44 protein-coding genes and 3 pseudogenes (1 of these 47 running past the window's edge) are annotated in these 57671 nt (G+C 65.0%); 20 read left to right on the top strand and 27 right to left on the bottom strand.

Annotation, left to right across the window (positions count from 1 at the left end):
• A protein-coding gene (locus AC07NF_RS09330; RefSeq protein ID WP_494632151.1) for an MFS transporter crosses the window boundary here: on the bottom strand, positions 1–1073 show its 5' portion. The gene continues 376 nt to the left of window position 1, outside the view; 1073 of the gene's 1449 nt are visible here — the first part of the coding sequence; the start codon lies at positions 1071–1073; its stop codon lies beyond the left edge, outside the window.
• A gap of 141 nt (positions 1074–1214) precedes the next feature.
• Between AC07NF_RS09330 and AC07NF_RS09325 the strand changes: the two genes are divergently transcribed.
• A complete protein-coding gene (locus AC07NF_RS09325; RefSeq protein ID WP_492814064.1) occupies positions 1215–2228 on the top strand; it encodes a LacI family DNA-binding transcriptional regulator in 1014 nt (337 codons plus the stop codon).
• Here the strand turns inward: AC07NF_RS09325 and AC07NF_RS09320 are convergent.
• Complete coding sequence (locus tag AC07NF_RS09320; protein WP_494632046.1) at positions 2225–2983, bottom strand: LytTR family DNA-binding domain-containing protein; 759 nt, start codon at positions 2981–2983, stop codon at positions 2225–2227. The genes AC07NF_RS09325 and AC07NF_RS09320 overlap by 4 nt on opposite strands.
• A gap of 105 nt (positions 2984–3088) precedes the next feature.
• On the opposite strand from AC07NF_RS09320, the gene AC07NF_RS09315 reads away from it, so the two are divergent.
• Positions 3089–3694: a DUF2306 domain-containing protein gene (locus AC07NF_RS09315; protein ID WP_494632048.1), complete on the top strand. Its 606-nt coding sequence runs from the start codon at positions 3089–3091 to the stop codon at positions 3692–3694.
• Here the strand turns inward: AC07NF_RS09315 and AC07NF_RS09310 are convergent.
• Entirely contained in the window at positions 3676–5016 is a 1341-nt protein-coding gene (locus tag AC07NF_RS09310; protein WP_494632049.1) for a glycoside hydrolase family 27 protein, read from the bottom strand. The two genes, AC07NF_RS09315 and AC07NF_RS09310, sit on opposite strands and share 19 nt — an antisense overlap.
• Positions 5013–5315, bottom strand: a complete 303-nt coding sequence (locus tag AC07NF_RS09305) for a DUF1244 domain-containing protein (RefSeq protein WP_454713927.1) — start codon at positions 5313–5315, stop codon at positions 5013–5015. The genes AC07NF_RS09310 and AC07NF_RS09305 overlap by 4 nt, the downstream gene beginning before the upstream one ends.
• A 118-nt stretch (positions 5316–5433) precedes the next feature.
• Between AC07NF_RS09305 and AC07NF_RS09300 the strand changes: the two genes are divergently transcribed.
• Both AC07NF_RS09300 and AC07NF_RS09295 read left to right on the top strand, forming a co-directional pair.
• Complete coding sequence (locus AC07NF_RS09300) at positions 5434–7371, top strand: ATP-binding protein (RefSeq protein ID WP_494632053.1); 1938 nt, start codon at positions 5434–5436, stop codon at positions 7369–7371.
• A gap of 94 nt (positions 7372–7465) precedes the next feature.
• Positions 7466–9223: a hypothetical protein gene (locus AC07NF_RS09295; RefSeq protein ID WP_492814053.1), complete on the top strand. Its 1758-nt coding sequence runs from the start codon at positions 7466–7468 to the stop codon at positions 9221–9223.
• A gap of 103 nt (positions 9224–9326) precedes the next feature.
• On the opposite strand, the gene AC07NF_RS09290 is transcribed toward AC07NF_RS09295, so the two are convergent.
• The 9 genes from AC07NF_RS09290 to AC07NF_RS09250 form a co-directional block, all read right to left on the bottom strand.
• Entirely contained in the window at positions 9327–10427 is a 1101-nt protein-coding gene (locus tag AC07NF_RS09290; protein WP_494632058.1) for a protein-glutamate methylesterase/protein-glutamine glutaminase, read from the bottom strand.
• Positions 10428–10435: 8 nt separating this feature from the next.
• A complete protein-coding gene (locus AC07NF_RS09285; protein ID WP_494632060.1) occupies positions 10436–11296 on the bottom strand; it encodes a CheR family methyltransferase in 861 nt (286 codons plus the stop codon).
• Between the two features lie 71 nt (positions 11297–11367).
• Complete coding sequence (locus AC07NF_RS09280; protein WP_492814047.1) at positions 11368–11844, bottom strand: chemotaxis protein CheW; 477 nt, start codon at positions 11842–11844, stop codon at positions 11368–11370.
• The gene (locus tag AC07NF_RS09275; RefSeq protein WP_494632063.1) at positions 11844–13532 is read right to left on the bottom strand and encodes a methyl-accepting chemotaxis protein; all 1689 of its coding nucleotides are present in this window, start codon (positions 13530–13532) and stop codon (positions 11844–11846) included. Before AC07NF_RS09275 ends, AC07NF_RS09280 begins: the two co-directional genes overlap by 1 nt.
• A gap of 49 nt (positions 13533–13581) precedes the next feature.
• Positions 13582–15396, bottom strand: coding sequence for a methyl-accepting chemotaxis protein (locus AC07NF_RS09270; protein ID WP_494632067.1), 1815 nt, complete (start codon positions 15394–15396; stop codon positions 13582–13584).
• A gap of 14 nt (positions 15397–15410) precedes the next feature.
• Entirely contained in the window at positions 15411–15911 is a 501-nt protein-coding gene (locus tag AC07NF_RS09265) for a chemotaxis protein CheW (RefSeq protein ID WP_492814041.1), read from the bottom strand.
• 13 nt (positions 15912–15924) lie between these two features.
• On the bottom strand, positions 15925–17898 hold the full coding sequence (locus AC07NF_RS09260) for a chemotaxis protein CheA (RefSeq protein ID WP_494632071.1): 1974 nt from the start codon (positions 17896–17898) through the stop codon (positions 15925–15927).
• Complete coding sequence (locus AC07NF_RS09255; protein ID WP_291876031.1) at positions 17895–18260, bottom strand: response regulator; 366 nt, start codon at positions 18258–18260, stop codon at positions 17895–17897. Before AC07NF_RS09255 ends, AC07NF_RS09260 begins: the two co-directional genes overlap by 4 nt.
• On the bottom strand, positions 18257–18577 hold the full coding sequence (locus AC07NF_RS09250) for an STAS domain-containing protein (protein ID WP_494632073.1): 321 nt from the start codon (positions 18575–18577) through the stop codon (positions 18257–18259). The genes AC07NF_RS09255 and AC07NF_RS09250 overlap by 4 nt, the downstream gene beginning before the upstream one ends.
• Positions 18578–19063: 486 nt before the next feature.
• Between AC07NF_RS09250 and AC07NF_RS09245 the strand changes: the two genes are divergently transcribed.
• A complete protein-coding gene (locus AC07NF_RS09245; RefSeq protein ID WP_494632076.1) occupies positions 19064–20590 on the top strand; it encodes an integrase arm-type DNA-binding domain-containing protein in 1527 nt (508 codons plus the stop codon).
• A gap of 73 nt (positions 20591–20663) precedes the next feature.
• Positions 20664–21659, top strand: a complete 996-nt coding sequence (locus tag AC07NF_RS09240; RefSeq protein ID WP_494632079.1) for a nucleotidyltransferase domain-containing protein — start codon at positions 20664–20666, stop codon at positions 21657–21659.
• A 241-nt stretch (positions 21660–21900) separates the two neighbouring features.
• Here the strand turns inward: AC07NF_RS09240 and AC07NF_RS09235 are convergent, their stop codons facing one another.
• Positions 21901–22509: a hypothetical protein gene (locus tag AC07NF_RS09235; protein ID WP_494632082.1), complete on the bottom strand. Its 609-nt coding sequence runs from the start codon at positions 22507–22509 to the stop codon at positions 21901–21903.
• Between the two features lie 402 nt (positions 22510–22911).
• Here AC07NF_RS09235 and AC07NF_RS09230 point away from each other — a divergent pair, with 402 nt between their 5' ends.
• The 3 genes from AC07NF_RS09230 (at position 22912) to AC07NF_RS09220 (ending at position 33858) form a co-directional block, all read left to right on the top strand.
• Positions 22912–26181 (top strand): STY4851/ECs_5259 family protein, encoded by a 3270-nt coding sequence (locus tag AC07NF_RS09230; RefSeq protein WP_494655324.1) that lies wholly within the window; start codon positions 22912–22914, stop codon positions 26179–26181.
• Entirely contained in the window at positions 26178–32261 is a 6084-nt protein-coding gene (locus AC07NF_RS09225) for a DEAD/DEAH box helicase (RefSeq protein WP_494632088.1), read from the top strand. The genes AC07NF_RS09230 and AC07NF_RS09225 overlap by 4 nt, the downstream gene beginning before the upstream one ends.
• A gap of 106 nt (positions 32262–32367) precedes the next feature.
• On the top strand, positions 32368–33858 hold the full coding sequence (locus AC07NF_RS09220) for an RES family NAD+ phosphorylase (protein ID WP_494632091.1): 1491 nt from the start codon (positions 32368–32370) through the stop codon (positions 33856–33858).
• Between the two features lie 60 nt (positions 33859–33918).
• Here AC07NF_RS09220 and AC07NF_RS09215 read toward each other — a convergent pair whose 3' ends face one another.
• The 4 genes and pseudogenes from AC07NF_RS09215 to AC07NF_RS09200 all read right to left on the bottom strand — a co-directional run.
• Entirely contained in the window at positions 33919–35658 is a 1740-nt protein-coding gene (locus tag AC07NF_RS09215; protein WP_494632092.1) for a hypothetical protein, read from the bottom strand.
• A 155-nt stretch (positions 35659–35813) separates the two neighbouring features.
• Complete coding sequence (locus AC07NF_RS09210; protein ID WP_494632095.1) at positions 35814–36974, bottom strand: hypothetical protein; 1161 nt, start codon at positions 36972–36974, stop codon at positions 35814–35816.
• 92 nt (positions 36975–37066) lie between these two features.
• A complete protein-coding gene (locus AC07NF_RS09205; RefSeq protein ID WP_494632099.1) occupies positions 37067–37486 on the bottom strand; it encodes a GIY-YIG nuclease family protein in 420 nt (139 codons plus the stop codon).
• Between the two features lie 279 nt (positions 37487–37765).
• Positions 37766–37990: pseudogene (locus tag AC07NF_RS09200) on the bottom strand (Y-family DNA polymerase); the annotation flags it as partial.
• 136 nt (positions 37991–38126) lie between these two features.
• Between AC07NF_RS09200 and AC07NF_RS09195 the strand changes: the two are divergent.
• Together AC07NF_RS09195 and AC07NF_RS09190 are read left to right on the top strand one after the other, a co-directional pair.
• Positions 38127–39383 (top strand): DNA cytosine methyltransferase, encoded by a 1257-nt coding sequence (locus tag AC07NF_RS09195; RefSeq protein ID WP_494632100.1) that lies wholly within the window; start codon positions 38127–38129, stop codon positions 39381–39383.
• Positions 39380–39817 (top strand): very short patch repair endonuclease, encoded by a 438-nt coding sequence (locus AC07NF_RS09190; protein WP_494632101.1) that lies wholly within the window; start codon positions 39380–39382, stop codon positions 39815–39817. The genes AC07NF_RS09195 and AC07NF_RS09190 overlap by 4 nt, the downstream gene beginning before the upstream one ends.
• Here the strand turns inward: AC07NF_RS09190 and AC07NF_RS09185 are convergent.
• A complete protein-coding gene (locus AC07NF_RS09185; RefSeq protein WP_494632104.1) occupies positions 39764–40609 on the bottom strand; it encodes a hypothetical protein in 846 nt (281 codons plus the stop codon). The genes AC07NF_RS09190 and AC07NF_RS09185 overlap by 54 nt on opposite strands.
• Before the next feature lie 199 nt (positions 40610–40808).
• Between AC07NF_RS09185 and AC07NF_RS09180 the strand changes: the two genes are divergently transcribed.
• Positions 40809–42005, top strand: coding sequence for a restriction endonuclease (locus tag AC07NF_RS09180; protein ID WP_494632108.1), 1197 nt, complete (start codon positions 40809–40811; stop codon positions 42003–42005).
• A gap of 21 nt (positions 42006–42026) precedes the next feature.
• Here AC07NF_RS09180 and AC07NF_RS09175 read toward each other — a convergent pair whose 3' ends face one another.
• Entirely contained in the window at positions 42027–42545 is a 519-nt protein-coding gene (locus tag AC07NF_RS09175; protein ID WP_494632109.1) for a hypothetical protein, read from the bottom strand.
• 105 nt (positions 42546–42650) lie between these two features.
• On the opposite strand from AC07NF_RS09175, the gene AC07NF_RS09170 reads away from it, so the two are divergent.
• The 3 genes from AC07NF_RS09170 to AC07NF_RS09160 all read left to right on the top strand — a co-directional run bounded on the left by AC07NF_RS09170 (position 42651) and on the right by AC07NF_RS09160 (position 46006).
• A complete protein-coding gene (locus tag AC07NF_RS09170; RefSeq protein ID WP_494632110.1) occupies positions 42651–44354 on the top strand; it encodes a hypothetical protein in 1704 nt (567 codons plus the stop codon).
• Positions 44355–44418: 64 nt separating this feature from the next.
• Positions 44419–44973, top strand: coding sequence for a hypothetical protein (locus AC07NF_RS09165; RefSeq protein WP_494632115.1), 555 nt, complete (start codon positions 44419–44421; stop codon positions 44971–44973).
• A 415-nt stretch (positions 44974–45388) separates the two neighbouring features.
• Positions 45389–46006 (top strand): DUF938 domain-containing protein, encoded by a 618-nt coding sequence (locus AC07NF_RS09160; protein ID WP_494632117.1) that lies wholly within the window; start codon positions 45389–45391, stop codon positions 46004–46006.
• A gap of 153 nt (positions 46007–46159) precedes the next feature.
• Here AC07NF_RS09160 and AC07NF_RS09155 read toward each other — a convergent pair whose 3' ends face one another.
• The 6 genes and pseudogenes from AC07NF_RS09155 to AC07NF_RS09130 all read right to left on the bottom strand — a co-directional run bounded on the left by AC07NF_RS09155 (position 46160) and on the right by AC07NF_RS09130 (position 52864).
• Positions 46160–48301 carry a peptidase domain-containing ABC transporter gene (locus AC07NF_RS09155; protein WP_494632119.1) on the bottom strand — a complete coding sequence of 714 codons (2142 nt, stop codon included), beginning with the start codon at positions 48299–48301 and terminating at the stop codon, positions 46160–46162.
• A gap of 28 nt (positions 48302–48329) precedes the next feature.
• The gene (locus tag AC07NF_RS09150; protein ID WP_492814004.1) at positions 48330–48572 is read right to left on the bottom strand and encodes a hypothetical protein; all 243 of its coding nucleotides are present in this window, start codon (positions 48570–48572) and stop codon (positions 48330–48332) included.
• Between the two features lie 10 nt (positions 48573–48582).
• Positions 48583–48834, bottom strand: a complete 252-nt coding sequence (locus AC07NF_RS09145; RefSeq protein ID WP_492814002.1) for a hypothetical protein — start codon at positions 48832–48834, stop codon at positions 48583–48585.
• The gene (locus tag AC07NF_RS09140) at positions 48831–50006 is read right to left on the bottom strand and encodes a radical SAM protein (RefSeq protein WP_494632123.1); all 1176 of its coding nucleotides are present in this window, start codon (positions 50004–50006) and stop codon (positions 48831–48833) included. The genes AC07NF_RS09145 and AC07NF_RS09140 overlap by 4 nt, the downstream gene beginning before the upstream one ends.
• Positions 50007–50135: 129 nt before the next feature.
• The gene (locus tag AC07NF_RS09135; protein WP_494632126.1) at positions 50136–52208 is read right to left on the bottom strand and encodes a TonB-dependent receptor domain-containing protein; all 2073 of its coding nucleotides are present in this window, start codon (positions 52206–52208) and stop codon (positions 50136–50138) included.
• Positions 52209–52506: 298 nt separating this feature from the next.
• Positions 52507–52864, bottom strand: a pseudogene (locus AC07NF_RS09130) (SDR family oxidoreductase).
• Here AC07NF_RS09130 and AC07NF_RS09125 point away from each other — a divergent pair.
• From AC07NF_RS09125 to AC07NF_RS09105, 5 genes and pseudogenes are all read left to right on the top strand, one after another.
• Positions 52824–53279 carry a hypothetical protein gene (locus AC07NF_RS09125; protein WP_494632153.1) on the top strand — a complete coding sequence of 152 codons (456 nt, stop codon included), beginning with the start codon at positions 52824–52826 and terminating at the stop codon, positions 53277–53279. The pseudogene AC07NF_RS09130 and the gene AC07NF_RS09125 sit on opposite strands and share 41 nt — an antisense overlap.
• Before the next feature lie 846 nt (positions 53280–54125).
• Positions 54126–54470: an ArsR/SmtB family transcription factor gene (locus AC07NF_RS09120; RefSeq protein WP_494632128.1), complete on the top strand. Its 345-nt coding sequence runs from the start codon at positions 54126–54128 to the stop codon at positions 54468–54470.
• Positions 54470–54940, top strand: a complete 471-nt coding sequence (locus AC07NF_RS09115; RefSeq protein ID WP_494632129.1) for an SRPBCC domain-containing protein — start codon at positions 54470–54472, stop codon at positions 54938–54940. Before AC07NF_RS09120 ends, AC07NF_RS09115 begins: the two co-directional genes overlap by 1 nt.
• Positions 54937–55560, top strand: a complete 624-nt coding sequence (locus AC07NF_RS09110; RefSeq protein ID WP_494632131.1) for a glutathione S-transferase family protein — start codon at positions 54937–54939, stop codon at positions 55558–55560. The genes AC07NF_RS09115 and AC07NF_RS09110 overlap by 4 nt, the downstream gene beginning before the upstream one ends.
• Before the next feature lie 149 nt (positions 55561–55709).
• Positions 55710–56607 (top strand): annotated as a pseudogene (locus AC07NF_RS09105) (transposase).
• A gap of 162 nt (positions 56608–56769) precedes the next feature.
• On the opposite strand, the gene AC07NF_RS09100 reads toward AC07NF_RS09105, so the two are convergent.
• A complete protein-coding gene (locus AC07NF_RS09100) occupies positions 56770–57126 on the bottom strand; it encodes a hypothetical protein (protein WP_494632132.1) in 357 nt (118 codons plus the stop codon).
• Between the last annotated feature and the right edge of the window lie 545 nt (positions 57127–57671).

Below are 57671 nucleotides of genomic sequence, written 5' to 3'. Positions count from 1 at the left end.
CGGGCCAGCAGCGGCAAGGCCAGGGCCGCCAGGGCCGCGACGCCATTGTAGCCGGCGAACAGCACCCCCACCCAGTCGGCCCCCGCATTGTAGGCGGCCGAGGCGGTGTCGACGGTGTCGTAGTGGCGGGCGGTCACGGCCGGCGTGGCGTAGATCCACAGGGCGAACAGGCCAAACCAGGTGAAGAACTGGACCACCGCCAGGCGCTTCAGCACCTCCGGCATGTGGACGATGTCCTCGACCACTTCCAGCAGGCCCACCGAGGTCCGCCCCCGGCCGCGCTGCCAGCTGGTCGCCAGCTGGGCCGCGCCGAAGATCACGCCCATGATCGCCAGCACATAGATCTCGCGCCCCCAATGGCCGAGGAAGGCGCAGAGACCGACGATGGCCGCGCCGGCGATCCACATCAGGCCGCTGTTGCGCATCCAGACCACCGTCTCCGGCGACGGCGTGCGGGCAGGAATGGCCGGCGCGCCCGAGGCCAGGCGCTCGGGCGGGGTCTCGCTGGTGGTGAACACGGTCCACAGCACCGCGGCCATCAGGCCGGCGGCCCCGACATAGAAGGCCGCGTGCACGGACGGCGGCAGGACGCCGGGCGCGGCCTGGCTCGACATGCCGAAACCGTGGGACAGCAGCCACGGCAGGGCCGAAGCAAACACCGCCCCCGCCCCGATGAAGAATACCTGCATGGCGAAGCCGGCGGTGCGCTGCTCATCGGGCAGGCTGTCGGCGACGAAGGCCCGGAACGGCTCCATGGCGACATTGATCGAGGCGGTCAGCAGCCACAGGGCGAGACTCGCGGTGACCACGGTCGGCGCGTTGGGCATCAGCACCAGGGCGATGGCGGTCACGATCGACCCGTACAGCAGATAGGGCCGGCGACGGCCCAGCCGCCCCCAGGTCCGATCGCTCAGATGGCCGATGACCGGCTGCACCAAGAGGCCCGTGATGGGCGCGGCGATCCACAGGATGGCCAGTTCGTTGACGTCCGCGCCCAGGGTCTGGAAGATCCGGCTGGTGTTGACGTTCTGCAGACCCCAGACGATCTGCACGCCGAACAGGCCGCAGCACATGTTCCAGATCTGAAGGAAGCTCAGGCGGGCCTTGGCCGGCGGCGACGCGGCCGAGGCCACGCCCGCAAGGTCTTGCGGCTCTCCTGGCAAAGCTTCCTTATCCCCCGGCCTTACGGCCCTATTTTTGTTAGCTAGGGCTCAATGGCCGACGATAACAGCAACAACATCACGCTTGAAGACCTGGCGGCGATCGCCGGGGTGTCCGTCTCGACGGTGTCGCGAGCGCTGAACGATCACCACTCGATCAGCACCAAGACCAAGCAGAAGATCTGGGCTCTGGCCAAGGAGCGCGGCTACTCGTTCCGCCGCTACATGCCCGCCGCCCCGATCGGGGCCGAGGGGGCGATCGCCATCGTCCTGCCGCGCACCCACGGCCGCCCGCTGCCGCTGTCGCACCCGTTCTTCCTGGAGCTGCTGGCCAATATCGGCGAGGCGGCCCGCGATCGCGGCTGCGACTTCACCGTCAGCCATACCGCGCCCGCCAGCTATGACGACCTCTATCTGGCCGTCACCGCCAGCCGGGCCAACGGCACGATCTTCCTGGGCCAAGGCGACCTGCACGAGGCCTTCAACCAGCTGGCCGCCACCGACGCCCGCTTCGTGGTCTGGGGCGCCCAGCTGCCCGGCCAGAAGTACTGCTCGATCGGCTCGGACAATTTCCTGGGCGGCCGCCGCGCGACCCTCCACCTGGCCCGCCTGGGCCGCAAGAAGATCGTGTTCCTGGGCGAGACCCATCCCGAAGCCACCCAGCGCCGCGAAGGTTATCTGGACGCCCTGCGCGAAAGCGGCCTCGAGCCCGAGCCGTCCCTGGTGCTGCCGGTCGATTTCGAGATGGAGTCGGCCGAGGCCGCCGTCAGTCGCCTGCTGCGCCGGGGTGCGACCTTCGACGCCATCTTCGCCTCGTCCGACCTGATCGCCCTGGGCGCCATCCGCGCCTTACAGAAGGCCGGGCTGCGCGCGCCCGAAGACGTCTCGGTCGTCGGCTATGACGACATGCTGCTGAGCCGCCTCTCGACCCCCGCCCTCAGCACCATCAAGCAGGACACCTCGAAAGCTGGCCGCCTGCTGGTCTCGCGCATCCTGGACCAGGACGGCGACCACGGACCGGAGACCCTGCCGACGGACCTGATCGTGCGGGAGTCGTGCGGGGGTTAGAACCAGCCCGCCGCTTTCAACACGGGCGCATAGGTCCGGCTGACCGGCGCCTCCAGGCCGCCAGCGAGGCGCGCCTCGCCGGCGCCGCGCCGCCAGCGCACGCTCTCGACGGCTTCGGCGGCGATCCACCAGGAGCGGTGGACGCGCCAGCCGTGGACCTTGGCCAGTTCGTCCAGGGCGTCGGCGAAACGCAGGGTGACCAACTCCTCGCCAGCGTCGGTGTGGACCTTGAGGTAGTGGTCGTGGGCCTCGACGGCGATCAGGCGAGCGCTGCGGCGCTTGGCCGACAGACGCTTGCGGAAGGCGGCTTCGGCCTCGGGTAGAGGCGGTTCGACGACGGTGCGGGTCTCGACGCGATGGGGCCTGGGCCGCCAGACCAGGGCGCGCACGGCCATCACCGCCAGGGCGATCGGCCAGACCTGCGGCAGCAGCCTCCAGAACCCGGCCCAGCTGTACCGGTCGTGGAAGATGACCACCGCGTTGGTCATCACCAGCAGCACGCACAGCGGGGTCATCAGCGCTGTCACCAGGGCCACACGCGGCCAGGTGTGAGTCAGACGCCTTGCCAGCAGGTGATCCAGCACGATGCCGATCAGACCGCTGCCGACCATGCAAGCCATCCAATAGACGTAGCCCGGCACGGCCGGCATGTGCACCGTGCCGTAGGGTCCGAGGAAGCCCATCAGCAGGCCGATGGCGACCAGCACCGCCAGGTCGACCGCCCACTGCCGCCTCGCGCTGGTGCTCTCCGCCATCCCCGATCCCATTCGCGCAGCCATGGCGCCGTTCGCGAAGCAAGGCCTAGCGAGCCGAGGCGATCGCCGCAACGACGTTCGGCGAGATCACGCCGAGGACCCGCCTTGACCACCGCCACCCTGACCCCGATCCGCTGGCCCACCCGCGCTTTCTGGCTGCTGGCCGCCCTGCTCTGCCTGGGTATCGCCGCCTATTCCGCGCGGTACCTGTTGCACCCGCCGACGACGCCGAAGCAGGCCCTGGGCAATCCGCTGGGCGTTCCTTGGCTGGTCGTCCACATCGCCGGTGGGGTCACCGCCCTGGTGTTGGGGTCGTTGCAGTTCCTGCCCGTGCTGCGCCAAGCCGGCGCCCATCGCTGGATCGGCCGGACCTATGTGCTGGGCTGCCTGGTCGGCGGCATGGCGGGCCTGATCCTGGCGCCGGGCTCCTCGGCCGGACCGATCGCCTCGGCGGGCTTTGGCAGCCTGGCGATTATCTGGATCACCGTGAACCTCCTAGGCTGGCGGGCAGCGTTGCAGGGGCGCTTCGACGCGCATCGCCGCTGGATGATCCGCTCCTGGGCCCTGACCCTGGCGGCGGTCACCCTGCGGCTCTACCTGCCGGCGGTGCTGGTGCTCGACCTGCCGTTCCTGCCCTGGTACCGCGCGATCTCGTTCCTGTGCTGGGTCCCGAACCTGCTGATCGCCGAGGTCTATCTGCGCAGGCGGTAGAGCCCCGCGCCGTGCGGCGGCAGCGGGACGGCGAAGCGTCCGGCTGCCCTGCCCGTCTCGCTGCGGCTCCACAGATCGCGCACCGCGACCGAGGTCGGCAGGCCCACCGCCTTCAGGTCCACGCCGACCTCGCGCGGCTTGCCGCCGGTGTTGAAGAGCGCCAGGTAGTCGTCGCCGTTCGCCGCCTTGGCGGTCCAGACGCGGACGCCATCCTCGACGAAATGCGGGCGGTTGCCGCTCGAGGCCTGGTTGACCGCGATGACTTCCGGATTGGTCAGCAGGGCCTTGGTCGCGGCGTCCAGATGGCGCAGATCCCCGCCCATGATCAGCGGCGAGCGGGCGATCGACCACAGGCTCATCAGGGTGCGCTGTTCGTCGGTCGTGAACCTGGTGTCGCGCTCGCCCAAGGCCAGGCGGCCCAGCGGCAGCATGTCGGCGTCGGGCCAGCCGCCGTCGCCGATAAAGGGCGACCAGTTTTCCAGCCGGGTGAACTGGACGTCCAGCATCTTCCAGTCGTCCCAGAAGTCGTCGGAGATCCGCCACATCTGGGCGTGCTGCTTGGCGTGGGCGCCACGGATCACCGGGGTCTCGCCCGGCGACATGCTGAGGATCATCGGCCGGACCGAACGACCGATGGCGCGGTGGATCGCCTCGATCTCGGCCGCGTGGGCGTCATAGGGCCGCGAGAGATCGTCGACCTTGACGAAGTCCACGCCCCACGAGGCCAGGAGGGCAAAGACGCTGTCGTAATAGGCCTGGGCGCCGGCCTTGCTCATATCGACCCCGTACATGTCGGGATTCCAGGAGCAGACGCTGCGCTTGTCGACGATGTCCGCGATCGGGGTGGACGTCCCCAGCACCTTCAGCCCGCGCTCGACCGCCAGGCGGGGCGCGCCGCGCATCAGGTGGACGCCGAACCGCAGGCCCAGCGCGTGGACCTTGTCGGCCAGCGGCTTGAAGCCCTGGCCACCGGCGCTGGACGGGAAACGGTTGGGCGCGGGCAGCAGGCGGCCGTGGTCGTCCATCGTCGGGACGGGCGCCTTGGCGTATTCGTAGCTGCTGGCGCCGGGCTCGTACCACTGGATGTCGACCGTCAGGATGTCGTAGCCGGCCGGCAGCAGCTCGCGGGCCATGATCCCGGCGGTCTCAACGGTCTGGGCCTCGTTGATCGTGGTGGCGAAGCTGTTCCAGCTGTTCCAGCCCATCGGCGGAGTCGGAGCCAGCAGTGGGGTCTTCTTCTTCGGCGCGGCGGTCGCGCCGCTCGCCAGCGCCAAGGCGGCCGAGCCGCCGAGGATCCCGCGACGGCTCGGCCCGCTCATCATTCGCCCCGCAGCTTCTTGTTCAGCGCCACGCTCTCGTCCATGCGCGCCAGTTGCTCGGGCGTCGCCGGCGTCTGGTGGTTGGCCTTCCACTCGGACATCGGCATGCCATAGACGGCCTCGCGCCCGGCCTCCTTGGTCAGAGCGCCATCCGACGCCTCACTGACCCAGTCGCCCAGGCAGTTGCGACAGAACCCGGCCAGGCCCATCAGGTCGACATTCTGGGCGTCGGTCCGCATCCGCAGGTGCTCGACCAGGCGGCGGAAGGCCGCCGCGGCGATACGGTCGTCGATGTCGGTCATGCGAGGTCCTACCGGATTCGGAGACGGCGACTGTGAACAGCTGTCGTGTCGCCTTCAACACTTAACGGTCTTTTCAGCCCGCCGTGCGCCTATGCTGGACCGGAGGTCACGGGACTTCATGTCGCAACCAGATTCTGAATTCGATTCCAAAACGACTTCAGACTCGACCTGCGCCTACGGCTATCTGAGCCTGCTCGAAGCCAACCAGGACAGCGCCTGGATCCTGCGCACCGACGGCCACGTCGAACACGCCAACCAGAAGGCCCTGGCCCTGTTCGGAGAACCCTCGGGCGTCGCCGCCGACTGGCGCGCCCTGTGGCCCGAGGAAAGCCGCTTCTCGCTGGACCGCTCGTTCAACCTGGCCGCCGAGGGCACGGTCGCCCGCTTCCGCGCCTTCCTGGGCGGGGTATCCAAGGCGCGGGTCTATTCCGACACCACCATCGCGCCGATGCGCGACGCGCAGGGCAACATCGTCCGCCTGCTGGCCACCGCCCGCGACGTGACCGAAGAGGTGGAAACCCAAGGCTTCCTGCGCACCGTCCTGCAGCTGCTACCGCTGCCCCTGACCGTCAAGAACGTCGAGGACCAGCGCTACGTCCTGATCAACCGCGCCGCCGAGGACGTCCTGGACCTGGTCGCCGACGAGGCCATCGGCAAGACCGTCGACGAGGTCCTGCCCGCCGCCCGCGCCGAACGCACCCACACGATCGAAGCCGCCGTCCTGCGCAATGGCGAGATGCAGGTGCTGGAGGAAGCCATCGAGATCGGCGGCGAGACCCGCCACCTGCTGATCAAGACCCTGGCGACCTACGACGACGTCGGCGCGCGCCACATGATCACCCTGGGCGAGGACATCACCGCCCGGCGCGCCGCGGCCGTCGCCCTGCGCGCCGCGCTGGACGAAGCCGAACAGGCCAGCCAGGCCAAGAGCGCCTTCCTGGCCAATATGAGCCACGAGATTCGCACCCCGTTGAACGGCATCATCGCCGGCGCGGACCTGCTGTCGAAGGTTTCCACCGATCCGCGCGCCCGCGAGCTGGTCGACATCATCTCGGCCTCGGGCCGCAGTCTTGAACGCTTGCTGTCGGACGTGCTGGACCTGGTCCGCATCGAGGCCGGCCAGATGCTGGTCGAGACCGCGCCGTTCGAGCTGGGCGACATGGCACGCTCAGTCGCCGCGCTGTGCGCCCTGCGCGCCGACGAAAAGGGCGTGCGCATGAGCGTGGCGGTCGAGGTCGGCGTCGACCGGGCCGTCACCGGCGACAGCGCCCGCCTGCGCCAGGTGCTGACCAACCTGCTCAGCAACGCCGTCAAGTTCACCGACCGCGGCGAGGTCTCGCTGGCCGTGACCCTGGACGACGACGGCCGCACCCGCTTCACGGTCACCGACACCGGCATCGGTTTCGACGAGGCCACCAAGGCCCGGATCTGCGAGCGCTTCCAGCAGGCTGACGTCTCGTTCACCCGTCGCTTCGGCGGCACCGGCCTGGGCCTGGCCATCTCGCGCGAGCTGATCGAGCTGATGGGCGGCGCGCTGGATTGCGACAGCACGCCCGACGTCGGTTCGTCGTTCTGGTTCTCCCTGCCGCTAACGCCCTGCGCCGACAGTGCGCCTCAGGTCGACGAGGTCGCCGCGGCCCCCTCCGGCGCGCCGCGTGTGCTGGTCGCCGACGACCATCCGACCAACCGCAAGGTCGTCGAGCTGATGCTGGCCGACGTCGCCGACATCGTCTCGGTCGAGAACGGCCAGGAAGCGGTCGAGATGTACGGCCTGTCCCCGCCCGACCTCGTGCTGATGGACATGCAGATGCCGGTCATGGACGGCCTGGAGGCGGTCCGACAGATCCGCGCGCTGGAAGCCTCGCGAGGCTCGCCGCGCGCGCCGATCATCATGCTGACGGCCAATGCACGGCCTGAACACGTCCAGGCCAGCCGCGAGGCCGGGGCCGACGTCCATCTGCAGAAACCGATCACCAGCGCCGCCCTGTTCGCCGCCATCGGCGAGGCGATGGACGTCCGCGCCGACAATGATCAGGACACCGCGATCAGCGCCTGAAACACCTGAAACGCCTAAATTTTTCGCTGATCTTTACCCCGCCTTCGCACATCCCGCGCGATAGTGGAGATCACGAAAAACAATCGGCGAATTCATGGGCTTGTCAGCAGAAGCGACGGTCTCCCAGACCACGGCGGCGTCCGGCGAAGGCGCGCGGATCAGCCAGCGCCTGGAGTCCGCCCGTCAGGTGGTCGAAAGCCGCTTCCTGGAGGCCGGCGACGTCCTGTCGCGCGCGGTCGACGGCGTCAGCGCCCTGATCGCGGGCCTGGACAGCATGCGCGGCAATCTGGACGCCGACACGGTGTCCAGCACCACCGCCGACCTGGCCCGCGCCGCCGAGTCCCTGAAGTCCCTGCCCGACAGCCTGGGCGCCCGCCGCGAGCGGGTCAGCGAGCTGGTCAAGTTCGGCGACCGCCTGGGCGCCTGCATCGAGGAGATGCGCCAGCACCTGGCCTATCTCCGGGTCTTCGCCATCAACATCAAGATCACCTCGGGCGGCATCGCCGCCGCCGGGCCGGAGTTCGCGATCTTCGCCCAGGAGATCTACGACTGCATCGACCTGGGCCGCACTCAGCTGGACGCCTTCGCCGGCGAGCTGGCCGGTCTGGACCACACCCTGCGCGGGGCCCTGACCCACGAGCACGACCTGGCCCGCGACTGCGTGGCCCTGCTGCCGGCCGTGCCCGACGCCCTGACCGCCAGCGCCGGCGCCATCGCCGACCACCACGCCAAGATCGCCGAGGTCGCCCAGAGCGTGGCCAGCCTGGCGCGTGACGTCCAGAAGAAGGTCGGCTCGGGTCTTGCGGCCCTGCAGATCGGAGACATCACCCGCCAGCGGATCGAACACGTTCAGGCGGGCCTGAAGTATCTGGACGACAGCGCCGAAATCGCCGCCCTGGACGCCGAGCCTCGCGCTCGCGCCCACGCCTTCGTCCACCGCCTGCTGGGCGCCCAGTTGGTGGCGACGGCCGAGGACTTCCACCGCGACGTCTCGCGCATCGGCCAGAACGTCATCGGCATGGCCGCCGACGCGACCGAACTGCTGCGCCTGCGCGACCTGGCCTCGGGCCAGACCGACGGCAAGGACACCAACTTCCTGCGCAACCTGGAAGGCAATGTCGGCCAGGCCCTGGAACTGGTCGGCGACATGACCGCCGGCGAGCAGGCCGCCGAGGACGTCAGCCGCTCGGCCGCCGTCTCGGCCCGCGACCTGTCGGAACGGATCGCTGGCATCCAGAACATCCGCGCCGACGTGCAGATGATGGCGCTGAACACCACGCTGAAGTGCAGCCGCATCGGCGAGACCGGCAAGCCGCTGGGCGTCATCGCCATCGAGCTGCGCCAGCACGCCATCCACCTGGAAAAATCCGCCGCCCACACGACCAGCGCGCTGGAAGGCCTGTTCAACGCCGCCGAGGCCCTGGGCCAGCGCGAAGCCGCGCAGGGCAGCGAAGACGGCAAGGCCGCCGCGGCCGCCAACGTGCTGAGCGACGCGGTCACCCGCATCGGCAAGGCCGGCGACGGCGTCGAAACCGCCCTCACCGCCGTGGCCCGCCAAGGCGCCGAGGTCGTCGACATGCTGCGCCGCGCCAGCCAGCGCTTCGACTTCCACAAGCAGATCGGCTCGGTGCTGGACGCCGCCGCCAACCAGCTGCTGGACATGGCCGGCGACGACCACATCGAGACCGGCGACATCGCCCCAGCCCTGCGTCCGCTGAGCGACAAGCTGGCCAAGCAGTACACCATGGCCCAGGAACGCGAGGTTCACCGCGCGCTGACCGAGGGGTTGGGTGAGGCTGCGGTCGAGGTTGAGACGGCGGACGTCGTCGAGGATGACGACCTGCTATTCTGAGGGCCCGTCCTCGTCCTTCGACAAGCTCAGGATGAGGACTACCTTTGACGCGCTAGCAGTAGAAACCTCATCCTGAGCTTGTCGAAGGACGAGGTTTCGGCCCCTACCGGTCCGCCGCCCGCAGCATCTCGGTCGCCAGGTTCTGCAGCGGCACCACCCGATCCACGCACCCCAGAGCGATCGCTTCCTTCGGCATGCCGAACACCACCGACGTAGCCTCGTCCTGCGCCAGGGTGAACGCCCCCGCCGCCTTCATCTCGGACATGCCCTTCGCGCCGTCGTCGCCCATGCCGGTCATGATCACGCCGACTGCGTTGGAGCCGGCCGAGCGGGTGGCCGAGCGGAACAGCACGTCGACCGAAGGCCGGTGGCGCGAGACCAGCGGGCCGTCCTTGACCGTGACGTAGTAGCGGGCGCCGCTGCGCTCCAGCAGGGTGTGCTTGTTGCCCGGCGCGATCAGCACCCGGCCGCGACGGACGGTGTCGCCGTCCTCGGCTTCCTTCACTTCAACCGCGCACAGGCTGTCCAGGCGCTTGGCGAACGAGGCGGTGAACTTCTCGGGCATGTGCTGGACGATGACCACGCCCGGCGAGTCCGGCGGCAGGCCTTCCAGCAACACACGCAGGGCTTCGGTGCCGCCCGTCGAGGCGCCGATGCAGATGATCGACTCCGTCGTGCGCGCCATGGCCCGGGTCGCCACAGGCGGCGGCAGCATCGCGTCGGCGGTCAGCTTCTTCTGCGGCTCGTGGTCCGGACGCGGAATCTGCGGGATCACCCGCTTAGAGCCGGCGATCTTGGCGCCGGCCGCGGCCTTCACCGCGTCGCAGATGCGGATCTTGGATTCCAGCAGGTGGTCGGCGACGCCCATCTTGGGCTTCAGGATGATGTCGACCGCGCCGGCTTCCAGGGCCTGCAGCAGGGTCTCGGACCCCGCCTCGGTCAGGGACGAGCACATCACCACCGGGATCGGCCGCTGGGCCATCAGCTTGCGCAGGAAGGTGATGCCGTCCATGCGCGGCATCTCGACGTCCAGGGTGATGACGTCGGGGATCTCTTCGGCGATCCGGCGCGCGGCCACGAAGGGATCGGACGCCACGCCCAGCACCTCGATCTGCGGATCCTCCGACAGGATCGAGGCCAGGGTCTGCCGCACGGTGGCGGAATCGTCGATGATCAGAACTCGGATCTTCCGGGCCACGACCATGCAGGCTCCTACCGCTTCTGGAACACGGTGTTGGCGATCTGGACGACCGGCAGGTCGATGCCAACGATCGATTCAGAGTGGCCCAGGAACAGATACCCGCCAGGAGCCAGATGGTTGCACAGGCGCTTGAGCACCTTGGCCTGGGTGGGCTTGTCGAAATAGATCAGGATGTTGCGGCAGAAGATGATGTCGAGGTCGTTCTCGATCGGATAGGCGTCGTCCATCAGGTTCAGACGGGCGAACGACAGCTTGCTGCGCAGGTCTGGCTTGATCCGCACCTCATGCGAGCCCGCGTCGCGCGAGCGCATCACATAGCGCTGGCGGCGGGCCATGGACACCGGCTCGATCATCGCCTCGGCGAAGCGGCCGGCGATGGCCTGGTCCAGCACCTCGGTGCAGATGTCGGTGCACAGGATCGAATAGTCGACGCCGCGCTGCTTCTCGCAGAACTCGTCCATGACCATGGCGATCGTGTAGGGCTCGGCGCCGGTCGAGCAGGCCGAGCTCCAGATCTTGATCTCGCGCTTGCCCTTGGCGGCCAGGGCGGGCAGGCCCTTGGCGATCATGAAATCAAAGTGAGCCGGCTCGCGGAAGAACTCGGTCTTGTTGGTCGTCACCGCGTCGATCAGGTGGATCGTCTCGGACGCCAGGCCATCCTCGTCGAACAGGAAGCGGCAGTACTCGTTGACGTCGCCGATCCGGGTGGCGCGCATGCGGCGGCGCAGGCGGCCTTCCAGCATGGTGCGCTTGTTGGCCGGCATCTTGATGCCGCTGTAGTCCTGGATGAACGTCGCCAGCCGCTGGAAATTGCGGGCGCTGAGTTGTTCGATTTCGTTCGCCTGAAGCGCGACGGCGGCTTGTCTCGACACGGGGTTCTCCGTTCGCGGCGTCTACGCGCCGTAAAATACGGACGGTCCTTTCTGGACCGCCGAAGGGGTCGTCAGGCCGCCTGGCTGAGGGCGGCGGCGTCCTGGCTGGTCAGCAGGCGGGCCAGGTCGAAGATCACGACGAAACCGCCATTCTCCCGCCGCACGACGCCCCGGATGTATTCCGAGCGCCACGGCACGCCGATGTCCGGCGCGGCCTCGATCTGGGCTTCCGAGAAGGCCACGACCTCGATGACGCGGTCGGCGATCAGGCCCAGCGACAGCTCGCGGTCCTCCAGCGGCACGTCCAGCACCAGGATGCGGGTCGCGCCGTCCGGCGGGATGGCCGGCAGGCCCAGCTTCATGCGCAGGTCGATCGTCGGGGTGCCCCGGCCGCGCACGTCGGTCAGGCCCATCAGGTAGTTGGGCCCTTCCGGGATGGCGAACGGCGCCTGGTAGTCGAGGATCTCGCGCACGTGGCTGACGGGAACCGCGAAGACCTCGGCGCCGAGGCCCAGCGTGACGAACTGGAGATCAGCGGCGCTGGCCATCAGGCGTACTCGCGGAAGTCGGCGTCGTCGGCGTCCGGGCCGCCATTGGTCAGGTCCAGGGCGAAACCGTTGGCGCGGGCCTGCTGGGCGGCGACCGTGTTGCGGGTCGGGGCGGCGGTCGTCTTGCGGGCGACCGGAGCGGCCGGACGCTTGGCGGCGGGACGAGCCGCCGGGCGACGCGGAGCCGAGTGGCCGTTGGCGCTGGTGCGGAAGTAGGCGATCGAGGTCTGCAGCTCTTCGGCCTGGGCGGCCAGCTCTTCCGAGGTCGCCGACATCTGCTCCGAAGCCGAAGCGTTCTGTTGGGTGACCTTGTCCAGCTGCTGGATAGCTTCGTTGATCTGGCTGGCGCCAATGTCCTGCTCGCGGCAGGCGGCGCTGATTTCCGAGACCAGTTCGGCGGTCTTGCGGATGTTGGGCACCAGGGTGGTCAGCATCTCGCCGGCCGACTGGGCGGCCTTGACGGTGTCGGACGACACCGCGCTGATCTCGGCGGCGGCGGTCTGCGAGCGTTCAGCCAGCTTGCGCACTTCCGAGGCGACGACGGCGAAGCCGCGGCCGTGCTCACCGGCGCGGGCAGCCTCGACGGCGGCGTTCAGGGCCAGCAGGTCGGTCTGGCGGGCGATCTCCTGCACGATGCCGATCTTCTCGGCGATCGTCTGCATGGCGTCGACGGCCTTGTTTACGGCCTGGCCCGAGGCCTCGGCGTCCTGGGCCGACTGACGAGCGATCTTCTCGGTCTGGGCGGCGTTGTCGGCGTTCTGCTTGATGTTGGCGGCCATCTCTTCCATCGAGGCCGAGGCCTCTTCGGCCGACGAGGCCTGCTCGGTGGCGCCCTGGCTCACCTGTTCCGAGGCGGCCGAGAGTTCCTGGCTGCCGGCCGAGACGTTTTCCGAGGCCGAGATGGCGTCCGAGACCACGCCGCGCAGGCGTTCGATCATGACGTTCACATGGCCCAGCAGGTCGGCGATCTCGTCCTTGGTGGTGATGTCGATGGTCTTGGTCAGGTCGCCCTCGGCCACGGCGCGGACGGCGTCCGAAGCGCGGTTCAGGCCTTTGCTGACCATGGTCGAGATGTAGACGGCGGCGGCGGCGGCGATCAGCAGCGAGACGGCGGCCAGGACGATCAGGCTGGTGCGGACCTTTTCGAAGTCGGCGTCGGCCTTGTCGGTGGCGGCGTTCAGCTGGGCTTGCGACAGCTCGACCAGTTCCTGCACCTGGGCGGCGGCCTCGGTGACCGACTTGCGGCCTTCGCCCATCGACACGGCGGTGGCGGCCACGTCGTTGTTGGTCAGGGCCAGGCCGTAGACCGTGTCATGCGCGGCGATCAGGCGCTCGAAGGCGCTGCCCAGCGACTGCCACTTGGGCTTGCCCTCGGCGGTCGCCAGGCCCTCGGCCTTGGCCAGCAGGGCTTCGAACGACTTCTTCTCCTTGTCGACCGACGTTTCCAGGGTCTTCACCTCCTCGGCGGTGTCGACCAGGACCATGTTCTTCTCGAACCGGACGATGTTCAGCAGATGGATGTTCAGCTCCTGCGCGGCCTGAAGGCGCACGGCCGGGCCGTCGACCATCGCGTTCATGTCGCGGTTGGTCGAGGACAGGCTGTTCACCCCGAACAGGGTGGCCGTCAGAAGCAGGGCGATCACCAGGCCGAAGGCCAGGCCGAGCTGTAATTTGATCGTGAAACGCATGGTCTGGATCCTTCGGCGTGAGCGGGTCGAGGGTCAGTAAACTTGGGGGCTAGTATTCAGTGAATTCGCGGTCGTCGGCGTCCGGACCGCCCTGGCTCAGGTCCAGGGCGAAACCCTGGGCGCGAGCCTGCTGGGCGGCGACGGCGCGCGGCGCCTTGCGTGACGGGACCTTCGAGACAGCGGCCGGTTTGACGGCGCGAGCCGGCAGGCGGACTACCGGAGCCGCTGCCGCCTTGCGGCTGGCCGAGCCGCCGTTCGACAGGCGGAAGTAGGCGATCGAGGTCTGCAGCTCTTCGGCCTGAGCGGCCAGTTCTTCCGAGGTCGCCGACATCTGCTCCGAGGCCGAAGCGTTCTGTTGGGTGACCTTGTCCAGCTGCTGGATGGCTTCGTTGATCTGCGAGGCGCCGATGTCCTGCTCGCGGCAGGCGGCGCTGATTTCGCTGACCAGTTCGGCGGTCTTGCGGATGTTCGGCACCAGGGTCGTCAGCATCTCGCCGGCCGACTGGGCGGCTTTGACGGTGTTCGAAGACACGGCGCTGATCTCGGTGGCGGCGGTCTGCGAACGCTCGGCCAGCTTGCGCACTTCCGAGGCGACGACGGCGAAGCCGCGGCCGTGCTCGCCGGCCCGAGCAGCCTCGACGGCGGCGTTGAGGGCCAGCAGGTCGGTCTGGCGAGCGATCTCCTGCACGATCGCGATCTTCTCGGCGATCGTCTGCATGGCGTCGACGGCGCGGTTGACGGCGTCACCCGAGGCTTCGGCGTCCTGAGCCGACTGACGAGCGATCTTCTCGGTCTGGGCGGCGTTGTCGGCGTTCTGCTTGATGTTGGCAGCCATCTCTTCCATCGAGGCCGAAGCCTCTTCGGCCGACGAGGCCTGCTCGGTGGCGCCCTGGCTGACCTGTTCCGAGGCCGACGACAGCTCCTGGCTGCCGGCCGAGACGTTCTCCGAGGCGGAGATGGCGTCCGAGACCACGCCACGCAGGCGCTCGACCATGCGTTCGAGCGCGATGCCCAGGGTGTCCTTGTCCGACAGCGGCTTGGTTTCGACGGTCAGGTCGCCGTCGGCCACCTTGTCGGCCACGGCGGCCGTGGCGCGCAGGTTCTCGGTCATGCGATTGACCGTCTCGACCAGGTCCTTGATCTCGTCGTTAGTCGTGACGTTGACGCGCTGGTCCAGGTCACCCAGGGCGACGGCGTCGGCCAGGCTGGCGATCTTGCCCAGGCCCTTGCCGATCGTGATCGAGATCCAGGCGGCGGCAGCGATGGCCATCAGCAGCGAACCGACCAGCACGGCGATCAGGATGTTGCGCGACGCGGCGAAGGTCTTGTTGCCGTCTTCGTCGGCGTCATGCAGTTGCTGGGTGTTGTAGGCGACCAGGTCGTCGACCTTCTGGGTGACGGCGTTGGTCAGCGGGCGCTGCACGGTCGACATCATGGTGACGGCTTCGGCGCGGCGGCCCGTCATCATGGCGTCGCGCTGCTTCAGATCGACGGCGGCGTAGGCTTCCCAGTCCTGCTCGAGCGCGTTCCACTTGGCCTTGGCCTCGTCCGACGACGCCTTGGCCAGGCCTTCGGTAATCAGACCCTCGACGACCTTGCGCTGCTTGTCGGCCTTGCCGTTCTGGCTGTGCAGTTCCTCGTTGTCGGTCGCCAGCGCCATGTTCTTCTGGGCGCGGGTGATCTGCAGCAGGGCGATATTGGCGGCCTGGGCGCGCTGAAGTTGCGCCATCGGACCGGCGATCATCTCGGTCTGGGCCGTGTTGATCTTGTTCAGCGAGCTGATGCCCAGCAGCGTCGCGGCCGTCATCAGGACGATGAGGAGGCCGAAGGCCAGGCCGAGCTTGAGTTTGATCGTGAAGCGCATCTTTGGGTTCCGGCTCAGGCTTGCGGCGCGTGGATGGGGGTGACGGTGGCGGTCGATTGGCCGCGCGCCGCGAAGATCTGGTCGAGGTCGGGAATGACGATCACGTCGCCGTCCCGGCGGGCCAGCAGGCGAATGAAGTCCGCGCGCCACCGCAGGCCGACGCGGGGCGCCTCCTCGGTGATGTCGCGATGGATGGTGGTGACCTCGTGCACCTTGTCGGCGCGCAGGCCGATCAGGGTGGGCTCGCCGTCCAGGGCGTGCTCGATGACGACGATGCGGCTGTCGATCGTCGGCTCACGGGCGTCCATGTCGAAGGCCACGCGCAGGTCGATCAGCGGGATGACCCGGCCACGGAAGTTGATCACGGCGTTGACGAAGGCCGGGGCGCCGGGCACGCCGGTCTCGGGCAGCAGGTCCAGCACTTCGCGCACCAGACCGGCCTCGAGTGCGAAGGTCTCGCCGTAGAGGTCGAAGGTCAGGGCTTCGATCGGGCCTTGGGAAAGTTCGGTGTTCATGTCCTGCCCTTCCTCAACCGGCGGCGCGCAGCTGCGCGTCCTGGCGTTGGCCGGCCGCCACCAGGCTGCCGATGTCGAGGATCAGCGCCACGCCCCCGTCGCCCAGGATCGTCGCGCCCGAGAAGGCGCCGACATCGGCGTGGAAGGGCGACAGCGGCTTGATGACGGTCTGGTGGTCACCCAGGATCTGGTCGACGACCAGGCCCACGCGTTCTTGGCCCGTGGAGACCACGACGATCTTCTGGTGCGGATCCGGGGCCAGGCCCGTATTGAACATCTGCCGTAGGCGGATGAACGGCACCAGCTGGTCGCGCAGGGTGATCAGGCTGCGGCCCGCCGAGCGGACGTCCTGCTCGACCGACAGCTCCACACACTCCTCGACCGAGGACAGCGGGATGACGTAGCGGCTGGTCCCGACCCGCACGAGCAGGCCGTCGATGATCGCCAGGGTCAGCGGGATGCGCAGCGACACCACCGAGCCGTGGCCCGGTGTGCTGGTGATCTCGATCGCGCCGCGCAGGCCCTCGATGGTCTTCTTGACGACGTCCATGCCGACGCCGCGGCCCGACAGGTTGGTGATCGCCGCCGCGGTCGAGAAACCGGGGGCGAAGATCAGCTGCAGCAGTTCGTTGTCGCTCAGCACCTGACCCGGCTGGATCAGGCCGTTTTCCTCGGCCTTGGCGCGGACGCGGGCGCGGTCGACGCCGCGGCCGTCGTCGGTGATGGTGATCACCACCTCGGCGCCCGACTGACGGGCGGCCAGCACGATGTGGCCGGCGGCCGGCTTGCCGGCGGCGATGCGCTGCTCGGGGGTCTCCAGGCCGTGGTCGGCCGAGTTGCGGATCAGGTGGATCAGCGGATCGGCCAGGCGCTCGATGACCGTCTTGTCCAGCTCGGTGGCTTCGCCCTCGGTGGAGAGCTCAATAGTCTTGCCGGTGTCGCGGGCCAGGTCGTGGATCAGGCGGCGGAAGCGGCCGAACAGCTGGGCGATCGGCACCATGCGGACGACCATCATGGTGTCGCGCATTTCCGAGGCCAGGCGCTCGATTTCCTCGGCGACGGCGCGCAGGGCGATGTCGCTGCTGCTGGCGGCCAGCTGCTTCAGGCGCGACTGGGCGATCACGAGCTCGCCGACGCGGTCCATCATCTCGTCCAGGCGCTCGGCCGGGACGCGGACGGTGTCGCCGCCGGCCTTGGCGGCGCGGCCTTCGTTGGCGGCTTCCGGTGCGGCGGCTTGCGTGGCTTGAGCGACAGGCGCGGCCTCGACGACCACCTCGGCGACGGCTTCAGCCGGCGCGGCGGTCATGTCCTGGATCTCCAGGGTCATGTCGTCGATCACGAAGATGAAGACGTCCTCGATCGCATCACGGCCGTGCTTGGTGACCAGGGTCACGTCCCAGGCCAGGTGGCACTCGGTCGGGACCAGGGCGTCGAAATCGGGAATGGCGTCGGTGACGGCGACGACCGTGCACTCGCCCAGCTCGCGCAGCTCGTCCAGCAGCGGCAGGGGGCGGGTGCCGTTGACCAGGGCGTCGGCCGGCAGGCTGAACTTCACGCGCCAGGTGTTGAGACCCGGGACGACGGGCGCGGCGGCAGGAGCCGCCTCGGCGCCGCCGGCGCTAGCGACCACGCGATGCAACTCGGCCAGCAGGGCGTCGCCCTCGGCCTGCTCGGCGGGACGGCCCTCGGCCAGGGCGCGCATGTGATCCTGACAGGCCAGGACGGCGCCGACCAGCTCGGACGTGGCGGCGACCTCGCCCTTGCGGACGCGGTCGAAGGCGGTTTCGCAATGGTGGGTGAAGGCGGCCAGGGCGTCGAAGCCGAACATGGCGCCCGAGCCCTTCAGGGTGTGGAGCCCGCGGAACACCGCGTCGACCAGGTCACGGTCGCCAGGGCGATGCGCCAGGTCCAGCAGGCCCTGCTCGATGTCCTCGAACAGCTCCTGGGCTTCCTGGCGGAAAATCTCGACGGGATCCTGGCCGCTCACTTGGCGAGGACCTTCTTCACGACCCGAACCAGCTGCTCAGGGTCGAAGGGTTTGGTCAGCCAGCCGGTCGCGCCGGCCGCCTTGGCTTGAGCCTTGATCTCGGCGTCGCTCTCGGTGGTCAGGAACAGGATCGGCACGCCGGCCCCGGCCGGGCGCTGGCGCAGCTCGCGGATCATGGCCAGGCCGTCCATGACCGGCATGTTCAGATCGGTGACGATCAGGTCGAAGCCGCCGGCGCTGCCCTTGTCCAGGCCGTCCTGGCCGTTGACGGCCTCGGTCACGGCGTAGCCTTCGCCGCTCAGGGCGATCTTGATCGCCTGGCGGATGGAGGCGGAGTCGTCGACGGTGAGGATGGCGGTCATTGAGCTGCCCCTTGAAGCCAGAACTGGGCGCGGTCCGAGGTGTCGTTGTCGAGAAACCCACCGCGCCGGAGGACTTCCAGTAGAGCGCCGGCGGCCGGCTTGTTGAGCGACAGGCCGACGCCGCTTTTGCTTGCCTTGCGGCGAGCAGATTCCAAGAGTTGGACGAATGTCAGATCAGTTTCAGTGAGGTCTTCAACGTCGACGACGACGGAGTCCTGCTCGCGCAGCAAAGCGCCGAGCTGCTCGTGAGCCTCACCGATATTCGAGATCGTCACCTCACCGGCGAACGAAATCGTTCTCTCTCCGACCTCAGACAATACAGTCGCCCCCACAGCAAATATATATCGACGTTATGCGGAATATTCGCTTGTGGAAACTTTGTGGGCCTTAGCCTTAAGGTAAGGTAAACCGGACAACCTGAGGCGGAGCGGCAATTTGCCGCCAGGGCCGGCAAAAGGCCAAGTTTGCGCCCCTCAAGGGCTGCCACGGCCAGGGATCACCCTTCACGGTTGCGCTTTCGCGCGCACCTCTGCGGCTGAATGACGCAGTAATGGTAAACGCCGTCAGGAACTCGAAATGAGTCGCGCGAACGCGCCAAAACCCAGCGCCGAGAGACGCTGCCGTGGTCGATTAAAGGCTTGGGAGAAATGGCGCGCCCGGAACGATTCGAACGTCCGACCCTCAGATTCGTAGCGGCGGCGGTTGGACATTCCGAGAACATCCTATCCTTAGATTTTCTACGCCGGGCTTCGCCTAACTCTTTGGCATGACTTGATAAAATCGTAGGCCCGGCCACCCTGTCAATGTTTCAGGCGCTGTCGTTGGGGTGTGCAAACACCGTCCCAACCACCGACACAACGTTCCGGGTGTGTTCATTGGCCAGTTCACGGAATGATCCAATTCGACTGGCGCTGACGGATCGCTCCGTAAGCGCCTTGCCGTTTTCTGATGGCGGGCGCTACGTCGCGCGGGACGAGACGCTTGGGGGGTTTTTCCTGATCGTCGGATCACGGCGCAAGACCTACTACGCCCAGGGCGATCTCTGGCAGGGCGCTAAACGCCGGAGCGTCAAGGTCCGCATCGGCGACGCCGAGGAGATCAGCGCGCGTGAAGCCCGAGCCGAAGCCAAGGCCAGGTTGGCGGCCATCGCCAAGGGTGAGCCGCCGGAAGGCTCCATAGCCGCGCCAAAAGCCGATCTTGGTCCAACCCTGCGCGAGGCCTGGGCGCGGTACCGCGAGTCCCACATGCAGCGGCGCGGGCGCAGTGGATGGACGATCGCCAGCTACCAGGATCACGTCGAACGCTTGCTCCGCGACTGGCTGGACTATCCCCTGCTGACCTTGGGCGAGAACCCCAGGATGGTCGCCGACCGGCACGACAAGATGAGCAGCCAGCACGGCCCCTACGCCGCCAATGGCGCCATGCGCACCCTGCGCGCCATCTACAACCACGCCCGCAAGACCTGCCGCGCTCTGCCCGCCGACAACCCCACCTTCGGGGTCGACTGGAACGTCGAGCGCCGCAAGGACACTGCCATGGGGACGAGCGATCTTCCGCGCTGGTTCACAGAAGCTGGACGCCTGCGCCATCCGATCCGGCGAGAGTTCCACCTCTTCCTCCTGCTCTCGGGAAGCCGGCCGGGCGCCCTGCTGGTGGCCAAGGTCGAGCACATCAATTTCGCCAAGCGGCTGCTGCGGATACCCAACCCGAAGGGTGGTCCTTCGAGGGCTTTCGATATCCCACTCTCGCGCCCCATGATCCGCTGCCTCATCCGGGCCATGCGGGTCAGCCGCCTGCTTCATCCCAAGCAAGCGCGGACCTGGATATTCGCGGCCAACAGCGGCGTGGGCCATCTGGCCGAGCACGACGAGCCGCGCTCGAAGCTCTTCAAGTGGGGCAACGATCTTCGCCAGAGCTACCGCACGCTCGGTCAAGCCTGCGGCCTCTCCGAGATCGACATGCACCTGATGATGAACCACTCGATCCCTGGCGTGAACGCCGGCTACATCACCCGCGCCAAGCTTCTGGGCGACCACCTCCTGACCGGTCAGGAGAAGCTGTCGCGGTTCATCATCGACATGGGGCGTGTGCGTCGGCGCGGCGAGCCGCCGCCTGAGCGGGCCTGGCCGCTGCTGCCCAGTCGAAGGATCGGTGATCCGGTGCTTGATCCCACACCGCCCGACCCACGCATTGGCAAGGGTTATGGCGGTCGTCCCAAGGGTGGTGGCGGAGGACCTCGGCCGCCGGCGCCGCCCTCGCCCATCGCTCTCATTGAGGACGACTGGGATCTTGATCTTCGTCGGCGGCTGACAGCGGCGGGCCTGGGATGAAGCTCCACTGGCTGCGCCCAACCCCAACGTGTAGACTCCGCTTTAGTATTGTTCTCGTGGTTCAGAGTGACGGATGACCAAGCCCGAACATCACCGCGCTGAGCGGGCTGAGGAGGCACTTGCCACGCAGCGGGCTGCGGGCGAGACAGCAGGCATGGGCAACTCCATCGACCATCTGCCGGCCGGAAAGCAGCGCGAGCTGGCGTTTGTGGTCGACATCCTGAAGACGGGGTTCGCTGAGGAAGTTGCCAAGCGCTCCGGCGTCTTAGGTCAGGGCAAGATCCTCAAGATCATCCTGTTCGGATCATATGCTCGAGGCGACTGGGTCGAGGACCCAGTGGGACGGTACTTCTCGGACTACGATCTCTTGGTCGTGGTCGATCAGGAGAAGCTGGCCGATACCCTGGAGTTCTGGGAGGGCGCGGAGAAGCGCCTGCTGGACGAGTTGTCGGCTGGTCAGCGGCTGCGTACGCCGGTGAACTTCATCGTCCATGACCTCGAGGACGTGAACGAGCAGCTGCGGCTGGGTAGGTACTTCTTCACCGACATCGTGCGGGATGGGGTGGTGCTGTTCGAGGAGACTGGTGTTCATCTAGTAGAGCCGACGCCGCTGTCGGCCGAGCAGGCGCTCGCTGAGAGCCGCGAGTACTATGATGAGTGGTTTGGCAGCGCTGGGAACTTCAAGAGTCTAGCTGGAGATGCCTTGGGCAAGGGAATGCCGAAGGAAGGCGCGTTCCTCCTACATCAAGCTGTGGAGCGCCTCTACTACTGCTTGCTCCTCGTCGTCACGCTCTACGCGCCCAAGTCCCACAACCTCGTGCGCCTGCGAGGTCTCGCCGAACCGCTAGACCCTCGATTGGCCGAGGTCTGGCCGACCGACACCAAGTTCCATAAGCGTTGCTTTGAGCTGCTCCGCGCAGCCTATGTGAAGGCCCGTTACTCGCCACACTACAAAATCACCGTCGAAGAGTTGGCCTGGATCCAGGGACGCGTCGAGCTACTCCAGGCCGTGGTCAATGAACTCTGCGAGTCTCGGCTGAAGCAATTGCGTGACGTGGCTTCGACCTGATCACACCGACCGCCAGCTGGGCGCTGCCTTCTCGTGAGAGCCAAGACCTGAAAGGTCAGTGCTCGCCCTGAAACGCTTGGAGAGCCTCTGCCGGGCGGGCTGCTGAGGGTCAAGGGCGGCTTCGCCGTCGCTGCGCGATGCGCGCCACAGACGCGCACCCTTGACGCTCAACAGCCCGTCCGGCCCTCGTTCCACCAAGCACTTCAGGGCGCAGTTTGGGCAAGCAGGGAGAGTAGTCGATCTAGGCTTTCCTAGGCGGCCTCCAGACCGTTGACTGCCTGGCCTCTTCATTACGCTGCCGACGCTCGGCATCCGTGATCGTGGGCGTAGGCGGGCGGCGAACCTTTGGCCGCGCGTCCTGGGTCTTTAGCTTCGCCTCCCAGGCAGCCAGGGTCTCGGAACCTTCTGGTGGAAGTGACGCCCCAGCAGCGCCGGTGATCGCCGCGATAAGAGGAACCATCAGGTTCTCCGCAACCAACAGGATCTGGCCTGCTTCGTTCCTGAGATCCCAGCCGTGCCTCCGGCAAAAAGCTTCTTTGTCCGCCTCGTCTTCCAGGCCTTCGATCAGTTGATCCTGACGAGCCTGGTAGAGGTCGAGCGCGGCAAGCTCATCGCGCTCACCAAGCTCTTCCCCGCTTTCGTGCCGACGCTGAAACTCCTCGAGCGGCTCAAATACCCAATCACTCACGTTCATAGACGTGACGCCGAAAAGGGCCTTCGCCACCCTATCAATCTTTTCGTTGTCATAGCGCTGATCAAGCGTTGAGAGAGAGGGGTCGATCAGGGCCGAAAGTTCGAGCGCCTGAATCTCGGGGAAATCCCGTAGGCGCCGCAAAGATTGAGACGACATTAGACGCTCCGACCGATGCGAGTTTAGAACGGATCAAGAACTACACGATTCGGCGGCGATCAGTGAGGCCAGGTCCCGGATAGGGTGTTGATATAGCTGAAGAAGCCCCCAAGATCGGGACCCCGCCCCAAAGGGTGGTCCCGGAATTTCGTCAACACCATCAATGACATGGCGACCGAAGGTCCCGGCCCTTTTATCTTGCAGTCAAATCGAACCGTTCTCCCATCACCGCCAAAGGTATTTGGGCTCCATCGGCACTGTGGGCCGAGCCCATCACCTAGGATCGCGAAGCATCTTTTGGGAACCCGTTTTGAGGGCGCTTATGAGCGCATGACGACCGCAGTGCGCAAGAGCGCTTGGCACGGCGCGTGAAATGGCCCCATCATCAACCAAAGCTTGAGCGTGGAACGAGCTTCTCGCGCGGGGGAGACTGGGTTGGAGGTGCGGTCGCGCCTGCGGGTCACATGCGAAAACTTGCTCTCGGCTCGGGCTATGCCGAGGCCGAGCCGTGATCCGCTCTATCGCTATCGGTTTTCTCGCGCGGAGTACGACGAAGTCCGCGCGGCGCTCGTCGCGTCTGGCGCGGCGAGTTTGTGGACGCCGCACGGCGCGGCGTTGTTCGTAGCTTTCGTAGCCGAATGGTTCCGCCGTGATCGTAGCGGAGGGGCGTGGGACTGGATCCGGCCATTGGCGGCGCTGGGCATCCGCTACGACAACAACGATCCGCGCAGCGACGTGACCTACGCCGAGGTCCGCACGGCCGTGGAGGATGGGCTTACCTTCTGGGGACGGCCTCAACCCGCAGATCGATCCTGGATCCTAGCCATGGTGCGCGAAGCCGGTTTTCCGGCCGCAGCGACCCGCGTCGATCCACGACTGTCGACTTGGCTCAAGCGTTCTGTCTTAGCGATCGAGCGAGGCTTCGAGGCTCGGGAAGCTGTTGGCATGGAGTCCTGGCGCGCCAGCGAGCGAATGGTGCACGCACTCTTCGATGCAGTCGTTGAGCTCTGCCAAGCCGTGGCGGCACTTCGCGCATCGCTACCACCAGAGCAGCGCGGGCGAGGCGACCCCGTCGCCATGCTCGACGCTCGCGATCCGAGCTGGCGCCAGCGTCTGCCGTTCGAGCTCGAAACGAGAGATATCGGAGCTCTCGTCGAAGAGGCGATCCGCGCACGGTCGGACCGGTCGTCCGCCCTGGCCGTGACGAGAAGGCTGGTTCGCAAAGGCAACAGCTGGACGGCTAGGGTATGTCTCGCCGTTGCCGGGGAGATCGAACACGTCCGCGTGCCAGCCGGCTTACGTGAAGGGCTCGACGGTGTCGGGCGTGCGCGTGTGATCGGGCGAGGTGCGCTTGCCGATCTCGCCAGACCATTCGCGGCGATCGAAAGAGACCTCACGCCGGATCGTGACCTCTGGGAGGTTCGCCCGCTCGGCCCGGCGCTCGAAAAAGACTTGCCGCTGGCGGCCGACGTGCGCCTGGGCGCGCTGGTCGGCGAACGGGTCGTCGCCGAGTTCGGAGCGCTCGGCGGGGAGCCCTTGGACGGCGTGGTTATCCTCGAACCGACGGAAGGCGAAGAGCCCGAAATGGCTGCCGGCCTGCTCGTCCGCGGAAGTGGCCCGCTTCGCAGTCGCGCGCCTTGGTTGGCTCTGGCGCTCACGCCCTCGGTGCTAGATCGCGTCGAGTTCGAGGACGGGCCGCAGATGCTCGGAACGATCGACGACGACGACCGTGTCGTGGTGGCCTTCACAGGTAGAGCGTCTCTCGAAGTCGACGGTCACCGGCTGAGCTGGGTCTCGGCGGCGGAAAGCGAGAACAGGCAGCGTCTGGTGCTCGTTGGCGACACGGTTCCTCGTGTTCGCGAGCAAGTTTTCCTGGGGGCGCCGAAGGTCTGGATCGAGGACGAGGGCGTCTATGCCGCGCCCTCGGCGACGGCGCTGCGATGGCGGCCGCGTGGTCGTGGCGAGTGGCGACCTTTTGATGCGTCCGTCGTCGGGCGGGTGGAGATCGCTTGGATCGTGCGCGGTCAGATTTGCACGACGATTTCGGCAGCGGTCGCGCCACCCGAGCTTCGCCTCTACGGGCGCGCGACACCACGTCAGCTGAAGGTCGAAGGCAATGGGCGTCTGCCTGTGGCGGCGCGTTGCGATGCGCCCTTGTCCGCTCGACGCGACGGCGCGACGACGATCTTCGATCTCGAACCCATGCAGCCTGGCGCGTTGGTGACCGTAGAGCTGGGCGTAGCCGGCGGCCTTACATTCTCACTGGATGATCCCTCGGTTGCGGCGGTGCTAGTGACTCCCACCGGCCAGGCCGCAGGGCGGCGTGTGCATTTGACCGTCGGCAAGCTGCAAGGTTGGAGACTGTTGTCTTCCGGTAGGGGCAGAGTTCGCTTCGAGCTCGAACAACGCAGCACCGTCAGAGGCCATTTCACACGAAGCGTCGACGGCGCGGCGCCCTTAGCGGCCTACGCCGACGAAGTCCGAAATCTCTTGGGCAGTGCAGACGGGCTCGACCTCGAGGTTTGGATGTCGTGGCTCGGTGGGTCGGACCGCGCTGCCGGAATCGGTTGGTACGACGACAGAGCTCTGGCCGAAAACGAACGTCACGCCGCGCGGCGCCGGGCCTTCGCACTGCTACGGCCCGAGGTCGGCGCGGTCGACCTGGAGATGTCCGAACCGGCGACGCAGGCAGCGTTCCTGCGCGAGAAGATCGGCGTCGGGCCTTGGTTGATCTGCGCGCGGTCTGCCGCGGGAGAGCCTCTCCGTCCCTCCGTTCTCGCCGACCGGACGGCAGAGCCGGCCGATGCGTTGGGGCGAGCGGTCAACGCCTCGCTGCAATTTGAGCGCGCTGCGGCTTTCGATGCGCTGTTCGTCGGCGAACCGGCGGCCGAGACTTTACGGCACCTGATCCAGCTTCTGGTCGCGGCGCGTCGGGAGGATCTGCCTCTGAGCGCTCTGGACGCGGCTACAGCTGTATGTCGATCGCCTAGGGCGGCGGTCTATGCGCTGGCGGCCTGCGACTCGCTCGAAGAGCGCGCAGCGGTGTTGGCCCTTCAACGAGACCTGTCTTTTCTGTGGTGCGCGACGTCGCTGCCGATCTGGCTCGCAGCCTTCGATGCCCGTCGTGTCGCGATCGAAGCGCGGCTGGCTGCCTTCGACATCGACACCTCCCAAGCCCTTCGCCACGTTACGGCGGCGCTCTGCGAGATCGTCGATCTGGCGCCGGCCCTGGCGACCCACGCGCGACTGACCTTCGGCTTGAACGTCGCCCAACGCTTTCCGCGCGATCGCCCTCCACTCGACGTCGCTCAGGTGGCCAGACTCATGCAGGGGGCGGTGGCGCCCGGGCAGCTTCGCGGACTTGCAAGCGAGCTGCTGACCCGGCGCTTGGATCTCGATACCCCGCCGACGAACTTGGGGCTGAGCCGTTCGGCGGTTGGACACGCGCAGTTCCTCGCCGATTGCCCCGACGCCTTCCATGACGTGCTGGCCGCGCCCTATGCCGCCGCGCAGCTGGCCGTCGGCGGTGACGATCCGGATCCCGACCTGCGCGCAGCCTGCCGTCGCGCCTGGCTTTTCGACCCTGAGTACTTTGAGAGCGCTACCCAAGCCGCGATCACCCTGATGGCCTCGGGTGCTGCGCCTTCGCCCTCCTTGGAAGCCGCCGTATGATCGATCTCAGCCGCCTTCTACGCCGTCTGCCGGTAGAATCCGCCGATGCGATCACCGGCATGGCGCGCCTGCGCTCCGCCGATCTCGCCACGCATCTGCGTGCAGCGCTGGGGGCTACTGCCGGGGCTCGAGGCTCGGTGCTGTCCGAGCCCTTCCTGGAAGGCGCTTTCCCATGGCTTTCTAGGCCGGAGGGTTGGGAGGGGCTAGACCAAGATCTCCTCCACCCTCGCACGCTCGAGGTTCTTCGCAGCGTCGCTTTTCCGCCTTACGTGCACCAGCTCGAAGCTTGGCGACATCTCGTTGGCGCGAAGCCGACCTCGGTCATCGTATCGAGCGGCACCGGCTCGGGAAAGACCGAGTGCTTCTTGGCGCCGATCCTTGATCACCTCGTCAAATTGTCGGGCGGCAGTGCGACGGAGCTCACGGGCGTGCGCGCTTTGATGCTCTATCCGTTGAACGCCTTGATCGCGAGCCAAGAAGAGCGATTGGAGCGCTGGCTCTCGCCCTTCGACGGCGCTCTTCGCTATTGCCTGTACAATGGCGATACACCGCCGGATGCCCGAGGTCGCAACTTCCCGCGCTGGAAAGTCGGCGATCGGCGAACGCTTCGAGCCTCACCTCCACCGGTCTTGGTCACCAACGTGACCATGCTCGAATACATGCTCATTCGTCAGGCCGACGCGCCGATCCTGCAACGTTCTCAAGGAAAGCTCGACTATATCGTCCTGGACGAGGCCCACTCGTACGTGGGCGCGCAGGCCGCCGAGATCTCGTTGCTTCTCCGTCGCGTCGCCCTCGCCTTCGGGCGGCGGCCGGAAGAGATCCGCTACGTTGCGACCTCGGCCACGATCGGCTCGCCGGATGCAGCCTCGGAACTACGCCAGTTCCTAGCCGATTTGGCGGGCGTTCCACTGGCCAATGTCGAGCTGGTCGAAGGCAAGCGTGCGCCGCTGCCGACAGCGCCGACCTTCGACGCCGATCCCTTGCAGCCTTCAGACTTGGCCGATTTGGACGACTTTCAAGCAGGCGAGCGGTTAGCGGCCAGCGAGCCCCTTCGTCGTGTCCGTGAAGATCTACGCGCGGGCGGTGTTCTGTCCTGGAGTGGATGGCGGCGATGCGTGGAAGCCATGGGTGCCGAACCGGGCGATGCGATCGCCATGCTCGAACAAGCCGCGCGGGCCAGAGACCCGCATGCCGAGCCGCGCATGTCGGCGGCGCACGCAGATCACGTTCTTCCGGTTCGCCTCCACCTCTTCCATCGCACGATGACGGGGCTCTGGGCCTGTGCGGATCCCAACTGCACGGGCAAGCCAGCACGCGTTGGCGAAACCGACTGGCCATTCGGCGCCGTCTTCACCGAGCCGCGTGAGCGTTGTTCCCATTGTGAAGCCGTCGTCTTCGAGTGGGCTTACTGCGCAGAATGCGGAACGGGGGCCCTGAAGGGAGAAGAGGTCGACGATGGCGCGCGGCTCGGGCCTTGGACGGATCTGCGCGCCGGCGACGATTTCGATCAGACGTTGGACCGAGGTGAAACCTACGGCGCCGAAGACGACGCCGCCGCCAGCGAGGACGTCACGGCCCCCGACCCAACCTTGCGACGCTACCTGTTCCCGCTTGGGACAGGGCATCTGCGAACCGTGCGGCTCGATCGGGCGACAGGCCGGTACCTTGAAGGTCTCGACGAGCCCGGAGCCCTGACCTTCTCGGCCACCTACGACACGACGCGCTGTCCGTGTTGTCGTGCGGTGGAGCCGGCGACTATTCCCCGCCGCGGCGTCTTGCGGCCGCTCGCCGCCGGCGCGCCCTATCTGATGTCGCAGATCACGCCGGCGCTTCTCTCGGCGCTTTCTCCCGAGCTTTCGCCGCAGCCCACACCTTTGCCTTATGCCGGGCGGCGGCTGATAACCTTCACCGACGCGCGACAGGGCACGGCTCGCCACGCCGCGACGGTGCAGGTGGCGTCCGAGCGAAACTATACGCGCGCCTTCGTCTATCACTTCGTTCAGCAGCGTGACGGTGGCAACCCAGAGGCCGCGCAGACCGCGCGGGACAATTTGGCGCGTGTCGACGCGATGCCTCAAGACGCGTTTGCAGAGAATCTGCGTGCAAGGTTCTTGGTCGATCTGGCCAAGGCCGAACCCGGACCGCAGCATCGAACCTGGCGAGATCTCGTCCAGGCTTTCGGCGCCGACGACACGGTGCGTCACGCGATCCCGGAGCTCTGGGACGGCCGACGCGCCAACGGCCTTCAGGTCGGTGAGCTGCCCGAGTTCCTTCTCTACCGGGAGCTGATGCGCCGACCGGTCAGGGCCAACAGCGCCGAGTCTCTGGGGCTCTTCCGGTTCGTCCTGCCCGGGATCGACGACACCGAAATTCTCGTTCCAGGCGCCGCCCGTCGTTTCGATCTTGACGTAGCTCAATGGCGCGACGTCTTGCGGCTTCTGGTCACCTACTTCTTACGCGCCAACGTGATCCTGAACTTCCCGCGTGCCTGGCTACGTTGGATCGACCGACGCCACAGTCATCCGCATGTACGCCGCCGCGCGCCTGGCGAGGTGCTCGGCGACTACGTTCGAGCCTGGCCTCATCCGTATGCACCTTATCCCGGCCGCGTGGTGCGGTTGCTCATGCAGGTGCTCGGTGTCCAGGCCAGCGATAAGGTCGCTCTCGACGAGTTGAACGATCTTCTGGAAGCGACTTGGGGACCGCTTTCCCGCTTCATGCATCAAGACGCCGACGGTTACCGTTTCAAGTTGAACGAGCTCGCCGTCGCGCCGGTCGAGAGTGCTTGGTGGTGCCCGATCACCCGTCGGGTTTTGGACTCCACCTTCCGCAGCTTCAGTCCCTTCGATCGTGACGGGGTTCATCCCCCGGCCGAGGCGATCGTCATGCCTGTGCTGCCATCCTCTTGGCGGCGCGATGCCGACGGGCGTGGTCTGACAGACGCTGCTGTCGATGCTTGGCTTGCCGGAGACGAGCGCGTCTCGGCTCTGCGCGCCAAGGGACGCTGGGGCGACCAACAGGATCGCGCTGTTCGCCTGACCCCTTGGCTCCGAACCGCCGAACATTCGGCCCAGCAGCCCAGCACGACGCTCCGTCTCTATGAGGATCGCTTCAAGCAGGGCCGTATCAACGTCTTGAGCTGTTCGACCACCATGGAGATGGGGGTCGACATCGGCAGCATCGAAGCGGTGCTCAACACAAATGCGCCGCCGGCCATCGCCAACTATCGTCAACGTGTCGGTCGAGCGGGGCGGGCTCGCCAGCCGCTCGCCGTTGGCCTTACGCTGTGCAAGGACAAACCCCTCGATCGAATGGCGTTGGAAGATCCGTACGCCTTCCTCACGCGAGAGGTTCGACCGCCGCGTGTCAGTCTCGAAAGTCCGAGCATCGCTCGACGTCACGGGCACGCGCTGCTTCTCTCCCGCTTCCTCGCCGCGCAGGAACGCGAACTTCACAAGCTCTCCAATGCCAGTTTCTTCGGCCTCGGAACTGAGAATGCCAGGGGGCCTAGCGCTGCCGTGGCCTTCTTGGGCTGGGTCGACCACGCCGCCGAGGATGCCGGAATCTACGAAGCCTTGAGCGTGGTGCTAAATGGGACCCGCGTCTCGCCCAACCCAGACTTTTTCGAAACGTTGCGCGAGCACATGCGCCGTATCGACGACGAGCTGCAGGCCGAATGGGAGGCTCTCGCACCGATCGTCGCCGAGGGCGAAGATCGTGTCGCAGCTGGCCGCGCTCGGGACATGCAGCGTCAGAGGCTTGAGAGAACGCCGCTGCTCGGCGAGCTCGCCGGCCGGGGTTTTCTTCCTTCTTACGGATTTCCCTCCGACGTCGTGCAGTTCCTGACCGAGACGGCTGCCGAACGGCGTGAACGTGAGGCCGAAGAGAAGGAGGAAGAGAGCCGGTTCAGGTCGCGTGGCTTTCCATCGAGGCAACGCGACGTGGCGATTTTCGAGTATTCGCCGGGACGGGGCATCGTCGTCGACGGCGTCATTCGCGAGTCTCGCGGCATTACGCTGAACTGGCGTCGCCCGGCCTCGTTGGAGGGACGACGCGAGGTCCAGAGCCTTCGGACGATGTGGTCCTGCAACAGTTGTGGGGAGCTGACCTCGGCGCCGTCAGCTGTCACGTTGCAGAACTGTCCCGCCTGTGGCTCGACGCAGCTCGAATTCCAAACCTACATCGAACCGGCCGGCTTTGCGGTCGACAGTCGCTTCGAGACGCACGACGACCCGTCGGATCTGGGCACAATCTTACCGGTGGACCCTTGGGTCTCGGCTCGCGGCGCGCCTTGGCGCGCGCTGCCAGATCCGGCAGTCGGGCGCGTTCGATCCAGCCCCGACGGCACGGTCTTCTGGTTCAATCCGGGGCCGACGGGACGTGGATTTGCCATATGTCTTCACTGCGGCCGTACGGAAGCCGAGCCCGAGGCCGGTGCGGCTGCTCTGCCACTCTCGCGCCACAGGCCGCTCCGTGGCTTTCCGGTCCTGGACGACGACACGGGGATCTGTACCGGAGCCCCCGAAAACGCTCCGTTCGCGGTAGCGCGCAATCTCTTCTTGGCGCACGAAATCCGCACAGACGTCTGCGACCTTCAGCTGGACGACTGCAACCGCGCCTCCGTCGCGATCACCGTGGCTCTGGCCTTGCGAGAGGCCGCCGCAAGACGGTTGGGCGTGGACGCCGACGAGATGGGTTTTGCAGCGCCTGAAACGCGACGTCCGGATTTGCGCCGCAGCTATAGCGCCGTGGTGTTCGATCGAGCGTCGGGCGGCGCAGGATTTGCGGCGACGATCGCTTCGGACCCAGTCGGCTTGATCGAGGAGGCCAAGCGACTGCTCGACTGTAGCCAGATTGGCCGTTGTGGCAACGTCGACGCCGTCAATGCCTGTCCCAGATGTGTTCTGGCAGCCGACGCTCAGCACAGCGTCGACAAGACCGATCGGCGCGCGGCCTTCGAGCTTTTGGAAGCGACGCTGGCGCGCCTGGTGCTGCCGGCGGAACACAAGCTCTTCGGCGAGCAGACTGCCTACGAGCCTGCGCCACTTGCTGTTTCGCTTGGCAATTTTCTCGCCGAAGACGACGATGCCGTCGCGACGATCTACGCGCTGGGCAATCCCGCGGACTGGGAGCTCGAAGCTTGGCCGATCACGCCTCTGCTCAAGCGATGGGCTGGACGTGGACGTCGCAATCGGCTCGTGGTCGACATCGAGGCCCTTCGCCGCGTCGATCCTGTAACCCGGCGTGAAGTCGTCCTTTGGGCCGAACGATGCGGTGTCGATCTGATTGCCTCGGAAGCCAAGTTGTCGGAGGCGATGCTTCTGTCGCGTGTCGACTCAGCGAGGGGCGCTCAAGTTTGGGGTTCGGCAGATTCCGAGGCGTTCGTTGTGGGCGCATCGTGGGCGGCCGTAGCGGGAGCGCCGGTTGTCCGTGGGGCGGCTGTCGAACCAGCTTCCGCCGTAGTCGTGGATGTCCACGAGCTGCTACGCGAAAAGGCGCGCGAGGTCGTTTTCGAGATCGACGACCAGATCGACGGCCCCGTCGACGGCTTCGGTGAACGTCTCAAGGCGTTGCTCTCGACTCGCCACGAGTTGGCGGACGTCTTTGCCGAGCCTTGTTTGGAGCTGGAGTACTCCGATCGTTACATCCTCAGTCCGATCACGGTGCGCCTCCTGACCGACCTGGCTCGAGCATTGGCTGGCGCCGACACTCGTGTGACCGTCCATTGCGCTACGCGACCGGCGCGCAACCCAAAACCCGATCGGACGGTCCTCCACGACTGGCCGGATCTGGCAGTCCGTGACGCTGTTCTCTCCGCGAAACTGGCGGTCGTCACACCGCACGTCGAACTGACGATAGCCAGCACATTGCCGCATCGTCGCAAGCTTCGCTTCCGAACACTTCGGCATTCTGGCGTCATCTATTTCGACCAGGGCGTCGGTTCCTGGAGCTCCTCTGGTGACGTTCCCTTCGATCCGGTGCAGGACCTAACCCGGCAACTCGTTGCAATGGAGCTGCCCTATGCCGTCGAAAACGCGCACGGAGGGACGTACTTGGCGGTCAAGCTAGACCCGTGACGCACGGAGCCGACGGTGAGGCCATATGGAGTGACAGCACGGGTGGGATGCTGAGCGGTACGTATGCTAGGCGACCCGTTGCATGTGCGTCGGAAAAAGGAAACCTATGCTGCGCTCCGCTTCCGCGCCGGATGACGAAACCGTAGAGCCGCGCCTATGCGCAGCCTGCATAGGCGAGCCGTTCTTGAAGGCGATTGTCCGCAAGGAGGGCAAACTCGCAGCATGCAATTTCTGCAGTCGCAAGGGGCGCAGCTTCACGATCGAGCAGATTGCCGACAGGGTCGAGACGGCGTTCGAACAGCACTTCGAGCGTACATCCGAACAGCCCGACGCGATGGAAGAACTCGCCATTCGGCACGGACACGCCGAGTTCAATCGGCATGGCGATCCGGTCGCAGACGCGATTGCGATGGCTGCGGGTCTGGACGAAGAACCGGCTCAGGTCATCGCGGACCTCCTGGCCGATCGGCACGATCACTACGCGCCGGGCGATCCGGATGAGGAGCAGGATTTCGGTCGCGAGAGCTATTACGAGCGTCGTCGGACGATTGTCGACGACCACTTCCATGCCGATTGGGAGCGGTTCGAGCGAAGCCTGAAGAGCGAGGTGCGCTTCTTCAGTCGTTTCGCGCAGGAGTTGCTGGCGGGGGTTTTCGACGAGATCGAGGCGGTAAAGACACGAAAGGGCGCATCCATAGTGACCCCGGCGGGACCGGGGTCCAAGTTGACTTCGCTCTATCGGGCTCGCGTATTTCAGACCCAGGAACAGCTGGAGGTCGCGCTCAAACGGCCGGATTTGGAGATCGGTCCGCCATCGTCGAAGTTGGCGCGGTCAGGTCGAATGAACGCTCGCGGCGTGCCGGTCTTCTACGGCGCCACCGAGGACCGTATAGCGATGGCCGAGGTGAGACCACCAGTTGGCTCCGACGTTGTCGTCGCCCGGTTCGACATCGTGCGCCCGTTGCGCCTGCTTGACGTTCAAGCGCTTGGCGCGGTCTTCGTCGATGGAAGCGTCTTTGATCCGACTTTAGCATCCCGCGCCGGTCATGCGCTGTTTCTGCAGACGCTAAGTGAGCGGATCACACGCGCAGTGATGCCTGATGCCGAGGACTTCGAATACCTCGTCACTCAGGCGATGGCAGATTATTTGGCCGACCATCCGACTTTGGATCTCGACGGCATCTTGTTTCCTTCAGCTCAGCGGCGTGTGGGCGGTGCCAACGTTGTACTGTTCCATAAGGCCTCGCGGGCCAAACTCTTCGACTTGCCGCAAGGCACCGAGATTGACGCCTTTCTGAGTTCGCCCTGGGGGGCTGAGGAAGATGGCGAAGACGACACGCCAGCGAAGTGGAAGGTTACAGAAACAACGCCAGCACCGGGCCCAGCGGTGGCAGGTATCTCGCAACAATCCGCATCGTCGATGCTGCCTAGCCTCGCCGAAGTTTGGCTTGAGGCGGACGCCGATCCGCGCGCGGTAAGCCTGAAAGTCGATCCGGCCTCGTTGATCGTCCACAAGGTGACGGGTGTTCGGTTCACTACACGGCAGGTCGAAGTCGAGCGTAGCCGACAATCGGCCGACATTCATGATCCATTCTGAGCCGTGGTCGCCAATGAGCTAGCGAGGTAATTTCGCTTGGCGATCGATGTCACGCGTCTGTCAGAACGAGAATTCTTCGATCAAATCCGGGTCACCGCCGCGGTAAGTCGCACACCGTACGATACGTTGCTGAATATCGATCGTAACGCCGTCCCCGTTGGGTACCCAGTCGGGGGAGTGTCCTTTCCCGACGTTTGTGAACCCACCAAAGTAAAGATCGGCATCAAACGGGTCCGAAGAGCCGAAATATTCTCGGCACCCGAAGTGGGCGTTACCGCCCAGCCATTCTCCAGCAAATGTTGATCTAGAGGAGAACGTGAAGACGCCAAGGGGGCCGTAGCGCCCGAATTCAACTTCACCCGCGTATTGCGTCTGGAGATCGGGAGAGAACTTCTTCGTTGTGACGTAGACGCGAAAAACACCCAGGCCGTGAGGATGAGGGCCAGAACATTGCCCGACATATTCGTCGGCGCTGCTCCATATCTTGGCGCAGAACGGTCCTTCATAATCCGAATCTTCAAGGGCGATGGGTAAGATGTTGGTTTCGTGGTCCTCGTAGTTTTCGAGGGCGTTCTGCAGGTCCGCTCCGCCGGCTCTACGAAGTTTCATAGCAAGAGATTTGGCGCGTTGAGCGGCTTGATGAGCAGCTAGAGCGGCCTGCCGGGCACGCTCGAAAACCGAGCGAAAGCGTGCCGCATTGCGCCCGATCGCTTCTCCAACGAGGTCGAAAAACGGGTCTTCTGGTCCAGAGGGAAAAGCGGATGGAGCGATTGGCAGCGTCGAGCTGTCAGACGAAGAGGTCTGCTCTTCCCGAGCCAGTCGGTCGACGATCAGCTTCATCATGACTTCGGCCGACGCGCGCGCAGCAAACGGCTTGTAACGATCTTCCTTTTTCGGATCGGCATGATCCATCACGCCTTTCACAACGATCCAGGCAGGCGTCCCTGTGCCGCGAGCAACGGCTCCAATGGCTGCAGCTTCCATTTCTAGGGCTAGGACAGTTCGAACGCCGCTTTGCTTGAGCGCCTCCCAGGTGACGCCATCTTTCACGACGACATCTGCACTTGCCATCGGCCCTGTTCGGATCACGAAGGGCAGCTTTTGAGGCGCGTCGACATTGTAGGCCTGCCAAGTCTCGACCCGCTTTTGGCCTGCCGGGGTCAATGCAAACGTTGCGCCGACTTGCTTCACCAGTTTCTCGGCGACCATAGCTTCCAGGTTAGTTGGCCAGGCTCCGGGCGCGAAGTATCGGCTTCGCGCCGGGTGCTTGATCGGATCCACCTTCCGGTACAGCGTTTCTAACAGCCAGCGGCGAGCTTCTTCCATTGTCGGCGAGCCGTGACTGGGTAGGTCGTTTGGCGACAAGTCCTGAGCGGCTCGAACCCAAGTTGGAGGTGCCGGGGACTGCCGGTAATCTGCTTGAAACTCGTTTTCCTCTCGTTTTCCTTCGTCGTAGGCGTAGGTCATCTCGGCAACGACGACGTCACCCAACGCCAAATCGGCAGGATTGCCTGCACACACACCACACATCGCCAAACAGTCGGGTCGGTGGCGTTCAAGCAATGTGGACGCAATCATCGTTGTCGGTACGGAGCCCATACGGAGTGGGCGCGCCAGTGCGATTGCCAAAGGGCTTTTGCCTGGGATGAGGTAGAGGCCCCAATCAAGGGGCGCGACATCGTCGGAGATCTTCTGCCATTCTACGATCCCGCAGCCATCTGTCGCCGACAGGGTTTCTCGGGCTGCCTCAAACTCCATTTGCAGCGCAGTGACGACCAGGACATCGATTTTGGGAAGCACGCCTAGCCTCGCAGCCAAAAGTTTAGTGGAGTCAGAGTTCCCCCTAGCGATTAGCCAAGCTTCGAGGTTGGCGCCAGGGGCAGCTTCGTCAGAGATGAACGGCAACCCGACCATTGACGTGACCCATACATACGGGGTCACGACGAAGTCTGTGCCTATGTCGAGCGCCGCCCATGGCCGACCTCATTGGAGACGCGGAACACCAGCGCCGTCGTGATGACGTTGAGCCAGATCAGCAGATAGCGGGCGAGTTCGTCGTCCGGCGGCGTGTCGTCTTCGAAATCGAGAGCCTCGTCTTCGAGGACGCCGTAAGCCTGGTGCGCGAACCGGGAGAGCTCGGGATAGACCGCGTCGTAAAAGCGCCCGCCCAGCGCCGAGATTCGCGCCTTCTCGACGACCGAGGTCAGCAGCCGTTCGAAACCGCCGAGCCCCTTGGAAATCTCTTTCTCGGTTTCGGGATCTATGTTGGCGGCGAAGGGATTTTTTCGAGGCCCGACGTGAGAAACGGCCTGTAGCCGCGGCCCGACGAACGACGGCGACAGCCAGTCGACGTAGAAGCCGAGAAAGGCCTCGTAGACCATTCGGACCAGTGCGCAGGCGTGTTCGACCCGCCCGGTCGACAGGAGTTCGTCTATAGTCCGTAGAGCCCGCTCGTGCCGCAAAAGCCGTGCATGCAGCATCTGGTGATAGTGCACGCTGTCCTTTCTCTCGAGGTGAAAGTCGCGAACGGCTGCGCGGGTTCGGGCGCAGTCGTCGACGAGCATAGCCAGAGCTTCCGATGCGGGCAGATCGTCAGCGCGCCCGTTGGCAAGGTAGGCGCCGACCTGAGGGGCTAGTGCGCGGACATAGGACCAGACGTTCGACACGTTGCGGGTCCAAAGAGCGCCTTCGTCTCGGCGAACCTCCGCAGGGTCGTAGATGAAGGCGGGGACGTAGGTGATGCCGAGGGATCTGTAAGCGGCGAGTACGATCTCGTTGTCGGGGCAGACGAGTTTGCTCTCCTTGTCGCAGAGAGGGCTCCAATAGAGGTGCAGGGCGGGCCGATCGCCTTGGCGGATGATATCTCTGAAGAAGTCGAGATCCCCGTCTTTGACATGGGACGAGTGAACGGTGATGCCGCTCTCCCGAACGTAAAAGCCGCTCGTCACGAGATCGGCCCGAACGCGGGTCATCGACACGCAGGTCTTTCCCAGCTGCGCGTTCATGAACAGTTTTTGGAATATCGGATCGTGCTTGAAGTCGGGATCGAAGGCGATCTCGTCATAGCGCACCGTGGTCAGCTTGGGGCTTCGACGGTGGAATTTCGGCTTGACCATGGTCTTCCCGGTTCGGGCGGTAGCGAAGGCGCGTGAGAAACGTGGAGCTGATCAGACGGTGCTCGGCGTCGCTGCTCAGGGAGCTTCGCCGATCAGCGATGCATGCTTCGGTTCTGTCTTGGTCGGTGTAGGCCGATCAAGAAGCTCTCCTCGGCCATGTAAGCGTTGAAGGTGCCGACCTGGGTGGTGACCTCCGTGCCCTGTCGGGCATAGACGCTGCCTTCTCGATCGGAGAGCAGCGCTCGCCAGACCTCGGCTTCGGTGGTCGGCGTGGACGTGCGCTTACCGGCAAGCGCACCGGAAACGTCCCGCTGCCAGCTGCGCATTCGGGTAGCTAGCGGCGCTTTGCTCGACCCGATACGGACGATTTCGTCGCCGACGACGAAGGCGTAGAGGCACAGGGTCAAGCTCGCCAAATCCTCGTTCGTGACCTCGACAAGAAAGCTGTCGCCCACGATCTTCACGGTGGCCAGAGGCTCGAAGCCGTAGCTGTTCAGCGTCGCAGCACCCATACAAATCTCTCCGCGTGTCGGACTGGCCCATTGTCGAGCAACTCTCCGACCCGGCCGATGTGACGCTCGGCCATCTATGCTCAGCGCGGCTGGGTGCCGAAAGCCGAAGATAGAGTTTGAGCAGCTGACCAGAAATCGACCAATTATTCGAAGATATATATTCAGAAACAACTATGCTCTGCGTTCGAAGATCGTTGCTCGGCGACCTGTCGCATCGAGGTTGCTCTCCACCTCGACCGCCCGGGGGCTGGTTTATGTCTAGACTGGTCGTGCCCAGAAGGGGGCGAACACCAGCTCGGGGCATTTGCGCAGCGCCGTGGACGACGGCATGGCCGAGCGTACCCCGAACTTGCGGGCCTCGTAGCTGGCGGCGGCGATGACCCCGCGCGCGGCCGGCGAGCCGACCGCGACGGGCCTGCCGCGCAGGCTCGGATCGTCACGCTGCTCGATGGACGCGAAGAAGGCGTCCATGTCGATGTGAATGATCTTGCGCGGCGTCTCCATGTCGCCCAACGTTTAGCAGATGTCGAACGTAACGTGAACCTTCATTCCGTGCGATCGTGCGACATTTCCGGTCGCATGAAGTTCGGGAAAGGACGTTCGGGGACAGATTTCGGCGACGAAGATATTGCCGAACGCCATGCGAACGCTGCAAGAACAGCCAGGAGACCTTCTCGGTCGGAGGTTTGTCGGCGATCCTCGATTTCGAGATTCGCGACGGTCGTACGTCAGGAGTGTTGGTTTGAAGATCGCCGGGCTTTTTGCCGGAGTCGGAGGGCTCGAAGTCGGCCTGGCGAGAGCCGGGCACGAGACTTCGATGTTCTGCGAAATCTGGGAACCCGCCCGGGCCGTCCTGGCCGACCGCTTTCCCGACATACCCTGCGCCAAGGACGTCCGGGAGCTCGAAAGTCTTCCGGACGAGGTCGAGGTTCTGGTCGGCGGCTTTCCTTGCCAGGACCTCAGCCAGGCGGGCCGCACCGCCGGTATCGGCGGCAAGCGCTCGGGCCTCGTCGACCAGATCTTCCGGCTGATCGACGCGCGCCCCGTGCCGTGGGTAGTGCTGGAGAACGTCTCGTTCATGCTGGCCTTGGATCAGGGCCGCGGCATGCGTTTCCTGGTCGAGGAATTCGAGGCGCGGGGCTATCGCTGGGCTTATCGCGTCGTCAACACCCTGGCCTTCCTTCCCCAACGCCGCAACCGCGTGCTCTTCGTGGCGACCAAGACCGACGCTGATCCGGCCGACGTGGTCCTCGTAGACGACGTGGAGCCGCCGCCGACCTCGACCTCGCTCGACGTGCAGGCTCACGGCTTCTACTGGACCGAGGGTCTACGAGGGCTCGGCTGGGCGCCGGACGCCGTGCCGACCCTGAAGAACGGCTCGACGATCGGCATCCCTTCGCCGCCGGCCATCCTGATGCCCGACGGCCAGGTGGTCACGCCCGACATCCGTGACGCCGAACGCCTGCAGGGCTTCGACGAAGACTGGACCCTGCCGGCCGAAGACGTCGGGCGCGCGTCGCTGCGCTGGTCCTTGGTCGGCAACGCCGTCTCTACGCCGGTGGCGGGGTGGCTCGGCGAGAAGCTGAAGGTCCCAGGCCGCTACGACGTCGCGCGCGATCGGCCGCTGCGCGCTTCGGGCTCGTGGCCGCCGGCCGCGCGGTTCGACGGCGCCGAACGTCACGCCGTCGAGATCGGCGCCTTTCCGGTCTGGCTGGAACGCCCGGCGCTGACCGACTTCCTGCGCTATCCCGGCAAGCCGCTTTCGATCCGCGCCACCCGCGGCTTCCTCGAACGCACCGAGCGTAGCTCCTTGCGCTTCGTGTCGGGTTTTCAGGATCGCATCCGCGCCCACCTCGAGGTCGTGGCGCAGGACTACGCCCGGATCGCGGCCGAGTGAGCCGCAAGGCTCCGAGCGGCTCGCCGCACGGCGCCAGGCTCGCCAGACAGGCCCGCCGCGACACCAAGCCCGAGCGTCAGGTCGCCACCGCGCTGAGAGCCTTGGGGCTCGGCTACCGCAAGGACGTCCGCGGCCTGCCGGGCAAGCCCGACTTCGCCAACAAGTCACGACGTTGGGCGATCTTCGTCCACGGCTGCTTCTGGCATCGCCATACCGGCTGCCCGCGCGCGACGGCGCCCAAGAGCAACCCCGACTTCTGGACCGAGAAGTTCGCCGCCAATCGGCGTCGCGACGCCAAGGCCATCCTAGCCTTGCGCGCCATGGGATTCAAAGTGGTGGTGATCTGGGAGTGCGAGGCCCCGCAGGCCCAGGCGCGTCTCTCAAAGGTCCTTGAAGCGCGTGGCGTAGATGTGCGCCAGCCGGTCGACCATTGAATCGTAGTGGTAGATGTCGCCGGCCGGCGGCGCAGGCGGCGTCGTCACCAGGCTGACAGCTCTGCCGTCGTTGACGAAGTCGACCAGTACGATGGCCAAGGCGTCGTAGCCGGTGTCGCCGGTCTTCGAGCGCTTGGGCAGCTGACGGACCTTGTCGACGGTGATCTGAGCGTCCTTGGGCAGGGTGTGCCGGCTCCACTCGGGATCGGCAGCGCGGTTCTTCTTGTTGAGATCGGGGCTGAGATAGGTCTCGGACGCGTTGATCATCACGAAGCCCGCGGCGATGGCCTGGTCGGTGGCGCCGTGCACGGTCAGGTGGGACGAGTTGAGCTCGTCGTAGAGCCGCGGCAGGGCGCGCTGATGGGCGGTCATCGCCGCCTTGGCTTCCAGCGCCATCAGCACCGCGCCGACGGGCGTGCGGTGCAGCGCCGGCAATTGGGCGAAGAGGGCGGCTTCTTCGGGCGAGAGCAGGATGTCGTAGGACTTGATCAGATCGCCCAGGGTCGGTCCGGCGGGCGCCGCGCCGCCGGCCGGCGTGCAAAGAACGACGTCGAGGTTCTTCTTCCGATCGTGCACGAAGTCGCGCATCTCGTGATTGATGCCGAACCCCACGCGGCCCTCGGAGACGTGGCGGCGCAGCAGGGGGCTCGCCCGCAGCAGGTCGAACATGATGCCCCAGCAGGCGACTTTCGAATGGTGGTCGCTGCGCGAATGGTACTGCCAGGCATTGCCGTAGCGGTCGTTGCGTGTCGAAGCCGAAAGACTACGCACGAGAATCTGCGGGCCGAACATGCGAGTCGCTCCGACGGTGGATAGTTCTGGTAGCGCTCGGGCGGCCGCACGGCGAGTCCCTTCGCCGGCACGCGCCGAAGAAGAGCGCTCCGATTTCGGGATCGACGGCGGATCGGTCCGCCACCGGACGCCGAACGATGTCACGTCGACGCGCCGTTGCCGCTGGCGGGGACGACGGCGCCAAGGCTAAGCTTTGCCGATGAAGCGCTACGCCTTCCCAGACCTTGCCGCTGCCGACCTCGTCATCGACGCGACCTACGAAAGCGATCGGGCCATCAAGCACGTTGCGGGCGAACCTCTGGCGCGCCTCACCGGCACCGGTAATCAAGGCGGCTTCCGCTACTGCGGGCCCAACGCCGCGCCCAAGCTCGTCGTGCTCTACAGCACCATGGCCGAGGCAGACTGGCCGGACGGCCTGGACGAGGAGACCGGCCTCTTCACCTACTACGGCGACAACCGAAAGCCCGGCTACGAGCTGCATGATCGGCGGTCAGGGCGCGGCGGCAACCAGATCCTTCGCCGCGCCTTCGAGCTGGCCCACGGCAGCGAGGCCGAGCGGGCGCTCGCGCCGCCGTTCCTGGTCTTCGCGAAGGGCGAGGGCCGCGACGCCGTCTTCAAGGGGCTCGCCGTCCCGGGCGCTGCCCATCTCGACCTGTCGAGTGACCTGGTGGCTGTCTGGAAGCTGGTCGATGGTCAGAGGTTCCAGAACTACAAGGCGATCTTCACGGTCCTGAACCTCGACGTCGTGCCGCGTGCCTGGCTCGACGAACTGCAGCAGGGCGTCCTGCTCGGCCCCTCGTGTCCGGCGGTCTGGCGCCAATGGGTGAAGACCGGCAAGGCCAAGGCGCTCAGGGCCGAGCGTGTCAGCCGGACGCGGACCAAGGCCCAACAGTTTGGCGACGACACCCGCAAGGCGATCGCCGAGGCCGTTCACGCCCACTTCGCGCCCGCGCCCCATGCCTTCGAGCATTTCGCCGCCGACATCGTGCGGCTGATGGATCCAAACGTCGTTTCGATCGACGTCTCGCGGCCCAGTCGGGACGGCGGGCGTGACGCGGTCGGCCACTACCGGATCGGCCAGCCACAGAACTGCGTCACCGTCGAGTTTGCGATGGAGGCCAAGTGCTACAAGCCCACCGCCGGCCTCGGCGTCGAGGTGATGTCACGGCTGATCAGCCGGCTGCGCCATCGGCAGTTCGGCATTCTGGTGACGACGAGTTACCTCGGCGACCAGCCCTACAAGGAGATCGTCGAGGACGGTCATCCCATCGTCGTCTGTGCTGGTGGTGATCTCGCCGTACTGTTGATCGAGAAGAAGGCGCTCAATACGCCGGGGGCGGTGCGCACCTGGCTGGCCGAGGCCTATCCGCTTTCGGGCGATGCCTCGCAGGCCTGAGCGGGGCCAGGCCTAAGAGCGTCAGCCCCGATATTCGAGGACGATGATCTGATGCTCCCCGCGGGTTTCGCCCCGCTCGTGCATGGCATGGAGAAAGCGGTACCTCTGATGGCCTTCGATCAGGCAGAAGCGACGATCAGGGTGTGCGCCAGTGCGCAGTTCGAAGCCCTGTGGCGTCGACAGGACGAGAAGCGGGTAGTCCCAAGTCCCTTGCTCGCGCATGGGTTTGCCGGTGGGCGATCCTTTCAGGTTCTCGTAGTTCCACCGCGGATGAAGCGCATAGGGGAAGTGCACGTCGGCCAGAATCTTTTCGGCCGGCCAGCGCTCGACTCGGGAGGCGAGGCCTTCAAGCGGTAGTCCGTAGTAGTCCGACAGGCTCCAGTGGCGATGGATCCACTGCTCTGCAGCGCGCAGTTGGATACCGGGTAGGAGCGCCTCGCACCGTTCCCACCAGAGCTCGAAAGACTCTCGGTCGAATCCGTCCCCGCGTGGTTTGAGATCGGCCGGCCAATCGCCGTGGCTGCCTGTGAGATCGAGCATGGCCTCAGATGGACCAGTGCGCCGATCTCGTAAACGGCGATCCTCCGACCTCAGGGTGCCAAGTGGCGATGGGCAGAAGCGGCGCCGTGACGCTAACGTGCAGGCATGGACGAGACCTGGTTCGAAATGCGGGACACGACGCGGGCCAAACTGGCGGCCGGCGTATGGGTGCCGTTGCACGTCGCCGAGGAACGGCGTCATAGCCAATATCCGCAGGTGGGATTCTGGTCCGACTGTCACGACGTGCAGACCGCTGCGATCCGCCTGACCGACAGACCGGTCGTCGAAGCGCTGACGCCCGGCGCCTTCTTCGGTGAGCATCGCATCGATCCCGAACTAGAGCCCTACAGGTCTATCGACACGGTCGTGCACGAGGAGATCGCAGCGGTTCGCCTGGCGCTCGTCCAGACCTTCGTGACCGGGGATCCGGAGGTTTGGACGCTGCACCCCGATCTGGTGTTCGCCCTGGGCCTGAAGCAGGAAGGCGACGTTTGGGTCCGGCCGGAAGAAGGTTACTGCGAGGTCGTCCAGCTTCGGCGCAACGACGAAGGTGCCCCCCACGGCCTTTTCATCAAGCCGGAGTTCTTGAAGGACTATCTGGCCGCCAGGTCCATGGTGCTGCACATCTGCCAAACGCGGCACCGTCGGGGTTCGCTGACGGAGCTCGACCCTTTCGGCTGGGGCAAGAAAAGCGAAGTGGATGTCGATGGTGTGCAGCTTCACCGCAGCACCTGGACCGCTGGCAACAAGTTCCATGTCTATCGGCTCTCGCGAACCGATCGATGGGCCGACGACGAGCTTCCTGTCCTGGGCGCGCCCGACGATGAGAACGTGGAGTTCGAGGAAGAGGTGATCGAAGAACCGGGACCCCAAGGTCAGATCGTCGACACCTGGTTCGAACGGCGCGAATGGTTCGAACCCGGCGCAAATAGTCCGCGGGTCAAAGGGGATCCGCCGTCGTCGTCGATCTCGTTCGTCGTCGACCCGTCGGGCGCGACCATGCCGGCGTCCGTGCTGAACGACGAAGATATCGGTCGCTGGCTATGGTTCTCGCCAGGGGTCATTCCGGAGCTGCTTTCCAGACGAGGCGCGTTGATCGGTTGGGTCGGCGAAGAGACGGGGGTCGTCAAGCTGGCCGGATCCTACGAGGTCCCGTTCGGCGACAACGTGCGCGACAGGGTCGTGGTCTATGCGCGCGACGTTGCGAGGTTGGCCCCGTGGGAGCAGGCGATCTGGCGCGGCTTCAACGTCACTCCGGACGGCGGATTGCCCCAGGGTCTGACGCTCGGCATGGGGGACGACCTTCCCGCGCCCGAAGCGAGGTTCGCCTACGGGCTCGAAGCTCTCGATGCAGCTTGTGTCGCGCGTTGGGGGCGGGCCGCATTTCGTCGACACGACGATACCGACCAGATCCTGGCTAAGGTTCATCGGTATCGCGCGCTCGATCAGGCCGGTCTCCTGAGCCTGGCGAAGGACGTTGCGCGGCTGACGGCCGATCGGCTCGATACCGACTTTCTGTGGAAGGTCGTTCCGTTGAGCAAAGGCGAGCGGCGTGGCTCGCTGAAGTCGCTGGAGCAGGCTCTGGCGACGCTGATTCCGGCCAAGGTCGCGCACAATCTCCTCTCGACCTTGTTCGGCGTCTACGACCTGCGTCTCGCTGACGCGCATCTTCCGTCTTCGGCCTGGACGGAAGCTCTCGCCAAGGTTGGCATCGATCCTGACGCCACGCCCCTCAAGCAAGGGCGGCGCCTTCTTCAAAGAGCAGCGTCGACGCTAGTGGTTCTCGCGGCGACCATCGATCCCAGCTGATCCCAATTGGCGATTGATCCAGCCGCCTGGCAGGGCGATCGTTATCCGAACGGGGGAGGTGGCCATGGGCGAAGCCAAGGCGAGGCGCGCAGCGCTTCGAGCAGGAAACGAGAGCGCCTTTCGGCTGGAGATGGAGCGTCTGATGAGCCCGCCCACGCCAGAGGAGGTGGAGCTCCTGGCGGTGGTCGAAACTCTGTCGTTCCGGAACATCCCGCGCGCGTCTCGTAGCGAGCTCGCGCTCATGCGAATGATCCCGCAGCAATGTCACGCCAATGCCGCTGCGTACGAAGACATGGACCCGACGGGAGCGTCCAAGCGCGTGTCGGGGTGGTGGCGGCGTGGCGATCGCTTCTACTTTCATTCGGTCGTCACGACGCCCGGAGGCATGGGGTGCATCACGCCTCATCCAAGCTCGGGTCCACTGAACTTCGCGCCAGACCCCGAAGTCAGCTGGGAGCAGATTGGTGACCACTTCAAGGGGATCCGAAACGGGAAGGTCGTGCCCTTCATCCTTCGAAAGGACCCCGCGAAGGTGTTCGCCGCTTGCCAGATCGCTCTCGCGCGGCTGGACGCTGGCGAGGATCCCGTGAATATCCGCCCTTTCCCAGGGGAGCTTTAGTCGAGGCGAGCAAAGGTGCCCTCTTTCGATTTGTCGGATGCGCCTAGCGCCTGGCTTCGACAAGAACGGTACCTGGATCGACCGGGCGTCGGCGGAGCCGGCCCGTTGTGCCTCTATCGTGAAGAGGGTCTCTGTCGGGGGCGAGCCGGCGGCGCCGGTGCAGTATCCGAGCCGAGTAGCGCCTGCCCGTTCACTGCTTATCCGGTTTGCAATTATCCAGCTTTTAGGACCCGCAGCGGATTGAAAAGAAAACACCTTTCCGTTGACTACAAGTTTGAGGCTCTACTTCTCGATGTCGAGGCGCGCCCCGCCTAGATCGCCACCGAAACCAATTGTCGATTCTGGTCTACTCTCGCCCGTGAATCTGGAGCGGCGCAACCTGGCGCCGAGCCGCCGAAGCCTTCAGATTGTCGGCATGTCCGATCCCCTGTCTCCCGCCGCCCGTGCGTCACCCTCGACGGCCCGAAATCGCGATCCCATTCTGGAGGTCCTCCGGACGCGCCTGCCGGCAAACGGTCTGGTGCTGGAGGTTGCGGCGGGCGCTGGCGAGCACGCAGTTCACTTCGCCGCAGCGCTGCCTAGGCTGCGATACCAGCCAACCGATGCTGATCCCGGCGCTCTGGATAGCATAGCCGCCTGGCGAGAGCATGCCGGCCTGGCCAACCTTCTGTGTCCACTGGTGCTGGATGCGTCGGAACCTGACACCTGGCCCGTTGCACGAGCCGACGCTGTCCTCGCCATCAACATGATCCATATCTCGCCGTGGACGGCCACGGCCGGCCTGATGACGGGCGCTGCGCGTGTCCTGCCTACAGGCGGCGGCCTGTTCCTTTACGGCCCCTTCATCGAGAACAACACGCCGACAGCGCCCAGCAACCTCGAGTTCGATCAGAGCCTGAGACGGCGCAATCTCGAGTGGGGAATTCGCCATCTGGATCATCTGGTCGCCTTGGCGGCTACCCATGGCCTTGGCCTATCCGAACGTCTCGCCATGCCCGCTAACAACTTGGTGCTCGTGTTCCGAAAGACTTAGCCGCTCGGCACGCTCGGCCAAGGTCCGGTTCTCGGAGGCGAGCGAGGGTCCGTTCCTGGCGCTTGTAGGTTGTGAAGCGCAAAGCTCCGGCTTGCCGATTAGACGGGCTCCCTTATCGCCGGCTAGCGCGAGGCGTTTGAGCCGGGGGGCTCGCTAAACCGCAGCCCTAAGCGCCGGTTCGCTGGATGTCTCTTGCGGCGTCGGCTCATGATGGTCCACGGACTGGAAACGTCCCGCTACGAAATCGATGACGCGGTCACCCAACTTCCAGATCTCGGGCCGGTGAGACACGATGATCAGCGTCGCTCCGCTCGCCTTGATGGCCTGGATGATCTTCCGCTCCGAACCGACATCCAGGTTCGCGGTCGCTTCGTCCAGGATGATCAGTCGGGGCTCATCCAGTAGCGCCCGCGCCAGCAATATCCTTTGCCGCTGGCCGCCCGAAAGACCGCTTAGACCCTCTCCGACCTGGGTGTTCAGCCGCATCGGCAGATTACGCACGAAGTCGTCGAAATCCGCGAGCCGCAGCGCCTCGTAGATTCGCCCATCGGCAATACCGCGCCGGAACACGGCGACATTGTCTCGAAGGCTTCCGGGCAACAATCGGTCGCTCTGCAAAACCGTGGCAAATCCAGCCATAGGATGCTCTGGCCGACGTCCGTCGACCAGTACCTGCCCCGATGTCGGCTCAAGCAAGCCGCAGACGAGCTTGACCAGGGTGGATTTCCCGCAGCCGGAACCGCCCTTGATGACTAAGCACTCTCCCGCCGCAACATGGAGCGTGACGTTGGACAGGACTTCATTATCCAGCGCGCCATAGCGGAACGATACGTCTTGAACATCGACGATCCCGCGCTCGATCGTCCGCGGCGGCGGCGGTACGAACTTCAATTGCGGCTGAAAGTCCTCCGTCACGAGCCGTTCAATCTCCATGGCCCGATAGCGTTGCCTGAGCTGGAAAAGGGCGGCGATGGCCTGGGACAATAGATCCTTGTAGGCGGCTAGAGCGACAAACGAACCGAGCGCGCGTCCGTCCGAGGCTACGAACAAAGCCGCGACCGAGACAAAGGCCAGGGTCTCCGCGGATTTGATGAACGTCTCGGCAAGATCGCGGATGTTGCGGATTTTCTCGAGCTTGAACTCGACTTCCGCGATGCGCGACACCGCAATGGCGTAGCGCGTCCGCCCTCGCGCGAGGGAGCCGAACCGCGCCAGCATCGGCATTTGCGCGAGGACTTCGAGGTTGAAAGTCTGCCGCGCTTGCGACGCCTCGAATGAGGCGGCCAAGTGCGATGATTGGGTGCGATTGAACGCGAGCTCGATCATGATCGACAGCGACAAACCGATGAAGCCGGGCGCCGCGAGCCATGGGGATATGTTGAAAAGGACGACAACGCCCACGACGATGCTGATGGCCGTCGTACCGGCGGCCTTGAAAACCTCACCGGCGAAGGAGAGCTGACTCTCCACCGCGGAAATCTGGGCCTGGACCGTGGCCGGCCTGACAGCATTGAACCATTCGAATGGCTTGGCCGCGAAGTTGTCGAACATCGACCGGCTGAAGGAATTGAGCGCCTTTCGCTTCACGATGCCGTTGAGCGTCGATCCGGCGAAGTTCGTGATCGCTCCGACCACCGCGATCATCGAGAACGCAGCGATGATGAATGTCGATGGCGAGTGCCCCGGGAGGCGCACGAGGTTATCGATCGCCAGCTTGCTGACCAGCGGCAGGCCCAAGGCCAGCAGTTGCGCGAGACAAGCAAAGGAGATCGCCCACGCACCGAGCGCACCCAGATAGTGCTTGAAATAGGCAAGGAGCTGCCGCGCCTTTGGCGCAGCGTCTGCGTTCCTCGGCACGGGCGGGGCCAAGGGTTTCTGCGTGAGAACGCCGAGACCGTTGGCCTCCCGGGCCAGCCGCTTCAGTGGGATCCAGGTCCAGCCGAAGCGCGGATCGAAAACCTCAACAGCTTTACCCCTAGCACGCCTGGTGACGACGTAGTGGCCGCGCTGGAGCAGCACGATGCCCGGTGCGGGGTAGGCACTCGGTGATTTCGGATCGAATGCGATGGCCTGGGCAGGGATGCCAAGCGCGGTCAGCGCATCACGCACCTGGCGCAGGGTCAGCCCGCGGCTGGTCCAGCCAACCTGCGATTTGATTTGGGCGACCCGGACGGGCCGCCCGTAGAGAGCGGAAACCGCGGCTATGCAGACATAGCCGCAGTCCGCGGGCTCAGTCTGCGGCTCGACCGCAGGCCGTCGAAACTGGCGGAGCGTTTCTGCCGCTCGGGCGAACAAGATGCAAAGCCCCATTCACGTCGTCAGGTCAGGGCCGCGTAACGTGGCCGCCATTGTTACACTTGTAGTTGCTGCTGCCGTCACAGCCGCCCGTATTGGTGCACTGGCTGTTGTTGGTTGAACCCGCGCACCCGCTATTGGAGCAGTTGGCGGGATTGAGGTCTCCGCCAGCCATGGTGAGATCAGCATCCATGGCGAGCGTCGACAGCTCGGCATCGTCGAGGACGAGGCGTCCGTCTTCGCCCAGTTCGAGGCGATCAAGAGAGATCATGCGCGTTCTCCTAGTTCGTGACTCTGCACTGCATGAAGCCGTTGGTGGATCCCCCGCACTGGCCAGAGGAGTTCGTGCAGCCGCCGCTGTTGGAGGAGTTGTTGCAGGACGAGAAGTTCGAGCACTGCGTGTTGCGCTCGCCGTCACCGCCGGCAGTCGTGAACATAACGTCGTCGGCAAGCCCCTTCAGGAACTCGTCATCGAGCACCATCCGCCCGTCGGCGTCGAGCGTCACCCCGGTCAATTTGATACCTGAACTCATCCTTTCATCTCCTGCTTTTCCCTTGGGAGGCCTTCATTGGGGACGGGCGGGATCGCGCGCCCGAGATTGAAGAGCGGACAGCCAAGTTCGGCCTCCTCGAGGCTCTCGAGCCCGCGCAGCCATGGACGCAACTTGGCGTTATCGATCTGAACCGTGCCGTCGGGGCGTAGGCTGCCGATCGTGTTGCGATCGTCGCTCAGGGCGACGGTGCATTTCCCGACGCGCCCATCGGCGCGGACGAGCAGCGAATTGGCCTTCGCCGCGTAGCAGATATAGGGTCCATCCAGATCGACATCGCTCGACCGCTGGCCTGCAGCGGATTCGCCGAACTGCTTGCCCTGGGCAACCGCGACATCGAGATTGTCGATCTGCGCCAGGCGGACCTCGTCGTGACCCGAGCGCAGGATCGCCCTGAGCTCTTCACCGATCTGTTTGGTCTCGGCGATCGACAGAGGCGCGATAACCGTCTTTCCGCCATCGCCGCCGAGGTCGCGCAGATGCTCGAAGTCCACGCGGAAACGCTTGTCGTCACCGAACTGCGCCCTGATTTCCTTCATGAGGTGACGGGCGCTGTCGATGTTCGTCCGGCGCAGATGGACCCGGATCAGAACCTCGAAGTCGCCTGTGTGCTTCGCCATCGCGATCATGTTGTTCCAGATGCGGTCGAAGGAACCGCGTCCGTTGGCCTGTTTTCGGACCTGATCGTGGGTCTCGCCCCACCCGTCCAACGTGATCTGGTAGAAATTCTGCCGATAGGACAGCAGCTCGTCGAACAGCTCGGACGTCAGCAGATACGCGTTCGTCGTCAGGCCACCCTGGAAGTCAACGCCGTGCGCCCTGGCGGTCTCGAAAGCGTGTCGCGACAATCTGGTGACCACGTCGCGGGCGAGCAGCGGTTCACCGCCGAACCAGCTGAAGCGCAGTTTCGCTAGCTCCGCGATCCGGCGCTCGACAAAGAGCTCGACGCTACGCTGAACTGTCGCCGACATGCGACCGATCGCGAAGTCCTCATAACAATAGGTGCAGCGGAAGTTGCACTTCTCGGTCGGAAGCAAGATCAGTTCCTGCAGTCGCGGCGTGATCGTCGAGCCGATCCGTTGCCGCGAAAACTGGCCGCCCCAGGCAGCCGGATCGGTCGAACCCGCTACAGCCGCAGCTTCGCGAACATCCATGTGATCCCCCTTGGCATCCGAGCGGCTCGTGAAGCGGCTCAAGGACGATGCTGGAGGTTAAATCCACTTTAGAGTGCGCAACAACGTTAAACTACCGGAAATTGTCATTTTTGTTGAGCGACGCAAATACTAGCCATCACGCCCAAATTGTCGGCTGACAGCGATGCGCAGGAGCGGCGCCGGATTCCAGCTTTCAACCTCCTCGCGGGCGACGCCGGACGCGATGACCTTACGGTAGCGAACACTGTCGAACAGGTCGCTGACAGTCACGACCAGAGTCGCCTTGGCCGAGAGCGGATGGCGCCACGTCGCGTCGACCTTGAAGAACCCGTCCGAGCGTGTCTGCGGGGTCTCGATGGGGCCGACGTAGCGGGCCGTGAGGAGGTAGGTGTCGCCGTCCCGCTGCTTGCGCGGTGGCGCCTTGTATTCGAGCTGAAGACTTCCGGCGTAGCCCCACCAATTGTCCCCGAGAGGGCCAAAGCCTGCCTGGTCGAGGGTTCGATTGTAGACGTTGCCCGCCACTGTCGCCTTTACGCGCGATGACAGCCGGCGCTGGACGTTCAGGTCGACGCCCCAGCTGTCCTGTTTGCCGGCATTGACCGGCATCGAGACCGTCACGTCACCGTCGAGGACGCGATAGTCTTGGGCCAGCACGTTTCGCGAGAGGCGGCGATAGGACGTCATATTGAGGACCGATCCGTTCCTCTTGTACTCGACCCTGGCTTCGAAGGAGTCGATCTGCTCAGGCTTGAGATTGGGATTGCCGGTGCTTGCCTGTGTCGCCGATGAATAGACAATCTGCGGGTCGAACGCCGTGATGTCCGGACGCGAGATACGGGCCGAATAGCTGATGTTGAGGTTCACGGCCTTGCCGAGCGCCCGGCGCAGGAACAGGCTGGGAAAGATATCCGAGCGCCCGCCCGAGGCTCTCGGCCCACCGGTGGAGACTGTATAGGTCTCACGCTCAAACCGAATACCGGGAAGGACCGTCCAGGCTCCAAATTTCGCCTGCGCACTCCCATAGGCGGACGCCACATTGCGCCAGCCTGACATGTCCTCAAAGTCTGGCATTCCGATTGGCTCACCCGCGAGCGCGGTAAGGGATTGCCGCACCGATCTTCCGGCGTGCTCGAACCCCATCCCCGTCGACAGGCTCGCGTCCGGCCCGATCGGCCGCTCATATTTGGCGCTGAGCGCCGCGTCTTCGTTGGCGGTTCGGTTGGTGATCGATGTTGCAGCCTCACGGGACGTGAAATGCTGTGTGATCAGCAAGTCCGTGTCCGAGGCAAGTCGAGACCAGGTCAGGTCCGTCGTGAACCGCTCGTCCTCTTTCGGGCCTGCCCGCTCGTAGCCGAGATTGGCGCTGTCGATGTCGAACCGGGTCTTCTGCTTCGTCTGCTCCTGCCGGGAAAGGGACGCGTCCGCGGCGTCGACCTCGGTATTGGTCGTCTGACGCCCTCGCGATCGGCTGCTTTCGCCGCCGAAAGCCACTTTGACCTGATCGCTGGCGCTGAAGACAAACTGGGGCTGAACCGCGCGCCCCCTGAAGTTCGCCGTCATTTTCGAGCGTTGGATGGAAGCGCTCGCCCCCTGACCGCCCCCCAAAAGCTCCCGCGTTCGAATGGAGCGGCTCTCGGGACGATCGGCTGTCAAACGGGCCGAACCGGACACCGCCCAACGCCCCGCGCTCCAGTTCGGCGACAGGCTGATGTCCGAGGAACCGAGGGTATTGACGTTGGCGTCGATGGTTCCCGACAGGCCGTCGATGAACGAGTGGTGGGTTATGATGTTGATGACACCACCGACACCGTCCGCAGCGAATTCCGCTGGCGGGTTGGTGAGGATCTCTACGCGGTCGATCCGCGAGCCGCCTGGGCTGCGCAGAAGGCTACGGACGTCGGGAACCGGCTTTCCATCCACCAGCACGGTCACGCCCGGAACACCGAGCAATGTCAGTTCGCCATTGGCGGTCAGCGTGACGGAGGGCAGTTTTGCGAGCACGTCGATCAGTGGCGACGCTTGCAACTGCGGGTCGTCACGCAGGGAATAGATCTGACGATCGATGCGGGTGCTGATGTTGGTGGTCAGGGCGTTGACGATGACGGCCTCGACGGGCGCCGGCGTCTTGTCTGCCCGAGGCAAAGGGGGGGACGGATCGGTTGCGGCAGCCTGCCCGACAGTGCCTCCGACGAAGGCGATCATCAAGAACGACGACACAACGAGCCCCGACATTTGAAACGACCGGGACCACCTGCCTTCGCGCACGCACGTCGGCTGGCGCGAATGTCCAACCTGCAGTGCGCCGAAACAATCAGTCAGCTGGGTAAGCCAATGCCCGACCCAAGAATCCAAACACGAAAATTTGGCGTCAGCAACTTCAAGTTGGATTTATCTGCACAACTGCCGCAATCCACATCATCCAGCATCGTGTCACCTCGAGCCCTTCCGCCCACGCAACAGGATGCGCGTCCCGGCTCTTCCGGACCGATCTAGACATGGCTCACAGCTTGGCCATACGTCCGCCGTCAACTTCTAGCGCAGTTCCGGTAACGAAGCGGGCGTCGTCCGACGCCAGGAACAGCACAGGTCCCGCCACGTCGTCAGGTTGGCCGACATCACCCGGTTCCAGCACTTCAGCGCCATTGGCCAGATTGGGGCTGGCCCACAGCATCGCGATGTCGATAGCGCCCGACATGACCGCGTTGACGCGGATGCCCTTCAATGGCGGCGGTGCGCGTGAGGCTAAGCATCGCCGCCTTGGCTGCCGCGTAGGGACCAACGTCGGGGCTGGTCTGGCGAGCGTGGATTGAGGCGACATTGACTACCGCCCCCCGGCCCCATCCGCCGGAACGCCTCACCGGTGAAGAAGGCCGCGCCCAGCAAATTGACGTCCAGAAGGCGACGCCAGTCTGTGCCGGTCAGCTGCGCGATCGGCTTGTAGATCATCATGCCGGCGACGTTCACAACAGGGAGCACGACATGAAACTGAAGATCCGCTCGGTTCACGAGCACGGCGACGCCACTAAGGAATACGTCATCATCGACGTCCTGGCCGATTGCGACGTCTGCAAGCACGGCCTAGCCGACACCACCTATACCGGGGAACACAAGGTCTCGAACCGCCTGCGACACTTCTATTGGTTCCCGGACCAGGACGTGAAGAAGGGCGATGTCGTCAAACTGATGACCGGCATCGGCAAGAACACCTCCAGCACCAATGCGCTCGGCACAACGGTCTACACGTATTTAGCCCTGGCGAAGACGACCGAGTGAAGCACGCTCAGACCGCCATTTATCGGGGACCCAGAGGTCCCTAGCGATAGGGTGCCATCTAGGAGCTCGGGATAGTCCCCAGACACGCCTTGGCCTTTCATCCATTCACGCCATAGGCGGTCACAGGCCGCCGGTGCGCCAGCATGTCGACCGGTTGTAAGCAATTCAGCGCGCGACCTGACCAAATTGGACGCGGCCTCTAAGACTTGGAGTACATCCTCTCCTTTGGGGCCGAACAACTGACCGAGATTTTCTTCCCCAACTATCTTCACAGCCACAGCTCTTGTGTAGCGAGCGTGGGGGAGCGGAGCACCTCCGAACGCGCGCTGATCGTGAGAAGTGGCAGCGTCTAAAATCTGCGCACGCCAGAGACGTCCTGGCCACTTGGCTACAATGACTGAGGCGGGGTTATGGTTGACTACGATCCAGGGTGGACCCCGGCCCGCGATGCTGATCACCGCTCCGTCTGACGCCTGCTGCATAGGGCCCTGATCAGCATGGCTGACATAGACCAACCCCTCGGTCGGCTGCGCTAGGCTGGGACGACGACCAAATTGCAGCAGCTTCGCAAGCATTTGACCTCGACGCTGCCCGATAAATTCAAGGTCCGCAACGGGTCGTGAGCGGACGCTGGCGTCAGTGCCGACACCTGGCCCTCGTGGCGGCCGCATCGGGCCAAGCCTGAAGGTCGGCTTTCGACCCATCGCGGACCTTGGGGCGGTCTGCTTTCAGGCGCTCGATGTCCGCCTAGCTTCGGTCAGCTGAGGACACGTTCTGACCTCGAACACTTAGGTAAATTACGAAATGAATTGACGCCGATCGAGTCGAGTCATATTACTTCGTCGCATGGCTAACCTTTCCCCTTTGCCTCGGACGTTTGCAGCGCTTGCCGACCCGACGCGCTGCGCCATCGTCGAGCGGCTATGCCGGGGGCCGGCGACTGTCAGTGAGCTGCAGTCACCCTTCTCGATCGCGCTCCCGACCTTGATGCAGCATCTGCGGGTGCTCGAATCGAGTGGCCTTGTCCGGTCGCAGAAGGCTGGCCGCGTCAGAACATGTCATGTCGAGACGGAGGGGCTGCGCCAGATCGAAGACTGGCTGGGCCAACGTCGGGCCATCTGGACCCGCCGGCTGCAACAGCTCGAGGCCTACCTCGACGAAACCTCCCCCAGATCAGAGGAAGGCGCCTGATGAGCCCCTTACTAGAGCGCGGTGAATTCGCGCTGGAACACGCTTACAGCTTGCCGCCTGAAGCCGTGTTCGAGGCCTGGAGCACGCCTGTGGCCCTGTTGCGCTGGGGGTCTCCCGGCGACGGGTGGTCCTCGTCCGTCAAGCAATTCGATTTCAAAGTGAACGGCGAGCAGGTTGTCGAATTCTGGCCTTCGGGCGGGCCCGTCATGGTCAATCGCATGCGCTATCACGACATCGTGCCCGCCAGGCGCATCGTCATGGCAGGCTCCCTTTCGACGGGCGGAGAGACGATGTTCGTCGGCGTCCTCGCTGTGCAGTTCGAGCCCAAGGGGTCAGGCTGTCAACTCAGTCTCAGCGAGCAGGGCGTCTATCTCGATGGCCGCGATCAGCCGGCTTTTCATCGGGATGGCTGGCGCGCGATGCTGTCGCGTCTGGAGCTCGAACTCGACGCCGAGGAAGGTAGGTCATGAACCACGCCAACAGGCTCTACTACTTCCCCGCCCTCTCGCCTCGAAAGGCGTGCGCTCTGGCTCGCCACGTGGAGGCTCCGGTCGACTACGTGCTGGTCGATCTCGGGAAGGGAGAGCACAGGAGTGAGGCGTTCAGGCGCTTGAACCCGAATTGCAAAGTGCCTGTCCTGGTTGAGGCGTCCGGAACTCTGTGGGAATCAAACGCCATCATGTGCCGGCTGGCCCAGATGACCGGCTCCAGCCTATGGCCCAATGACAGGCGACAAGCCGATGCAGTCCGATGGATGACCTGGGATTCAGAGCAATTCAGCCGCCATGGCGGAGAATTGTATTTCCTACATCTCGTCGGACCAAACATCGGCCTCGGCGCACCCGACCCGCAGCGGGTCTGTGAGGTTCAGGCGGCATTTCGAGCTGGGGCGCGAATTCTCGACGAACATCTGGCAACGGTCGATTGGGTGACGGGCGAGTCGGTTTCCGTTGCGGACTTCGCGCTAGGGGCTTCCTTACCCTACGCCGACGCGGCTCACATACCGTTCGAAGAATTCCGCAATGTTCGGACCTGGTATAGCCGGCTGGCTGCACTGCGCGGCTGGGCTGAACCCTTTCCGGTTCACTGAGCTTTGCCGCCACGAGGCTTTGGCGACGTTCGTCCACTTCGGATTCTTGGTCTGGCGCTGGGTCGTGTGCCAGTGTCCGCATTCCACCGAGGCTGTGTGAAAACCCCGAAGCACCATAGTCTTTAGGCATAAGGCTTCGGAGGTGCGGGATGGCGCGCTTTATCGAGGGAGAGGATCGTCGGCAGGTGGCGCTGCTGCCGGAATGCCTGGACGATTACGTCGGCGAAGACAGCTCGGTCCGGGTGATCGACGCGTTCGTGGACGAGTTGGATCTTGGAGCGCTCGGCTTTGACCGGGTGCGGGCGGCTACGACGGGGCGGCCCGGCTATCATCCCGGCGCGATGCTGAAGCTCTATCTCTACGGCTACCTGAACCAAGTGCAGTCGAGCCGGCGGCTGGAGCGCGAAGCTGGGCGCAACACCGAGCTGATGTGGTTGCTGGGCAAGCTGGCCCCGGACTTCAAGACCATCGCCGACTTCCGCCGCGACAATGGCCAGGCGCTACGGGCGGCCTGCGCCGCCTTCGTGACGGTCTGTCGGGACATCGGCCTCCTGACCGGCGGTGTGGTGGCCGTGGACGGCAGCCGGTTCAAGGCGGTGGCCGCTTTGGCAAGCCGGACTTTGTCTACGATCCCGCTGAGGACACCTATCGCTGCCCAGCGGGCGAGACGCTCTCCAGCGCATGACCACCGTGGAGAACGGGCAAACGCTGCGCCGCTACTGGAACCCCTCGGCCTGCAAGAGCTGCGCACTGAATTCCCAGTGTACCCCGGCCAAGGAGCGACGCGTCACACGCTGGGAACACGAGGCCGTCATCGAGGCCATGCAGCGAAGGCTCGACCGCCATCCCAAGGCTATGCGCATCCGACGACAGACCGTCGAGCACGTCTTCGGAACCCTGAAGGCCTGGATGGGAGCCACCCACTTCAAGACCCGGCGGATGGATAACGTGGCCGCCGAGATGAGCCTGCATGTCCTGGCCTACAATCTCAAGCGCGCCATCGCCGTCGTCGGCGCCCAACCGCTCATCACAGCGATGCGGGCCTGAGAAAGAAAGCTCCGCGCCGCCCCCTTCTCCCGACACGCCCAGAGGCGTTTCCACACAGCCTCCACCCGTTGCGGACATTTCGAACCTACTCCACTAATAGCTGTATGAGGCTACTCACGCTGCTTTTCGTCTGTGGGCTAAGGGTGGTGCCGGACGTAATGGTCAGTCGAAGTCAAATACCTCGCCTCGTGCTTCGCCGCCGAGTTCCTTTGCGCGATGCCAACTCACCCACAACGGCTCCGTAACCACCGCGCCTTTCAGGAGCAAGTCTACTAGCCGCCGCGCGAGCCAGTCCTCGGCTGGCGCCAGCTTGTGGTCACGCACGATGCAGTCGATGCGCGAATGTGGATGGTAGCCTTCAGCCCCAATATTAGGCTTCGTCGTGAAGTAGCGCGCGATCGGCGTTGCTAGCGACCCACCCTGAACGGTCCGTTCGATGTGGAAGATCTCACCATTCCGAAAGCCGCCATCGGCGTCGGATGTTACGTAGAAGTTCGTATCGATAGGCAGGTTTGGCATCGTGACGCTCTCTTGAGCGCTCCTAGAACCAGACTGTTGGAAGGACTGCAACGGGTGGAAACCAGACGCGGGCATAGCTATGAAGCAGCGGTCCCGCGTCGCCTTGAGCGTTGTCTTAGTCGCGTTGGCCGCCTTCCTCATATGGCGCGCTCCTGCGATCTATCGGCTCTATCAGGATTGGCCGTTGATCGCTGCTTGCGCCCGAGACAACAGCAACTGCCCTTGAGCGTCTGGGCTCGCCGGCACCCAGAAAGCGCCTTCCGAGGGCCTGAGAAGGGTGGTTTTTGGGCCCTGCGGCTTCGCCTACAATCTTGCCGACAAGGTGCTTTTTCATGAGGCAAGCAATGATTGTGGACCAAGTGCGCGCCTCTCTACTTCCAGTCATGGAAGACCTAGCCGAGGATTTTCGCCGCAAGCATCCAGCTTGGAAGGCGAGCATCGTGGATATCTCCTGAACGTCGGTGTTGAGGTACGACTTCCATCTTCCTGTTCTGTTCACGGTAATCGGGGGGCATGTTGGGGGGGGGGGGGGGGGGGGGCGTTAC

The sequence above is a fragment of the Caulobacter sp. GW821-FHT10A06 genome (assembly GCF_059415805.1).
Note: the sequence above shows the minus strand (reverse complement) of the source record. Positions and strands in the feature narration are given on the sequence as shown.

Excerpts from the sequence above, each read along its gene's own strand:
- AC07NF_RS09325 (WP_492814064.1), top strand. The coding sequence starts at position 1,215 with ATGGCCGACGATAACAGCAACAACATCACGCTTGAAGACCTGGCGGCG.
- AC07NF_RS09100 (WP_494632132.1), bottom strand. The coding sequence starts at position 57,126 with ATGCCAAACCTGCCTATCGATACGAACTTCTACGTAACATCCGACGCC.
- AC07NF_RS09135 (WP_494632126.1), bottom strand. The coding sequence starts at position 52,208 with ATGATCGCCTTCGTCGGAGGCACTGTCGGGCAGGCTGCCGCAACCGAT.
- AC07NF_RS09300 (WP_494632053.1), top strand. The coding sequence starts at position 5,434 with ATGTCGCAACCAGATTCTGAATTCGATTCCAAAACGACTTCAGACTCG.
- AC07NF_RS09185 (WP_494632104.1), bottom strand. The coding sequence starts at position 40,609 with ATGTTCGGCCCGCAGATTCTCGTGCGTAGTCTTTCGGCTTCGACACGC.
- AC07NF_RS09280 (WP_492814047.1), bottom strand. The coding sequence starts at position 11,844 with ATGGCCAGCGCCGCTGATCTCCAGTTCGTCACGCTGGGCCTCGGCGCC.
- AC07NF_RS09115 (WP_494632129.1), top strand. The coding sequence starts at position 54,470 with ATGAGCCCCTTACTAGAGCGCGGTGAATTCGCGCTGGAACACGCTTAC.
- AC07NF_RS09140 (WP_494632123.1), bottom strand. The coding sequence starts at position 50,006 with ATGGATGTTCGCGAAGCTGCGGCTGTAGCGGGTTCGACCGATCCGGCT.
- AC07NF_RS09180 (WP_494632108.1), top strand. The coding sequence starts at position 40,809 with ATGAAGCGCTACGCCTTCCCAGACCTTGCCGCTGCCGACCTCGTCATC.
- AC07NF_RS09165 (WP_494632115.1), top strand. The coding sequence starts at position 44,419 with ATGGGCGAAGCCAAGGCGAGGCGCGCAGCGCTTCGAGCAGGAAACGAG.
- AC07NF_RS09240 (WP_494632079.1), top strand. The coding sequence starts at position 20,664 with ATGACCAAGCCCGAACATCACCGCGCTGAGCGGGCTGAGGAGGCACTT.
- AC07NF_RS09195 (WP_494632100.1), top strand. The coding sequence starts at position 38,127 with ATGCGAACGCTGCAAGAACAGCCAGGAGACCTTCTCGGTCGGAGGTTT.
- AC07NF_RS09160 (WP_494632117.1), top strand. The coding sequence starts at position 45,389 with ATGTCCGATCCCCTGTCTCCCGCCGCCCGTGCGTCACCCTCGACGGCC.
- AC07NF_RS09175 (WP_494632109.1), bottom strand. The coding sequence starts at position 42,545 with ATGCTCGATCTCACAGGCAGCCACGGCGATTGGCCGGCCGATCTCAAA.
- AC07NF_RS09275 (WP_494632063.1), bottom strand. The coding sequence starts at position 13,532 with ATGCGTTTCACGATCAAATTACAGCTCGGCCTGGCCTTCGGCCTGGTG.
- AC07NF_RS09245 (WP_494632076.1), top strand. The coding sequence starts at position 19,064 with ATGTTTCAGGCGCTGTCGTTGGGGTGTGCAAACACCGTCCCAACCACC.
- AC07NF_RS09310 (WP_494632049.1), bottom strand. The coding sequence starts at position 5,016 with ATGATGAGCGGGCCGAGCCGTCGCGGGATCCTCGGCGGCTCGGCCGCC.
- AC07NF_RS09290 (WP_494632058.1), bottom strand. The coding sequence starts at position 10,427 with ATGGTCGTGGCCCGGAAGATCCGAGTTCTGATCATCGACGATTCCGCC.
- AC07NF_RS09225 (WP_494632088.1), top strand. The coding sequence starts at position 26,178 with ATGATCGATCTCAGCCGCCTTCTACGCCGTCTGCCGGTAGAATCCGCC.
- AC07NF_RS09205 (WP_494632099.1), bottom strand. The coding sequence starts at position 37,486 with ATGGGTGCTGCGACGCTGAACAGCTACGGCTTCGAGCCTCTGGCCACC.
- AC07NF_RS09170 (WP_494632110.1), top strand. The coding sequence starts at position 42,651 with ATGGACGAGACCTGGTTCGAAATGCGGGACACGACGCGGGCCAAACTG.
- AC07NF_RS09270 (WP_494632067.1), bottom strand. The coding sequence starts at position 15,396 with ATGCGCTTCACGATCAAACTCAAGCTCGGCCTGGCCTTCGGCCTCCTC.
- AC07NF_RS09295 (WP_492814053.1), top strand. The coding sequence starts at position 7,466 with ATGGGCTTGTCAGCAGAAGCGACGGTCTCCCAGACCACGGCGGCGTCC.
- AC07NF_RS09110 (WP_494632131.1), top strand. The coding sequence starts at position 54,937 with ATGAACCACGCCAACAGGCTCTACTACTTCCCCGCCCTCTCGCCTCGA.
- AC07NF_RS09235 (WP_494632082.1), bottom strand. The coding sequence starts at position 22,509 with ATGTCGTCTCAATCTTTGCGGCGCCTACGGGATTTCCCCGAGATTCAG.
- AC07NF_RS09255 (WP_291876031.1), bottom strand. The coding sequence starts at position 18,260 with ATGACCGCCATCCTCACCGTCGACGACTCCGCCTCCATCCGCCAGGCG.
- AC07NF_RS09305 (WP_454713927.1), bottom strand. The coding sequence starts at position 5,315 with ATGACCGACATCGACGACCGTATCGCCGCGGCGGCCTTCCGCCGCCTG.
- AC07NF_RS09220 (WP_494632091.1), top strand. The coding sequence starts at position 32,368 with ATGCTGCGCTCCGCTTCCGCGCCGGATGACGAAACCGTAGAGCCGCGC.
- AC07NF_RS09210 (WP_494632095.1), bottom strand. The coding sequence starts at position 36,974 with ATGGTCAAGCCGAAATTCCACCGTCGAAGCCCCAAGCTGACCACGGTG.
- AC07NF_RS09265 (WP_492814041.1), bottom strand. The coding sequence starts at position 15,911 with ATGAACACCGAACTTTCCCAAGGCCCGATCGAAGCCCTGACCTTCGAC.
- AC07NF_RS09145 (WP_492814002.1), bottom strand. The coding sequence starts at position 48,834 with ATGAGTTCAGGTATCAAATTGACCGGGGTGACGCTCGACGCCGACGGG.
- AC07NF_RS09120 (WP_494632128.1), top strand. The coding sequence starts at position 54,126 with ATGGCTAACCTTTCCCCTTTGCCTCGGACGTTTGCAGCGCTTGCCGAC.
- AC07NF_RS09150 (WP_492814004.1), bottom strand. The coding sequence starts at position 48,572 with ATGATCTCTCTTGATCGCCTCGAACTGGGCGAAGACGGACGCCTCGTC.
- AC07NF_RS09320 (WP_494632046.1), bottom strand. The coding sequence starts at position 2,983 with ATGGCGGAGAGCACCAGCGCGAGGCGGCAGTGGGCGGTCGACCTGGCG.